Genomic DNA, 57100 nt, shown 5'->3' with positions numbered 1-57100 from the left:
AAATTATAGAATCTTGGGATAAAGTTTCTAGCCGTAAAAGTGCTCAAGAAATTAGAACGGAGTTTAAAAAAAGTGCACAGAGAGCAAGAATCGTGCCTTTCTGTTCAAAATGCTAGAATAAAAAGCTCAGTGATTTTGAGGATTACTCCTCTGATATTAAGATGTTCCAGCGGAAACCCGATTTTGGCGCATTTCGTCCCATTTTCAGAGTTCTGGAATTTTTTCTCAGTATGGATTTTTTCTCTTAGTTTACTAAGCGCTCCACTGCTTCTAACTTCCGAAAACTCTCCAATTGACCGATTTTTTTCTAGTTTGTGAAACTTGGCACGTTCCTTGCTGAAAGGCTTATTACAAAAAAAAGCGCAGATAGGAATCAATTATGGTGCAAAAATTAAAGAGTCGGGCGATTGCATTCGCCTGTCTTTTGTTAGCTGTGTCGGGCTCCCCCGGCCTGCGAGCGGAAGACAAATTAGAAACGACTAAGGTCAAACTGGGTTACATTGCTCTAATGGACTTTGCTCCGCTTGCAATTGCGGTAGAGAAGGGTCTATTCAAGAAGTATGGAATGACCGAAGTCGAGGTGATCAAGCAAGCTTCGTGGGGAGCCACAAGAGATAACCTCGAACTCGGTTCAGAAAATGGCGGTATCGATGGGGCTCATATTCTGACTCCGATGCCGTACGCCATGACTTTGGGGCTCAATACAAAAGGGAACAAACCAGTCCCGATGTATATTCTCGCTAGATTGAATCTCAACAACCAGGGGATCTCGGTAGCGATGAAATACAAAAATATCGGAGTGAGTAAAGATAGCTCTGCTCTCAAATCAGTGGCTCTCAGGGCAAAAGAAGAGGGCAAGCCTCTTACTGTTGCAATGACCTTTCCAACTGGTACTCACAATTATTGGATTCGCTACTGGCTCGCGGCTGGTGGAATCGATCCGGATTTAGATCTGAATACGATTGTGATCCCTCCTCCTCAAATGGTTGCAAACATGAAAGTGGAAACCATGGATGCATTCTGCGTAGGAGAGCCTTGGAATCAGCAATTAGTGAATCAGAAAATCGGTTATACTGCATTGATGACCCAAGAGCTCTGGAACGACCATCCAGAGAAATCTTTATCCTTGAGAAAGGATTGGGTGGATAAAAATCCTAACTCTGCCAAGGCGCTCTTGAAAGCGGTTATGGAGGCACAGATCTGGGCTGATAAGGATGAGAACGCAGCCGAGATGGCAAAAATCCTTTCTCAGAAAAATTGGATCAATGTTCCTGAAGCTGACATACTTCCAAGATTGAAGGGGGAATTCGTTTACGGAGACGGACGAGTTCTAACCGGAAAACTTCCTAAGATGAAGTATTGGAAAAGCAATGCAAGCTTTCCTTTCAAAAGTCACGACAAATGGTTCTTAGCGGAAACAAGACGTTGGGGATTTTTACCGAATGGAATCAATTACGATAAAGTAATTAGCGAAGTAAACAGAGCTGATATTTGGAAAGCTGCTGCAGCCGAGATCGGGCAAAAAAGCGCAATCCCGGCTAGCGACTCAAGAGGAGTGGAAACATTCTTTGATGGAGTCAAGTTTGATCCGAAGGATCCTGAAGGTTACTTAGCAAAATTAAAAATTAAGAATATAGATGGGAAGAAACACTCTCTAGGAAAGTAAGTTAAAAAGATTCAAATGAAAGCGCCGGGATAAAAGCCGGTGCTTCCGTTTTGAACGGGAGATGAAAATGAGTACAGTAAAACTTGATGCAACACCTGAGGTTCAGATTTCAATAGACACAGTCTCGGCTCAGTATCCGCAATCGAAGACTTCGAGTTTCGAATTGGAATCCGTCGGAGACACGGAAAGAACGGAAAAGATTATAGAAACGTTAAAAACGATATTGTTACCAGTAATTGCGCTCTTTAGTTTCGGAGTGGCTTGGCATTTTTATTCTAAAATGCCCGATGTAAGTTTACCGGGTCCGATTCAAACCTGGGAAAATTCCTGGAATTTGGTAGCGAATCCATGGTTTGATAATGGCCCGAATGATAAGGGGTTAGGCTGGCAGTTGCTGTCTTCCTTACAAAGGGTCGCCTATGGATATGCAGGAGCGGCCTTGATCGGGATTATCTTGGGAATTTTGATTGGTAAATCTACGATCATGTTTAAGGCAGTGGATCCGATCTTCCAGGTTTTAAGAACCATTCCTCCTTTGGGCTGGTTACCGATTTCTTTGGCTACCTTTAACAAGGCTGGTCCGTCTGCGATCTTTGTGATTTTCATTACCGCGATCTGGCCTATCATCATCAATACCTCTGTAGGCATTAAGAGAATTCCCAAAGACTATGAAAACATTTCTAAGGTATATCAGATTAATGGAATCCGTTATTTCTTTAAGATTCTTTTACCTTCGGCTGCACCTTATATTTTCACTGGGCTGAGAATTGCGATCGGCATGGCTTGGTTGGCGATTGTCGCTGCTGAAATGCTTACCGGCGGAGTTGGTATCGGATTCTTTATCTGGGACTCGTGGAATAGTTCCAGATTAAGCGACTTGATCGTAGCTCTTGTGTTTGTCGGTCTCGTAGGCCTTTGCCTTGATCGAACCATGGGGTATATCGGAAGTTTCTTCGGTACTAAGTCCGACTCTTAACGTAAGGAATATCATCTTCGAGGTAGTAAAGTCATGACACAAGAAGTGAATAAGAATTTTGTACAAATCAGTAATGTTCACCAAGTTTTTGGACAAGGAAAGTCCAGATATTATGCATTAGCGGATGTAAATTTGAATATTGCCCAAGGAGAATTTATCAGCATTATCGGTCATTCCGGTTGCGGTAAATCCACTCTATTGAATATAGTCGCCGGGCTTACGACTCCAACATCCGGAAAAGTAAAAGTGGATGGGCTCACAATCACTAAGCCAAGTTTGGAAAGAGCGGTAGTCTTTCAGTCGCATTCTCTTTTACCTTGGCTGACCGTTGAGGAGAACGTCAGAATCGCGATCGATAGTGTTTACCCAGATAAGGATAAGCATTTCAGAAAGCAAGAAGCTCTGAAGTATGTGGAAATGGTCCACCTGCTCGATCACGCAAAAAAGAAACCTTCCGAAATTTCCGGGGGTATGAAACAGAGGGTAGGGATAGCAAGAGCGTTTGCAACGAATCCAAAAGTTCTGCTTTTGGACGAACCGTTCGGAGCGTTGGATGCACTTACCCGAGGAAGTATGCAGGACGAACTAAATTCAATCTGGGAGAAAAATAGAAAAACTGTCCTCATGATCACACATGATGTGGACGAGGCGATGTATCTTTCGGATAGAATTATCTTGATGTCCAATGGTCCAAAAGCGAATATTGCAAAAATCCTCGACATTCCGATTCCAAGGCCCAGGGACAGAGACTCCATGATCGATCATCCGATGTATGATCAGATCAGAAAGGAGATGCTGCACTACCTGATACATACAGGTGCACACGTTTCGGTAGCCTAATACTAGGTCTCATCGTTCATCTACTTGTTTCAAAACTTTTTCCCGATGAATCCTCGCGGATTCCTCGGGATTTTTTGTGTTTGGTGTGCAGAGAATACGGCGCTGTTAGCAGAAATATTTTAACATCCGTACGTACACTTTCGTCAAACCGGCTTTTTACTTTAGTGCAAACCGAGAGAAATTTCCAGATGTGGATTGATGAATTGAAAAATAACAAAAAGAAAACCGCCCAATATTTCCGTGGTATTGAATCCCAGGGAAATATGAGCGGCGCAAGATTCTAAAGTTTCAGTCTCCCCATCGGTGAGTTTAGAGAGACCTAAAACTTCTCGCCGGAAGAATCCGGAAAATTGCTATTGATTGCTCTTAGCGTTACTTGCCATCTTTAGATAGTACGCATTTGTATCGTACCAGAGAGATGCTAAATACAATGCGTTTGTAGCCTCTAAGTGATCGATTCCGGTCGTTGTGATCGGAATGGAAGGACCTCCTTTCCAAGTTCCCCATTTTTGGGAAGAATCAGGTACTACTCCGTCATTTGCAATGCTCATCCCATAAAATGGAGCACCGATAGCGCAGATAGGTTGCAGCAGTCCCATCGCTGGATGCTGTATCAGATCCGGAATCGTGATCGTAGAACCGTAGGAAAAATATTTCACACCTGTCTTGTTTGGTGTAACTGCGTTAAATGCCTTGAGTCCATCCGTAGTCAAGAGCTTCAGTCCTGCAACTGCGTTCTGGGAATTATCACCGTAAACCACACCAGCTAACGTATTTACTACGGTCGCGACATATGGTAATGCCCAACTTGGGATGAGTGCAGCTACTACGTTTGCAATTGGACTTCCATAATGCGGGGTATTTACCGTAGTGATGGAAGCAACTCTAGACGCCATTCCTAGATTCGTGACCATATATCGCGCATCCAATCCACCTTGCGAATGACCAATAATATGAACTTTTCCAGTGTAATTATTTGCTGCCATCGCAGTCAGAATTTTTGTTTTTAGCTGATCAGCTCTCGAAGCACTTGAATCCAAAGCGGTTACACTTGGAGTCAAAACTGTTGCGCCTTGGGATTGCAAATAAGCGGCGTTGCCTCCCCAATAGTCGATGACTGTGGAGCCCTGTCCCCATCCAAAAATTCCATGGGCCAGTACGATTGGATAGCTTCCGCTTAATGGCTTACTAGTGGATCCTCCTCCAGAAGCATTTATTACACTTGTTATAAAAAAGCTCGCGAGTACGCAAGCAGTTCTTAGCACATTTTTCATTTTGATTTATCCTCTTCACTACTCTCATAAGAAAGTAGGCAGAAAATAATGACTCCGGATTAAGCTGCAAGGGTTAATTGAAATATAATGCAAAAGTAATCAAAAAAAATGTAATGTGTCCTGTTTCGCATATCGTACGTTCGGTATGGTCGATCCAAATTTGGTTTTTTTCTTTGGTGCGTTCGCTACAGAAAATCTGAAGTTTGGGCGGAGTTTTGCGGAAAACGGAGGCTTGTCGCAGCCAGGAATAAATATGAATTGGTGCTCATTTTCTGCATAAATTATAATTTTATGTTATTCTAAAGTTATGAGTTTTGGCTTCTTTCGGATGGAAATCGGAAAAGTAGGTCAAGCTTTCTTCTTTTCTGGGGTTTTGTTTTCACGAGCACAGTATTTTTTCAGCGTCTTTCTGCCAGAAACAGATTTCAGCTAGAATCGAAGAAGGGTTCAAATTCTGAGTGAACCGAATGATTCGAGTTTTAGGATTCTTAGGGAACCTTTCCTTCTGAGAATACAGAATTAACTTGAGTTGAATGAATTCACTGCTGCTTCTGAGATTTCAAAGGAGATTACAGTGGACGCTCAAAAATATCTAAGACGCTTTGACCAAATGGTTTCAGAATTGAAAAAGACAGAGGAGGTAAATGTCTTTACCTACCATCTCGCTCCGCCTGAACTAGGTATTGTGGAGGAGATGGAAAGGTACCTTGGATTTTCTCTGGATGCCTCGATTCGAAACTTCTTCACCGACTGCGGCGGAATCCAACTGCGCTGGCATCATCGAGAAAACGAATATTTCCAAAACGATTATCTAAAAGATCAGGATGAAAATGCACTTTTAGAGTCGAATCCTTTACCTTGGGAGCACAGCCAAGCCTGTGGCACGGTCCACGAAGGGTGGTGGGAGAATGAAATCGGACCGGGAGGGGATCACGGCGAGGACGGAAAGATCATGATTGGTCCGCTGAGTTTGATGACAAAGAAAATCGATTACAGTATTCTATGCGGCGAAGGGCCGGAAGCATTCGAGGAAACCGAAACGACTTTAGGAAATACTGGGCAATCATTCAAGGAAGCCTTTTTTAGAACGCATTTAAGATTCTTGGATTGGTTTTCAAGCTATTACCAAATGGCATTCTTTACCGGAAATCAAAATCCAAATCTGGAAGTTGTTCTAGGGAACGATTATTGTGCCTCGTTTTATGAGTGGTATGTTACAGACTTCGCATCGTATTTGGAGTTTCTGATTTACTCGAGGGGGCTGGTTCATGCCAGGCCTTGCTTTTATTCCGCAAACTCTGAAGAGTATTCAGACGGACCGGTAAAAACAGATGTAAAGTTTTTTCAGAATCTGCCCACAATTGATTTTCGAAAGCGTTCTTCTGATTTGGCGGACCTCGGACAAAGAATCTCTGAAGGAATTTTTTTCCCGGCTGCTCTGTCGGAAATTCTTCCAAAAAAATGATTTTTTGCCCGGTCCAGACCTGCCTATGCTGCCGAGGGGAACATCTGAAGCATTCGGCTGGTTCAGAGAAAAGGGCGCCTAACTGTAAATTTTCGACAGGTTCATTTAATAAATTGGATTGATAAACGTCATTGGCGTCTTGAATCCGATATTGTACGTTAGGTGATCGCCCCTGGGAGTAAACGTTTGAGTGTTACTGGATTTCCGGCTTTGTAACGTTAGGCGCTTCACTGGGGAAATTTATTACATTTAGCGAAAATGCGGCAAAAAATACCAAAAAAAATAGACAGATTTCGGCCAACTTTTAATTTGTCTGGCGAAAAGCTGGAAAAGGTTTACTTATGCAAAAAATACTATTAATGGCCGCAATTTCTCTAATCTCAATTTCTTGTTCTTCTAATGCAGAAAAAGGTGCCTCAAGAGAAGCTGCTATGCTTCTTGGAATCGTAACTTCTCCGGGAGTTGTCGCAGGGGTGGGAACATCTCCTACCGTTGATGGTATCGCAACGTCTCCTAGTGCAGAAGGAATCGCGACTTCTCCAAGCAAAGACGGAACTTCAACTTCTCCTTCGACCGAGGGGATCGGAACTTCTCCGAGTACTTTCGGAATTGGAACTTCTCCGAGCAAATTTGGGGTGGGTAGTTCTCCCTGATTTTTCTCTATTAATCCGCAAGATAAAAAAACTCCAGGTAGTTTCGTTCCTTACGAATCCTGGAGTTTTTTATTTCACTTTTGTTTTTCTTAAAATTCTGAAGTTTTTCCGCTACTTTTCCCTTTATAGAATTGTAAAGACTATTCGTTAAAATACTGATTGAAGGGTAGTAGTAGTTTGTACGAATCGGCGCACATAGTTATTAGATTCTTTGAGAGTAAGGTTGCATCCTCTAGTTTTCTTTCCACAACATAACTCGTATATTTCAAAGTTTCCGCCATAGGATGATCCTTTGCAAAACCTCGGGGAACAGTTTTCAATTTCATATCAGATAATCCGCCGAAAGTTTTCTTGAACTTGCTCTCAGAGATGAGTTTTTCCCATTTTTTGGGATCCTTCAGAATCTTGGTCCTAACTGCTTGTAGTTTTTTGGATTCGGGCATATACAAACCGCCAGCCAGAAAAGATTCGTTTCCGGGTTGTACGTGCAGATAAAAGAGAGCGCGGTCCAAGCCTTTTCCTGTTTCGCTGATCGCTGCGCCAAAGTTTGTTTTGTAAGGATCCTTGTTTTTCGAGAACCGAACATCTCTGTAGATTCTAAAAATGCATTTTTTGGGGTCTATGTGAGCCAGTGGGGGATTTAGTTTGGAAAGTTTTGCGATGAGTTCTGTGATCATTAATTCAAAGTCTTCTTTTGCGCTTTGAAATGATTCTTTGTTTTTCTCAAACCAGAGCTTATTGTTATTTTTGGCCAGAGATTTCAGGAAATCTAATGTGCTTTTTTGGAGCATAGTCGGTTCTCCGATGGGCTTTGTATAAAAAAGCCGGGATGATTATCCCGGCTCTTCTATAGATCTTCTTCGTTGTAAGTAAGGGTTCTATTTGTTGTCTTTAAACTCGAGGTTAACGATTCCTCTGCTAGTTGATTTTACTTCCATAGACTTGGAAGCTAAGAAGGAGAACCCTCTATCTTTTTTGTAAACTAACTCTTCTACAAACAAAGTGTCTTTTCCAGGGTAAGTGAGTTCCCACTCGGATCCACCTTCTGCAGAGTTACGAACGTTTACGTCCTTTACCGCAGTTAATTCTGCAAGATCGTCCTTGAATTTAGTGGCTTCATCTGCGTTCAAGCCGCTAAATCTCAGAATAATTGTATTATTTTCAGTGAGATTAAACCATTCGTCTTTGAGCTGTTTGTTTACTTTTTTAGTAACACTCTCTGCCCACTGAGCTACGGCTTTTTCTCTAGAAACCTTTTGCGTAATATCAGCCGCGCGACCATCTGCGCTACCTGAATCTACGATCTTTCCGTCTCCCCAAAGTAATACTACCTTGTAGGAACCAGTTGCAGCGGTGTTGAACAGTGGCCTGTCCAAAGCTTTGCCACCAATACTGCTTACAACAGGTTGGTCTTCGGTTTCTACATTACCGATAATTAATACTTCTGCGCCTAGGCCTTGCGCTTGGACCAAAACAGGATTTCCTTCTACGTTGTTCGGATCGACCTGCTTTTTATCCACTTTCTTAGAAGCCAAAACTGGATCGATGATCTTGTTTCCTGCTTTCTTGAGATTCTTAATGATCTCTGCCTCTGCTATATTGTTCGGAGTGAGAGGCATTACGAGCTCGCCTCCGACTTTTGCAGGAACAATCACGACTACTCTAGGATTTCCTACATCCGCGAGCAGTGATTCTACCGCAGTAGAGATTTTTGACTCTTCTACGGTGCAGCGTACGGTGAGTTTCAGGATTGGCTGAGTGTCGATTTTGCCCTCTGCCTCATCTACGATATCATAAGATTTTACGAATGCATCTGTTTTGGAGAGTAGAGAACTTCCTAAGCTTTCTCCATCCGCCGCGGAACTTTTGTTAGAGATTTCTTCTCCAACAATCTTGCGAATCGCATTGATCTTTGCATCCTTGAGAGCTCTTTGTTTTGCGTTCGTTTTGTCTCCGTTATAAATAGGAGCTTCTCCCATAACGGTGATTTGATTTCCATTACGCTCGTAGTATTCTTTCTTTTTTTTACCTCTGGTTTCTCCGGAAGCACAAGTAACGATGAATGAAATAATAAGTGTGAGGGTGGAAAACCTCAGTAGCCGTGCCAGCGCCATATCTGTCGTTTTTCTCCTTGAAGAATAGGATTCTGCTTATTTAGTGAACAAATTAGGTAATCAACCATGCAGTTTGCAAAAAGAAACAAAAAAATCCTAACTTCATTCATTTTTTTTCTGACAATCCTTTCGGATTCTTGTACCGAAGCCTCTCCTCGAAGACATATTTCAGATTCTAAGATAGTTTCCTCAGAATCAATTTTCTATTCCGAAATTCTGCCTTCGCTTTCCGGAAAAACGGTGGTTCTGGTTACGAATCCGTCCGGCATCGGACGTTATCCGGAAAAGATTTTAAGAGAATTCAAGGCGAATAAGGTAAAAATTAAGCATCTGATCGGACTGGAACACGGCTTTTTGGGCTTAGAGGAAGACTTCAGTAAAACACCTGTCACCGTAGACTCCACGTTTCAATTACCAATTTATCATATTTATCGAGTGAAGAATTCTGAAATTCCCACTTTGTTAAAGGGAACTGACGCAGTCATCTTTGATGTTCTAGACATGGGGATGAGATGTTACACCTACTTAAGCGTTCTGAAAAGATTGATGGACAGTCTTCCAGACAGAGACAAGTCGAGATTTATTGTTCTGGATCATCCGAATCCGGCACTCTATCTAGGTGCGAGAGGGGAGCAACTAGAACAGAAATTTATAAACTTTGCGGGGGAATTTCCTTCTTTGTTTATGACAGGCCTGACCATGGGTGAGGCAGCCAGATTTTATAACGGAGAATATTTGGAGAATTCCGTAAAGTTAGAAGTCATTTCTCCCAAAAACTTGCGCAGGGATTTCAATTGGGAAAAGGAAGGAATTCCTTGGACGACTCCTTCGCCGAATCTTCCGACCTTGGATTCTGCGATGAACTATCTGGGTTTAGTTCTTTTGGAAGGCGTGAATGTTTCTGTAGGCAGAGGAACACAAGCTCCGTTCGTATATTTTGGCGCTCCTTGGATGGATGAACCGGACAAAATAGTTTCTGACTTAAACGAAGGTTCTAAAGGAGAATATTATTACCAGAGCGTATTCTTCAAACCCAGTTTTGGTCCTTTCAAGGGAGAGATTTGCAGGGGATTGCGCTTAACAGTGGTAAAGCGGACTTATGATCCGATTAGAATGGCCTATCAGTTGATTGCCAGCTTAAAGAAGAACTATAAGGACTTTAAGTGGAGACAGTATCCAGACGGTACTCATAATATAGATTTTCTATGGGGTACGGAAAGGTTTAGGGAGTCGATAGACTCTGAAGTCTCTTACGAGAATTTTAAAGAATCCTTTTCTCAAGTGGAATCGCAAGAGAAACAGAAAATTAGAAAATACTTCCTGTACTAGTTGTTCTAGTAAGGTGAAGATTCGGAAGTGAGCACTGTAGCGTTCGTTACCTTATGACTAGATTTAACCTATTACGATTATGTTTTGCATTCTGCGTGTGCGTATCTTTCTGTTTCCAGCCTCTTGGTGCTGAGGAAGCGGGAGAGTGGAAAGATTATTCGTTAAACGAAGTACTCTCGCGGTTGAAATATTATGCTTTTGCGAAAATAGCTCATAGCGTACGACTTGGAGTTTCTTTTGAAAAAGATGGGCAAATCTTAGAAGAGCCTTGTACAAAAGATTTTCCTAAATTGTATGGGAACTTTAATTGTAACTTGCTCAATTTGCCTTCGTTTTCTGCAAAATCCGAAGAAAATTTGGCGGAACCAGGAAAGGGGCCTTCTAGCGCGGAAGCCGGTTTGGTAGCAGCTGAGAGTTCCGGAAAAGATTCTAAAAGCGAAACATTGACTCCGCCCAAGTTGTCGGAAAGTACAGTGACCGCGTCTTTACAAAAAAATTCTCCCAAGATAGTCGAACCTATTTCAAATTTTAGAAACGCCAAACAGTACGAAGGTGGTACTCTCGTGGGGAAACAGGTAATTTTTCTCCCCGGTCTTGGCACGAAAGGTTCCGATCTTAGTCTTTTTTATCTGGCCAATGGCAAATTGAGTCATTATTCTGCGGACGATAGAATCGTAGTTTTTGACTGGAATGGCAAATCTTTGCAAACGATTTTGGAAGTGAAAGTAGATAAAAGGTTGAGACCTTTGTCCGGTAGAGAATACTTCTTTCGATGACATCCCTCTCTCATGGATTCTTGAGAATGCTAGCGCACCAAGGATTGGATCCTGTGGAATACACTTGGTGTGTCGCGAATTATGCCAGTAATTCTTCGGAAAAACAAGAACCGAGTTTTCCAAAGCCCGAGTTTCTGATGAAGGAGCTCCTCGGTAAAAAAATAGGCCTGACTTTTTCCGGGAAGATTCGATGTGTGGATTGTGGCAAGACTACCAAAAAGAGTTTTAACCAGGGGAGTTGCTTTTCCTGCTTCCAGTCTCTCGCGCAAAATGATCTTTGCATTTTGAAACCGGAAACCTGTCATTTTCATCTGGGAACTTGCAGGGAGCCCGATTGGGGTGAGGAAAATTGTTTTATTAAACATACCGTATATCTTTCGAATACCAGCGGATTGAAAGTAGGGATTACGAAAGAAAATCCTGTTTCGAATCGATGGGTGGATCAGGGTGCTCAAGAAGCGATTGCGATGCTTGAAGTTTCTTCTCGGAGAGACGCGGGAGTGATCGAGTTCAAGTGTGCTTCCATCATGGACGACAAGACTCGCTGGCAAACCATGGTGACGACGGATTCAGTGCCTATCGACTTAGTTTCTAAAAAGAAGGAGCTACTTGCGCAAATCGAATCCTGGGATTTAGGCGTGGTTTACCAAGAAGTTCTAAATAACGAAATTACAAAAATAAAATATCCTGTATTGGGATATCCTAAGAATTCCAAATCTTTTCATCCGGAAAAAGATCCAGAGATTCATTCTAGATTGATCGGGATTAAGGGCCAGTATCTTCTTTTTGAAGACGGGGTCATCAATCTCAGAGCCTATGGCGGTTACGAAGTAGAATTATCTCTAGAATCCTGATCGACAAATTTCGCAGAATTTGGAAACTCTTGGTATGAGGCTTCGGATTTTTCACTACGTTCTTTTAATTTTCCTTTCTCTTTCCGTAACTAGATGCGGCTGGATGGTTGAGTCTTTTTTCCCTCTTACTTTGGATGAACTTTTAGGAAAGCAGTTTTATGAAGCGGCTGTGCTTGGCCAAGAAGGTATGAGAATCAAACACGACGAGAAGCTTCGCTCTTACATACAAGGGATTGCAGATCGGGTACTTCAGTCCAATTTGATCCAATACAAAAAGGATTTTCCTTACAAGGTTACGATCCTGGACGATGATGGCGTGATTAACGCTGTTTGTGCGCCAGGAGGTTATATTTTTGTATATACTGGGTTGCTTCATTTTGTGAAAAACGAGGCTACGTTAGCCGGAATCTTGGCCCACGAGATTGCGCACGCGGAAAAAAGGCATTCTATGAAGCAGCTTTCCTCGAGCATTGCCACATACTTTGCGATTTATATTACTCTTTCCTTTATTTTGGGACCGGAACTCGCCGAACACGCCTCAGGCTGGGCATCCCTATCTTCCAATTTGCTTTCTTTGGCAAATAGTAGAGGCTCAGAAGAGGAAGCCGACGAATTCGGATTTCAGTACATGAGAGCGACTCCTTATTATCCGGGCGCAAGCGCGAATTTCTTTCGTGATATCAAAGCTTGGAGACAAAAACATTTGGGTGAATCCGAAGATTCGATTCCACTCGGAAAATACCTGAGCACTCACCCTTTGGATGATGACAGAATCGCAGAAAGTGAAAGAAGAGTAAAAGAAGCCGGAATCAAAGAGCCGGACGAAAAATCTTTCTTTAAGGAAAGATATACGAAGATGATTCATTCCACGTTAGGGGAATCCAAGAATCAGGAAGAACCAGAGTCCGAACCTAAAAGTACTGACCTTAAAACTTCCAAGTAGTCCTTTGTAGGAATTCCTTCAAATATCGGGAAGATTTCCGTTCTGGAAAATTCCCTATATTTTTTTCGGGATGACTGGATTCGAACCAGCGACCCCTTCGTCCCGAACGAAGTGCGCTACCACTGCGCGACATCCCGATTGGTTCCTTTAAACTGTAGTTTCTTATGGGATGCAAATCTATTTTCTTTAGGTGCTTGACTTAGCAAAAATCCACTCTTAGGATTCTGCGGATGAATTTGAAGGCAAAGCTGCATGCTTGGGTTGCGGCAGGACTGATCCAGTCTTCCCAAGCGGATCGTATTCTGGATTTTGAACATTCCAAAAAAATCCCGTATGCATACTATTCGTTTATTATTCTAGGCATTGTAGTGTTAGCAACCGGGATTGTTGCATTGATTGCAGTCAATTGGGAAGATATTCCGGACTGGTTCAAACTTTCGATTGGATTTGCCCTTTTACTCTCTTTGGGAACGGGGGTGGTCTATTTATCGGAGAAAAAAGGTAGCAATCCGAATTGGCAGCTCTTGCTTGTTTTATTTTTTTCCCTTTTGTGTTTTGGAATGATAGGTTTGATTTCTCAGATCTATCATACGCAAGGAGAGCTCTACCAGGCAACAGGTCTTTGGGCAGCAATGACGTTCTTGCTCGTCCTTACTCATCCTACAAAGACCTTTCTTCACCTTTGGATCTTTTTCTTTTCTTTTTCAGTCTTCGATTGGATTGGCTCTAGGTTGCTATGGACAGAAGTAAAATATTGGTATTCTCTTCTGAATTTAGCTTTTGCCTCGAGTTTTGGAATCCTTGCTTTGGAGTATGAAAAGCATTTAGAAAAAAAAGAAGAAGCAAAGACTTTAGGCTCTAATGTTTTTCTAGTTTGGTGGATCGTTTATTTAGTCGCGGCTTCGATTTTTAGCTCCATATTACGTTTCGATTATGATTTAGGCTCATCAGTATCTGATAATGTTCCTCGGGTTTTTTTCCCGAGATGGATTGCTTTCATCCTCGTGGGATTGCTTTCTGCTTGGGCGTTCTTTTCTAAGGTCAGAATAGGAAAACAAAGGATCGTTTTATTTTTACTTTCGAGCGTGGCATTGATTTTACTTTGTCTGCCTCAGGTGCTGAGCTGGTATGGAAAATTTCCTTCCGCTTTCCTATTCATACTCACTTGGTTTTTCCTTTCCTTCCTTTTCTTTGACTCCAGGAGATGGTTCGATTTTTGTTTGGTAGTAATCGGAATTCGATTTATCTTTATCTATTTTGAAATTTTCGGTTCCTTGCTGGAAACCGCTTGGGGGTTGATCATTTCTGGAGGAGTCATTATTGGAGCGAGCCTTCTGTTTTTCCAACAAAAGGAGAGAATCCGAAACTTCCTTTTACAATTGATTTCTTCCTGGGGAGAGAAGAAGTGAAAAAAAAGATTTTGTCAGTTATAGCTTTCCTGATTCCGGTTCTTGTACTTTTTTCTTTAGTTTTAGATCGAGAAATCGATTTAAGAAAAGGGAAGGTTTTGATTTTGCCGATGACCGGGTATGATCCAGTGGACCTACTTTCCGGACACTATCTTTTGTTTCGACTGGATTTACGCTCTGATGATTTATCTTGCACACTGTTCAAGAGTACGAACAAAGGAATCTCAGAGGCAGGGATAGATTTGCAAGGCAGTGAGAAGGCAACTGACCCTTGTGTATGCTACTCAGAAATGGAACCGACGTATGTGGAATCTTTTCTCAAGAATTGTTCCGAAGAGAATCGGAAGTCTGCGAAATGCTGGGTGTTTTTGAGAGGCACTTGCAAGTGGAACCGATTCGATGTAGATATTCATAAGTATTTTATTCCGGAAGGAAAGGCGAAGGAATACGAGGACAAACTCCGAAAAACAGGGGCAAAACTTAAACTAAGAGTAAACGAAGAAGGAAGAGGAACGATTGAAACGATTCTTTGGAATGAAGAGGGCCAGTAAGAAAATCTAGGTTTTTCCATTCGGAGTGATCTTTGCGGTCACTTCGTTTAGACTGCAAAAATCCATTTCTCCTAGTCCTTCGGAAATTCCGGCATCATAAATTTTTCCCAGGTTAGAACACAAAGGCAATTTTGTATGCAGTTCCTCAGAAAGGTGGAGGGCATGGTATACGTCCTTTCTCATATTCTTGAGTGAAAAATGCGTTTCGTAGTTTCCGGAAAATACATAAGGAAATTTGAATTCAGCAATTCCAGATTTTGCTGCGGATTGCAGTAGGATATCCTTCAAAGTTGCCCAAGAAATTCCGTTTTCTTTTGCGAGCGCGAAACCTTCCATGTATACCTGAAATATTCCTGCTTGTACTAAATTCAGAGCGATTTTTGCCTTTTGTCCATCTCCTACATTCCCGCAATACACCAGATTCTTTCCGCAGATATCAAAGAAGAAGCTAATATCAGCGATTTCGGAAGAATCTTTTGCTCCGACCATAAATAGGATTTGGCCGTCCCTGGAGGCGTTTTTGGAGCCGGTCATCGGTGCATCGAAAAAGAGTATATTATTTTTTTTGCAAGCTTCGTGTATTTTTGCCGTTAGGGCAGGGGATGTGGTTCCGGTATCGATCAGGTATTTGCAGCCGGAAGAAAGGATTCCGTTTTGGAAGACAGTTTCCTCTACGACGGAATCCTCCGTTAAACATAAGACTACTAAATGTGAATTTTTGGCGGCATCTAGTACGTTTGGAAAGATATGCACTTTAGAAGATTCGAAGTGCTGGATTTTATTTAGGTTTCTTGCATACAGTCTTAGTGGAATGTTTCGAGCCGAAAGGTTTTGGGCCATTCCGCTTCCCATAATTCCCGTGCCAATGATCGATACATTAGGTTCCATATGATTCTAATGTATCGAATAGCTCGCAGAAAGCGCAATGAAAATACTTAGAACGAGCTAAGAGCAGCTCGGATAAAACTCGTGACAGGAGCTTGTTCCCGAGTATCTTCTAACCCTTCTCGCAACTCTCTGATTACGATTTGTGCGTCGGTTAACACAGTGTTGATGTTAGTGTGAAGATCGTCCCTGTTGATCAACCTTCCCAAAGTTCCGTCGCCGGTATTTACTTTGGTGGTGATGTCTGCGATATTCGAAAAGGTCCTGCGTATATCTCCGCGGTTCTCAGCAATCAACTCGGAAAGAGAAACCAGTGGATCTTGCAAGACCCTACCTTTTAAGGAAGCTCCAGCTTCATAATTTACCGGTTGATACACTTTACCGACTTCTAATTTAGATTCTGGCGGAGGTTCCATGGAGCCAGGGTCTATCGAAATCACTCTTCCGGCCAAAAGACTTTCGTTCCGTATCGTGATATCATAATTTTCGTACAATTTGATCTTTTCTTTCAGAAGGATGGAGACTTCGACTCTGGTGGCGACTCCTACCTCTCCCTCAGGCATAACGTTTCCTTCGTCGTCTATTTGAATCAATCGAATGGAAGAAACGTATCCGAAGGGAACGCCTTGCACAGTGACCTTGTTTCCTACTTTGATTCCTTCGGAGTTCTTAAAATTAATTTTCAGGAACTCTCCTCTTCTTTGAATCGGTCCACCCTCGGTTACTACGGTAAAATATCCGATAACCACAAGCGCGGCAGAAAAAATGGCTCCAACCATCAAATAGCGAAAGGATTTCATTGTTTAGTCGAGCTCCACTTTAATTAGTATCGGCATTTCGGATTCGGGTATTTCGCTTAGCATTTGATGAATCGAAAAAGTGTCAGGATTTGGTTTCCAAAACCATTGGACCTTTGGTATGTCCTAGGACGAATTGTTGCACAAATTCATTCGTGGAATTTTTGACTTCATCCGGATTCCCGGTGAATAGTACATTTCCTCCGTAAAAAAACGAAATTCGATCAGCGATCATATAGGCGCTAGACATATCGTGAGTTACAACTACCTGTGCGGCTCCGGTTTCTTTTTGGATTCGGATGATCAATTCATTGATTACGTTCGACATGACGGGGTCCAGACCAGAAGTGGGTTCGTCATAAAGTATGATTTCTGGATTGGAAGCGATTGCTCTTGCTAGCCCGGCTCTCTTTTTCATTCCACCGGAAATGTCATTGGGAAAATTGTCTTTGGCGATTGTCATATCTACTAAACGCAACTTCTCATTTACGATTTTCTGAATTTCCTCTTCTGGGAATAACTTATGTTCGCGCAATGGAAGTGCCACATTATCAAAGACAGTCATCCAGTTGATCAAAGCTCCGGATTGAAAAAGTACTCCCATGCGAGCTCTTAGATTTTTTTTGACTGCCTCTTCTTCGTGAGAAATCTTTTCTCCAAAGATTCTGCATTCTCCGTTGTCTGGGTCCAAAAGCCCGGTGATATGCTTCAGAGTCACCGATTTGCCCGTACCTGAAGGTCCGAGGATCACCATGGTTTCTCCCTTTTTCACCTGCAGATTCATTCCTTTTAAAATCTTTCTTTGTCCGAAAGATTTGTGAACGTTTACGAGCTCGATCGCGTAATTTTCCATTGGATCCTAATTCTATTGTCTGTAGAAGAGTGCTGTAATCACGTATCCGAAGAAGATTACCATAAGAAACGAAGTTACGACAGATTCTCGAGTCGCTTGTCCTACACCGATCGCTCCTCCTGATGTTCTTAATCCGTGAGAACATGAGATGGAAGAGATGATTAGTCCAAATACATACCCTTTGAACAATCCTGTATACAAATCTTTTAGACCTGGGATGGACGTAATTCGGTCATATACATCTTGAAAATAAACAATATACTCTATCCCTAATTGAAAATGACCTACGATTGCTCCACCTAAGATTCCTAAGATGGTGGAATAGACGCATAGAACCGGAACCATAATCGAAAAACCGAATATTCTAGGAAATACAAGAAACCGAACGGGGTCTATTGACATCACTTCTAAAGCGTCGATTTCCTCGGAGACTTTCATCGTACCGATTTCGGCGGCCATAGCGGAGCCTATGGACGCGGCTAGGATGAGCGCGGTCATGAACGGAGACATTTCTCGGGTCAGAGTGATCGTAAGAAGCAAACCAATCTGTCCTTCTGCACCAAAGTCTTTCAAGCCTAGACCGGTGTTTAAAGTTAAGATCATCCCGGTAAAAACCGCGACGACGGAAACTACGAACAAGCTACCGACTCCGGCGATATACATCTGGTCCAGGATTTCCCTTCTCTTATCCACGGAAAATCTGAGATTTAAAAAGCTTTCCACAATCAAAAGAATCGTGTAGCCGGCAGCGTAAAGAGACTGGTTGATCTGCTCTTTTAGCAATGAAATCATATTCGGATAAACCAAAGAAGCTGGATGGATTTTTTTCCTCCATCGTTTTCGTATCCGAAAAATCCGTATAAAAATTTGTAGGAGGTCTTTTCCGGAGTGACGGACAGCTCTACCAAAAACGGAACATGAACGTGAAATTCATCCTTTGTCCATCTCTGTGTATACAATCTCATCAAAAGCGAAAGCCTCCTTTCTCCGTTTGTCAGTCTTTGGTACTCTACAATAGACCAAATCGGATCCCAGATTCTTTCGATCGCTTCGGATTTGATCGGAAACAGAGAGAGAAAGTTCCAGGAAAGGTTCCCGTTTCTATCCTCGTGCCAGCGGAACAGGGGCCAGAGTTTATAATAGGTTTCCTCTCGTCCCCATTGTACATAGTTCCGATTTAACTTCCACCAAAAGGGGATCAAATAGGTTTCGGAAGATTTAATATGATACGTGTCGGAACTGAGACGAAAGTAAAAGGGAGTGAAAAATCTGGTTTCCTTGAAAGCGTACCGGTAGTAACCGTAAAATGGAAAGAAAATTAATTTTCTATAATCTTCATCGTCGTTCCTTCCATACTGAAAGATAAAATACAGAAAATTCAAATCCCTTTCTTGGGTCCTTCGATCGTAACCGTAACTGAACAGTGAGCCCAAGATCGGGAACCATAAAAAAGCTCTGGCCTTCATATTTCCGAAAGCGGAATCCTTGGAGAGATAAAAGGGCCAGAACATCCAATACGATACAGGCTCTCTTTTATCCTGAAGGGTCTCTCCCCATTGAAAAAAAGGCCACAATACGGAGTAACGTTCATACTTACCTTTATGCACCTTTTTGGAGAAAAAGGGGAACAACCGAAACTCGCTTCTAAGATTGGAAGATCCGTACAGAAAAATCGGCCAAAGTACAGAGTGGGCGGAATAAGTTTTGTATTTCCAACCGGCATAGATTGGAAACAGAGTAAAATTCAATTCAGAGTAGGATAATTTGTTCCTAAGCCTTCCGTAAAAAGGAAAGAATCCGAAATAGTTTTCGCGGGCTGAATCTCCGCTTCCCCAGATCAAAAGTGGGCTCAAAGTATCGTTTTCCCAGCCCTGGTCCTCGTGGTAAGTATCCGTACCGGTTGCAAAAAACAGCACAGACTGTACTCTCCAGTAATTAGTCTCTTCGGAATAATACAAAGGGAAGAGCAGGGTTCTAAATGTGTAGTTCGATTTACTTTCCCTATAAAAAGAGAAAAACGGACGAAAGATCTTTTCCTCCTCTCCTTGTCTTTTTTCGCTTTCGTACAAAAACCAAAATTGGCTATATTCGGACGGAAAAGGAGAAATTGGCCGAAGAGGAAATTCGGAAAATAGACTTTCCGTACAAGTGAGCCAGAATAGGATGAGGGTTAAGGTTCGGATTCGCATCCTATAACACTCGTCCTAAGCTAGTAAAGGAGTTATCGTTGCTTAAAATTGCAGTACTATTCGGAGGGACATCTTCGGAACATAGAATATCCCTGAGAACAGGTGAGTTCATATGTAGGACTCTCGATTCTATGGGACACAAGGTCAAACCCATTCTAATTACGCAGGATGGCAACTGGGTGCTCCCTAGTAAGTATCGGCTTTTGTTACCTGACAACACAGCCTTGGACCCTGATTCCTACCAAAATCGTTTCGAAGAATTGCACCAAGCAAAGGCGGGTCCTTTTTTGGGTCTGGATTGCGATATCGTATTTCTGGGATTGCACGGCGGTCAGGGAGAAGACGGCTCCATCCAGGGATTTTTATCTGTGCTCGGAATTCCGTTCACTGGTTCCGGGGTAAAAGCTTCTGCATTAGCCATGGATAAGATAGGCGCGAACAAAGTCTTCCAGCAGAGTGGAATGAATGTAGCTCCTTTTTGGGAATTACGCAAAAAAGATTACGAATCCAAAGAGATCAGTTTGGATTCACTTCCTTTGGAATTTCCACTTTTCTTAAAACCTGTGCACGGTGGATCCAGCGTGAATACATTCAGAGTGGATTCCAAACACCAGCTCGCGGAAAAACTTTCGGTTTTCTTTGAAAAAGAAGAACACGCGATACTCCAAAAATTCCTCTCCGGAACTGAAGTTTCCTGCGGAGTTTGGGAGCATAAGAAAAACGGAAAGCGCAAACTCGAAGTTTTACCTCCTACGGAAATTCTTCCCGGGGGAGAATTCTTTGACATGGATTCCAAGTACAAGCCTGGACTCTCCCAGGAAATCACTCCTGCGAGATTAGAGACGAACATCATTCGTAGAATTCAGGAACAAGCAATTCTCGCGCACCAAATACTAGGTTGCGAAGGATATTCCCGCTCCGATTTTATCGTGGTGGAAGGAACTCCTTTTATCCTAGAAACCAATACTCTTCCCGGTATGACTGAAACCAGTTTGATTCCGCAACAAGCAAAAGCCGCCGGAATTACGATGGAAGAAATCTATGCAGCTCTGATCGATTTGGGAATGGAGAGAGCGGGAAAAATTCCGGTAAGCTAGGCGAAGGACAACCAGAGTATAGAAACTAGAAGGATTGATTCGGAATCCGGTGTATGTTTATCGAATTTGAAACAAAGCCAACTTTGCAAAAAAGTTGGGCTGGAATTTGATTTGCATAAGATCTCTAAAAAACGCCCGATCTTCGATCGTAAATTTTTGGATCTGACAAAATTCTATAAAATCAAGTACGGATAGAAAGTGCAGGTTCGGAGTATCAAACCAACGATAGGGGAGTAAATCAGTTACAGGAGTCTTTCCTTGGAATAAGATCTTAAATCGAACTTCCCAGTATCCAAAATTCGGAAATACTACAATTACTCTTTTTCCGATCCTTAGGCATTCTTTTATGATCTTACCTGGATGCCTGGTTTCTTGTATGGTTTGATTTAGGATGACGCAATCGAACTTTTTATCCTCGTGGTGTTCCAAGCCTTCGTCAATATCCCCGTGGTGTACATAGACACCCTTTTTGATACATTCTACGATTGCATCCTCATCCTTTTCGATTCCTTGTCCCCAGATCCCTTTTTGCTTCAGTAAGTACAGAAGATCACCGTTTCCGCAACCAAGGTCCAAGACTCGAGCCCCAGAAGGAATTACGGAGAGGATATAATCGAAATCCGGTCTTTGGATGATTTTGGATTCGGAATCGGAGATGCCTTTCATTTTTTGTAATATATATTTTTCTAAATTAATTGGCGTGATCTAAGAATCCGGCGATCACATCAGATTGCTTTGAGTTCGGCAGAAGGAAACTGTCGTGTCCCTCTTTGGATTGCAACTCTACGTAAAACACTCGTTTATCGGACGCTTCTAGGCTTTTTACGATTTCCCTAGATTGAGCCGGCGGATAAAGCCAGTCTGAACTATAAGAAATGACTAGAAATTTGCATCTTGCGGGTCTAAGCGCTGCGGTCAGTTCTTTTCCTTTACCTAAACTAAAATGGTCCAAGGCTTTCGTTACGTAAATATAAGAATTCGCGTCGAATCGGTCGACAAAACTTTCACCCTGGTAGATCAGATAACTTCCTACTGCAAAATCAGAATTCAAAAGGTTACCGCTTGGAGGATTTCTGCCGAATTTCTCCCTCATTTTATCGTCCGAAAGATAGGTGATATGTCCTACCATTCGAGCGAGTGCCAATCCTTTGCGAGGAGCATTTTCGTCATAAAGACCTTCGTTCCAATTCGGATCCGCCAAGATAGCTTGTCTGCCCACTTCGTTGAATGCGATCTGCATCGCTGAGTGTTCAGGCGCAGACGCTAGAATAATGCAATTCGTGAGCGACTCAGGGTAGGAAATACTCCATTGAAGCGCTTGCATCCCGCCCATCGAACCTCCCGCCACACAATGCAGGACTTCGATTCCAAAACTTTCTACGAGCAGTTTCTGAGCCTTGACCATGTCCGAAATAGAAACGAACGGAAAGCTAGACCCGTATTGTCTGCCGCTGACCGGATTGATTGTAAGTGGACCGGAAGAACCTTTGCATCCCCCAATCACATTGGAAGAGATCACAAAGAACTTTTCGGTATCGAAGGCTTTTCCCGGACCTATATATTCATCCCACCAGCCGGGTCTTTTGTCTTCCCGACTATGGTAGCCGGCTGCGTGCGCATCTCCGGAGAGTGCATGGCAAACTAAGATTGCGTTATCTTTTTGTTCGTTCAGCTTACCATACGTTTCATAGGCTAAGATAAGTGGAGAAAGAAGTGATCCGTTGTCCAGGCGCAGGTCTGGCAGAGTAATCGATTGGGTTTTTACAATTCCTAGATTCGAAGTCACGCCTTTGTTTCGCAAAATGTTTGGTTCTACTTTTGTCAATTTAGTAGATATGCTCAAAAAATAATCAATAAAAATACGCTAAAATAAATAAATAATTTGATATAGCGGATACGAAGAAAAAAAACAGTTGGTTGAATTGAAATTCAGTTCTTCTAATAGAAATTAATTTCCTAAAACTGTTGTGGCTTCGTAAAATCACGGGTTTAGGTCATGGAATGTGTGACAGAATATTCAGAATTTGGCAGTTCGTTACGATATTATGGATACGCATTTCTAGATCTTTTTTAGGATACGATTTAGTTCGAATTCATCATTAGGTCAGGTTCATGGGATCTTGTAAAAAGAATACTGGTAACATTTCGTTCATCGTGCCTTGGGTGCTCGGATTTTTGTGCTTTTTGCTGCCAATGATCGTGCCCGCGGATTTGCACGCCCAACTTTGGGTACCTCCCGGAAGACAGTTCCAACAACCACCTGATCCGTTCACTTTTGATGCTGGTATCAATAAGTTTAATAAGGATTATTACTTCTACGTTGCTCCCACTCTCAACTTAGACTTTGGAGGAGAATTCGGTCTTTCTCTCACCGCTCCAATGAACTTCTTGGCTTATGATGTGGATCCAAAAGATCCTACGCAAAAAATCGGATCGCTTCGTAAAATAGACTACGACCAGAAGTCGGATTACTTGAGGGTAATCAATCATATCTGGTACGGTACTTACGGTTTATACAAACCCGGAGAAGTGACCTTTTCTTTTTTCGCTGGGAAAATATTCGATGGTTATATTGGGCACGGGACCATCGTGAACCGATACGTAAACAACCAAAGGATCGATATATATAACGCCGGTTTGATGGCGGACTTCAACACTGACTTTGGTGGTGTGCAAGTATTTACAAATTCGGTCTATACGAGAGAAGTCGCTGCAGGTAGAGTCTATATTCGGCCGTTTGCAATCGCATTCAAACTTTTTGATATACTTACTGGCCGCGACAAGTTTTTCACTATGCTGACAGTGGGACAGGGAAGCGTGCTAGATGAAGCCGGTAGAAAAAAAGTATACGAAGAAGCTGGAGTAGAGGGGGAGGACAGAGAGAAATATAGAGCTTTGGTCGAAGACCAAAAAACGAAAGAGCAAAAAGAGGAAATGATTCCTGCGGATAAAAAGAAAGAGGATAAGGAAAGCACTAGCAAAAGGCTAAGAGAATTCTTTAATCAGGATAATTTCACGAACAGATTTGCAATCGGATATACGACCGCCTTTGATAATAAAGCACCGACCCAACTACAATTCGATACCACAGGTAGACTCAGATTAGATTCTAATAATAATCCTCAGGTGGACGAAACTCAAAAGCTTCAGATCGAAGGATTCGATGCAGAATACAAACTATTGAGTGCAAAGTACGTGGAGCTGACTCCTTATTACGATATCAATAAAATCAAAACTTTGGATGGGACCAAGGGCACTCACTACGGCGCTATGCTCAGACTAGGTGGTAAAGATATCTACGTCAAAATAAAGCCAGAATATCGAAATATGAATTCGAATTACATCCCGATGTATTTCGACAGCTTTTATGAGATAGAAAGATACCAGGCGAACGTGTCTTCCAAGATTCCAGAAACTAAATTGGAGCACGCAAAGCTGGCGGATCCGGACGGACCAAAGCTAAAAGGGAATTTCACTTCCGTTATATTCAATTTTTATAGATTGTCCTTGGAAGCGAACTACGAGAATTATTCCGGTCCGGACAATTCTCGTATCTTCGTAGGTCTATATATTCCGTTTGGAACTACTCTTTTGATTTCCGGCTACTATACGAAGAAGAATTTCAACGAAAACAAAGAGGCCTTCAAGTTGGACAATAACTCTGTGGGTGCGATCGAAGTCGCTTTGAATCTTGGATTTATCAGTTTAAAAGTTCAGAATGTAAGAAGATGGGTCTATGACTCCACATCAAATCAGTTCATCGCAAACGATGAGCAGAAAGTACTTTTTTCCAGCGCAGTAAACTTTTAAGGAATTCGATAGAACCGTTCTGTTCGGGAATGGTTCTTTTTGGACTTGGAATTTATTTTCGTGCAAGTATTTCTTCCCATCGGGACAACAAGAAAGCCAGAGCCTGCTCCGTCCTGAGAACTTTGCTAGAAACTTTCACCGGTTTGCATCCAGCTTCGGATAATATCTTTTTTTCTCTCTTGGACCACCCGGGTTCGGGTCCGAGTAAAAATACGGAATCAGAAAGAAATCCAGGATTGGAGCTGAAGTAGACAGATAAATCGGAACCCTTTCTGTCCAAGTAGTACATGTTTTTGTTTTTTTCTAGAATTCGATCTAGCAAAGATTTAGTTTGTAGTTTTGGGCTGAGATGATTTCCGGCCGAACTAAAATTCAATTTCACTACTGGGTCGTACGCATTCCAGCCTTGTTCCATTCCGATTCTAAGTTCCGATCGAATTACTTCGGATTTCCATATCGGGGAGGTGAAATACTCCTTTCTGGAAAGATCCGTGGCAAAAAATTCCAGTTCGTGCACTCCCCAGGTCCCGGAAAGCTGCAACAATTTCTCTACAGTAGGTGGTCTCTGGATCGCAGACCATAGAATCAGTTTCGGCGACCTTCTACTCGGAACTAACAAGGGTCTGTAAGTTCCTACAATGGAGGTTTCGTCCATTTTTTCGATTCTAAAAATCCCGATCGATCTGTTTGCTAGGGCAGTTTTTAACCTATCCCCCGGATTCTTTTTTAAGATTTTTTGAATATGTTGAACGACTCTAGGACTTTTCAGTTCGAACTTGTTCGCAGTATTCGAGATCGCGTCTTCATTTGATAGAAGAAGCAAATTCATTAGATTTGGTACTGAGGTTCTTCTTCGGAATCCGAAGGTGGATTAGGAGGAGGTTCCTGAGGAACTTGCTGCTGATCAGGAGGTGCTTCTTCCCATTCGATTCTGACTTTTTCAGATTCTTTTCCTGCAGGAAAAAAACAGGTGCGGATAATTCCGATGAGTACGAAGGCTATTAAAATATTACGAGCGAGCCTTTTACTGAACTCTCTATATTTGGAACTAAAAGTCGGGGCTTGGTGTCCTCCATTTCGAATTGTGCGAAACGGATTTTCCCATTGAAACTGGTGGTCTGGAGTAGATTCCGTATTCTTCTTTCGGAAACGGTCTCTTAGATTTTCAAAATGTTTACGTAGAAAAAGTGAAAATCCTTTGAGAGATCGGTTATGCTCCGGCTCTTGGTCTGAATTTTCAGATTCTAAAGCTCCGCCCTGGTATGCAGACAAATCAGAGGGATCGAAAAGAAAGGAGTAATTACAACGAGGACATCGTACCTGCACCTTTCCGAGATCCAGAGGAAGTCGGAGAGGTGTTTGGCACGAAAAACAGGGGAGAATATACCGCACTTAGTAATGCAGAGATTCTTTTAGAACTTCTACGTTTTCCTTATAGTTGTCATTCCCCAACTGATCATTATAATCAAAGATCTTGGTGAAAAGGCGATCAAAGGCGTCCAGATGTTTGATATAGAAATTCTTTTTGAACTGATTTCTGGTGGTGTGGGTCTTAGTATTTTCCATGCTCGCCAGAATGTACTTACCAACTCCTTTTTCACCTGGAGTTTCAGAACGTCCGAATTCCGGATAACCGTTTCTTTGGTAGTACAGCTCTATCTTATCATTGTGAGCAGGTTGCGAATTTGGTCCTCTGTCGATGACATCGGAAACCGCCTTGTCCTCGATCATGTAGTTATTCTTATAAACTCTGCTGATGATTTTCGAAATATTACGAGGAGGCTCCATACGAGGATCCGGATCGTTTGAGTTTGCGCCTTCAAAATACAATTCCATGTATTTCGCTAGACCACCTTGCACGAGCCTACCTTGTCCTCTTTCCTCATCTCGGATAAAGTCGTAAACTTCAACGCGGATGCAGTTATTTGCAGGATCTTCCTGGTTCACTGCTGCTACACATTCGTCCGCGGTTCCCTTTCCTTTAAAAAGAACTGTGCGGAAAGGAAGGATTCTCACCTTCATTTTCATGAGTACAGTATGTCTAGTGAGTCTTTGATTCAGTTCAAATACTCTTTCATCTAAACCTTTTTCCGTCTCTAGGATCGCTGTTCCAGCTTGAAGGTCTTCTCTTTTCTGGCCTTTGGTTTGTTGGTCCTGTGCATGGACCAGGCCACTTATCGCCAAAATGGCTAGGCAAAACACGAATTTGCTTTTCATCGTCCCCTATTCCTTGGTCTTTAAAGCGGTATTAGAAAGATTCGGTTTTATCCGAAAAAATCCTGTCTTAAATATCGGTGAAATACTTTTCAAAATTAAATGGTCAGCTTCAGATTTTTAGTCTGAAACCCAAGGAAATTCCGGTTTATTTTCCGTGTTTTCCACTGGTTTCTAAGTACAGTTCATACGGTGGGGGAAGCGGACTCAATCCTTTTTCGATCAAATTGGCGGCCCATCTGCGTTCCGTAAAATCGCAATAGTCTCTCAAATCTCGACCGGATTTGCCCTCCAACCTCTTTGCGATTTCAGTCCTTTCATTTAGCGACAAATGTAAAGCGTAGTTTCCTAATATTGCGGCCCTTTCTTCCAAATTCGGTAACGGAAAATACACGGATCGATCAAAGCGTGAGACCAAGGCTCTATCCAGATCCTGTTTTCTGTTGGTAGCCCCTAGGGTAATTGATTTTTGGCCTCCTTCGAATCCGTCCAGTTTTCGGAGTAAAACAGAAAGTATGTTTCTAGTTGCTTCGAACAATCCGTCGTCTCTAGAGCCTGCTAAGGAATCTATTTCGTCCAAAAAAAGTAAGCAAGAAGGGAATAGAGATGCTGCATCGAACACATAAGCCATGTTTTGCGCGCTTTCTCCGTAGTATTTGCTCAGAATGGATTCCACTGGTACGTAAATGAGGGGGATTCCAGTCATACAGGATACTACTTTTGCCATTGTAGTCTTTCCCACGCCCGGCTCTCCTTCGAGCAAGACCGCTCTGGGCTTGGTTCTGCCAGGAAACTTTCGGGTCATCTTTGCAACTTCTTCGAATGTTCCTGGAGATTTTAAAGGAAGGATAATGGATTCTAAAATCTGCCTTTTTACTTCTTCGTATCCTGCGATTGCATCGAAGGTAAACCAATCTCCTTTTTGCTTTGCTTCTTCGGGATCATAGACTTCGATTCCGAGTCGGATCAGCAGATCTTTTGGATTCTGGATGGATTCCTTTCTAGATTGTCTCAAGAAGCGAAACAGATCGATTGCGGCAAAGATTTCTTCTCTAGTGAAATCTCCTCTTTTCGTGATCTCTACTCGGTTTTGGGTCCTACCTTGATAAAATCTGAATTTGGCATTATCTAGAAGGTTTTTTGTCTCGAACAGATTTTCGTTTAAAGCCTGGAGACAGTAATAGCCGGGTTCAAAAGTATGTACCCGCAGGTTTTCTACGTGATTTTTCACGATTTGCATGCAGTCCAAAAGTTGGGACTTTTCTAGAACAGGGCAGGGGAATTCTATCTTTAGGTCCTTCTTATCCGGGCCAAAGCTAGGTATTTCCGAATCAGAAGCTCCTGTGGAGAGCAATTCCGAGGTTAGCAATTCTTTAGCAGATCTAAAATCTAGGGTGCTGGATGGGGAGGGCCTGGAGGGTGGGTTCCAATCTTCTGGTTTCATACGAAAAGAATTTCTCTTGTAATATCTGTCGGTCCTGTCGAAGAATTTAGAAAGGCCTAAAAGGAGGCAACCCTTATGGGTGAAGGATCTCTCTCCCAAGAAGATATAGACGCGCTACTCACAGGTTCCGCACCCCCAAGTCCGGGAGGTGGCGGCGGTGGAGGCGGTGGCGCCGATTTTAATCTGAGTGGAGAATTGGACTCTCTTTTGGGAGACGCCGGTGGTGGAGGTGGCTCTGCCGGTGGCGGCGGTGGAGGGGGAGGAGCTCCTTCGTTTGCGGATATCGCGGCTGCTTTGGGACCTTCGAGTACACCTGCTCCGCCGAAGCAAGCACAGAGATCCGCTTCTGTTTCTTCGAATACAGCGAACTTAAATTTATTATTAGATGTACATATCGCGCTCACAGTTGAACTGGGTCGCACCAATATGTTTATTAAAGATGTACTGGCATTGAGCGAAGGTGCTGTGGTGGAGCTGGATAACGCGGTCGGAGAGGAACTAGATATCCTTGCGAATGGAAAGCTCGTAGGAAAGGGAAGACTCGTACTGTTAGATGATTACTACGGAATCAAGATCACAGAGATCTTGGATCCGGATCGCAGAATGATGATGTAAGAACCGAGCGAAGTCCGGTGGATCCAAATTAGGATCCACCTTCGAACTATTTGTTTTTTGCCTCTGCAAAAATTAGAAAATCCTTAAGAAGCTTTTCCGTCCGAACCAAGAACTGACTTCATTACTGATTTGAAATTGGAGAGATTGAGGGGGAGTACCAACTCGGTTCCTTCCTGTCCGAGTTTTTCCACTTCCTTGATAAATCTTTGCGCGATTCTTAGTTTTACCGCGTCCTTTCCGCCTTTGGTCTTGATAGAAGCAGCGATCAGCTCGATTCCTTTTGCTGTCGCGGTTGCGATGGATTCGATCTCAGTGGCCATACCTTCCGCCTCGTTGATCCGCTTTTGCTTTTCCCCTTCGGATTTGTTGATCGCCTCTTCCTTCACACCAAGAGAACGATTGATCCTGGAGTCTCGATCTCCTTCGGACAAGGAGATTTGAGCCTTTTTGGTGATTTGGGCTTTCTTCTCCTTTTCCATCGCCTCGATGACTGATTTGGGAGGAGAGATGTTTACGATTTCGTAGCGATTGACTCTGACTCCCCAAGGTTCTGCTGCTTGGTCCAACACTTCCAGAATCTTGCTGTTGATCGCTTCTCTGGTTTCGAAAGTTGTATCCATGTCCATGGTTCCGATAATCGCTCTCATCGTAGTCTGCACAAGCTGAGTGACCGCAAATCGGTAGTCGTCGATTCCATAACTTGCTTTCTGCGGATCCAATACTCTCAGATACAGAATCCCATCCATGTCCACTTTCACGTTATCCTTTGTGATACAAGTCTGGGGAGGAACATCAATCGCTTGTTCTTTTAACGTGTGATAATAAGAGTCCTCATCGATGAATGGAATCAGAATATGAAAACCAGCGTGAAGAGTTCTGCTGTATCTTCCCAATCGTTCTACGATAATGCACTCTTGAGCCGAAACGATTCGGATCGATCGATAGATTTTGTAAGCTAGATACAAAAAGAAGAGTGTCCAGAAAATTCCGAGAAAGTATGCCTGAAATGTATCCATATTGATCTCCTTATTCCTGGCTGGACCCTAGATCCGGCAGTTTGTTTGTAACTTTAGAAAATCCTTCAAAGAAACTTACGATTCCAGCGATCTCGGTCGGAAGTACGGTCGTTTTTGCCTTCCCTAGTATTTCTCCAAGTCCTGTAAGATACTCTTCCGTGATCTGTAAGTTTACCGCTTCGGATCCACCATCGAGCAGGATAGAATCCGCGATCATTTGAATCCCTTTGGATTTTGCTCCTGCGATCAATTCGATCTCACGAGCCTTACCAGCGGCTTCGTTTACCTTTTTCATTTTCTCGCCTTCCGAGAAATTGATCGCTTCTTGTCTTTCTCCCATGGATCTGTTGATCCGAGCTAGCTTTTCGCCTTCGGAGATAGTGATCTCTGCTCTTTTCACTCTTTCTGCTTTGACCTGCTCTTCCATCTCGTGGAGGATTTCCTTTGGAGGAGAAATGTTTTTGATCTCGTATCTAGTAACCTTGATTCCCCAAGGATCCGTAGCTTCGTCCAAACCTCTGACCACGTTTGCGTTGATATCGTCTCTTTCTGAAAAGGTATGATCTAACACCAGTTTACCGATTTCGGAACGAAGAGTGGTTTGAGCCAGCTGAATGGTGGCATTTTGAAAGTTTTCGATTTCGTAAGACGCCTTGTAAGGATCCACGACTCTCAGGTAAAGTACTCCGTCCACTAGGATGGAAACGTTATCTTTTGTAATACAAGTTTGAGGCGGAATATCTATCGCAATTTCTTTCAGATTTTGTCTGTACCGAACTCTATCGATGAGTGGAATCAGGAAATGAAATCCTGCATTGAGAGCCCCTCGAAATACCCCGAGTCTTTCTACAACATAGCTGTAGTTTTGGGGCACGATAATAAAAGTTTTGCGTATGACATAGATCACCGCAATGAAAACCAGGGTAATGTAGAACATGATGTTTCGGCCTCCTATAAAAACCTTACAATTAGTGCTCGCCGTTGGATAGATCTAAGGGCTCTACGATAAAGGTCAAATTCTCTCTTTCCAGAATTTTTGCCTTTCTGCCAGAAGGAATTCTCTTGGTTTTGCTGATCGCATCCCATTCCGTACCTTGAAATAGAACTCTTCCGCCTTTTCTCTCTACCAGGACGTCCCTGACAACGGGAACGATTTTACCTGGGGCGTCCTCTTGGTCGTACTTTGCCTTTTCAGTGGAGGAAGGAAAAAATTTTCGAACTGCTTGTCCTCCAACCAATATCAGAACTACGGAAAATAGTCCCCAGATTCCGAATTGGGTCATAAGGCTCATTTCAATAAAATAAGAAAGGGATCCGACGAGAACCGCGGCAGTTCCTAGGAACATGACAAAAGTCCCGGGGATAAAAAATTCGGCAACGATCAGAAAAATTCCAGTACCGATCCATAAAGCGCTAGTTGCATTTCCGCTGCTTAGAAAGTCCATTTACCGCTCTCTTTAGATCGCAAAATTCTACTTCCAAATTCTATTCACTTCACTACCTTTGCGGAAGAAAGATGAAAAGAAAAGTTGCCATCCTTGGAGTCTGCACGATTGTTTTGATCGGAGTACTCCAGTTTGTTCCAGTAGAATTCCCGTCTGGGGAGAATGCTAAGGAAATCATTACGGAAGAAACCGTCAAAAAGATTTTTCGGAAGTCTTGCTATGATTGTCATTCGGATTTGGTCCGTTGGCCCTGGTATTCAAAAATTTATCCGATTTCGGTGTATTTAGCACAGCACGTAAGGGACGGAAAAGAGGAGCTGAATTTCTCTTCTTGGGAAGATTTGTCTCAGGATAAACGTCTAGACAAAGCGGAGGACATCGTAGAAGAAGTAGAAGAAGGTAAAATGCCTCCTTGGGATTATCGACTACTTCATCCGGATTCCAAATTGACTGAGGAGGAAGTAGTACATTTGAAAAATTGGCTGAAGAATTACCAAGGAACCGAAAGCGAATGAAGGAATCCAAAAGCAATCAGATCCCTTCCGAAAAACTTTGGGGGGGAAGATTCGAAGAGAAAGCTTCTCCTATTATGGAAAGGATTGGAGAATCCATTTCCTTCGATAGAAAATTGTACAAAGAAGATCTAGAAGGAAGCCGAGTCCATGCAAAAATGCTAAAGAGCATCGGGATTCTAGATTCGCAAGAATTGGATCAAATTTTGGACGGATTGAAAACGATAGAATCCGAAATCGAATCCGGAAAATTTACTTATACAAGTGAACTCGAAGACATCCACATGCACGTGGAACACAGGCTCACAGAACTAAAAGGAGACGTCGGAAAAAAATTACACACTGCTCGTTCTAGAAACGATCAGGTAGCACAAGACGTCCGACTTTATATTCGAAATCGAATTCGCGAAATCCTGGCGATCATCGAGATTTTACGCGAAGCATTATTAGAACAAGCGAAAGTAAATCTGGATACGATCATCCCTGGATATACTCACTTGCAAGTTGCACAACCAATTCGGGCTTCTCATTTTCTCTTGGCGTATTTCTGGATGTTCACAAGAGATAGAAATCTTTTCGAATTTGCAGATTCTACGAACGACGAACTAGTGTTAGGTTCCGGAGCGATGGCGGGGGTAAATTACGAGAATGATCGGGATTTTCTGGCAAAAGAATTAGGAATCCCTAAAATATCTCCGAACTCTATGGATGCGGTCTCAGGAAGAGATCATATGTTGCAGTTTTTGTTTGCCTGCACTCAGACGATGTTACACGCTTCTAGATTTTGCGAAGATCTGATTCTGTATACTTCTCAGGAATTCGGATTGGTTCGTCTGCCGGATTCGCTCACTACGGGATCCAGTATCATGCCACAGAAAAAGAATCCGGATATCGCGGAATTAATCCGTGGAAAGGCGGCAAAAACGATCGGGAACTTGAATCACCTCGCAGTCCTTCTAAAAGGTTTACCCCTGACATACAATCGGGATTTGCAGGAGGACAAGATTTCTCTTTTCGAAGCTTCAGATACGGTTTTGATTAGTCTGGAAGGTTTGGCCGCCATGGTGAAGCAAATGAGTTTTCGTCCTGAAAAAGCGGAAAGATCTTTAAAGGACGGATTTTCCACCGCCACGGATTTAGCGGATTTTCTTGTGGGTCAAAAGCAAGTCCCTTTTCGCACGGCTCACGAACTCGTGGGAAAATTAGTATCTGAATGCGTCAAGACGAATGAAAACTTGTTTACGATTTCTGAATCTGTTCGAGCCTCCATTTCCCCTCATTTTACCGGGGAAGAATACTCTCGAGCTATTTCTCTGGAATTGTCCGCCGACAAAAAGAGAAGCTACGGCGGGACAGCAAGAGATCGACAACTGGAACAAATGAAATTGGCATCTGAATCCATTGATAGTAAAAAAAGGAAATAGAATGAATCGCTTTAGAATATTGGCAGTCTTTGCCATAGTAATAACTTATTTAGGCTTTGGTTGTAAACAATCCCCTTATGCAAAACAGGAATACAGGCCCGAGCCTTATTCTCCGATATCGGTAGTTGTTAAAAGAAAGGATGGAGCCGGGCTTTCTTTACCCGAAAAACCCGCGATCTATGCGATTCTTCAAACGAATCAAGGAGATATGATATTAGAATTATATGATAAAGATGCACCGATTACGGTGCAGAATTTCATAGATTTGGCTCAAGGGGAAAAGGAATTCGTGGGCAGGAACGGCCAAAAGCAGAAAAAACCATTTTATGATGGGTTGACTTTTCACAGGGTTATTGAAAATTTCATGATCCAAGGTGGTTGTCCTAACGGCGACGGAACAGGAGGCCCCGGATACAGATTCGAAGACGAGATTAACGCTAAGTCTTTGGGACTGGATCAGATGAGGGTAGGGCAAGTGCCATATTACGCTAGTTATCTGCAGAGAGTCGTAGCTAAGGAAATGAATCTTAAGTCGATGAGAGAGTTCGAAGAAAAACGGGAAGAATTCGAATCCAATTATGAAAAGGCAAAAAGTCTTTCCGTTATGGAAGTTTTGTTCCGACTAGGCTATCGATACAACGAGACAGTAAACAGTCATAAAGCGATTAAGGGAGCCCTAGCAATGGCTAACGCAGGCCCGAATACGAACGGATCTCAATTTTTTATCAATCAAGTGGATACTCCGCACTTGGATGGATTGCATACAGTCTTTGGACAATTGGTCAGAGGCGGTGATGTGCTAGACAGAATCGTAGCCACTGAAGTTTCGAGCAAGGGTAAGGTAAAGTCTAGTATTCGAAAAGTATTAATCATAGATCGGAGAACTGCTACACAGTGAGCTCTTTTGCTTCGAATAAATCTTTGTTAGAGATTGCTCGGGAACTTGGAAATTATTCCCCCGGCGGGAGTGGAAATCAGGTTTTGGAAGCACTCTCTAAATTGGATCTGGAAGAAGCAGAAGTGCAGGGTTTGATTCAAGCCAAGAATCACGAAGAAACTCCTTCTAGTTTTCCAGGGGTGGCCGGATTCATGAGATTGGTGCAGCAAAATAGGCAACAGACGAATCAAGCTTACGAGGAGGCGATGGCTCGTTATAGTACGGTCAATTCCATGACAGCAAAGCGAAAGCCCACGGAAGACGAAGCAAAGCTAAAACAGACTCTTACGGACTATATTTTAAAAGTAGAGTCCGTATTCGAGAAAAACGATCTGATGGATGAATCATTGTTAAAAGAATTGAACCGGTTTATTACCGGCCTGGATTCTAGCGAATTACTCTCCGAAAACAACATTTCCAGTCTGATGCTTTCTCCCAAGGTAAGTTCCGCCATCCAACCGTTTTTCAAAAAGCTTGCAGAGTGCTACGACGAGTATTCCAAGATTCATCCGGTCTTGAACCGGTTAATCCGGATTTCCAACTATGTCATAGAAGACGCCGGAAAATAGATTTCTGGCGGTTTTTTCCTAGGAAGAGTCCGTTTTTTGCCGAAGTTTGTAAAGATAGGAGATTGGAGTCCGAATAGGTCGATTGGATCGAAGGACCTCCTACAATTAGGTTTCTAGATGAATCTGCGTTTATTCGGTATCTCTTTCTTACTGTTGGTTTGCCATAGCTTATCCTCCTATCCGCACAGGGACGCGAGAGGAGAGGTTTCGGAAAATTACATGAGGCAGCAAGGGATCGTAAATGTGGAACTGCCAAAAATGCAATTTTCTGAGAACGAGCCGATCAAAATAGAAGTGACGGTTCGCAACACTGGGAACGAAGCACTTAGGATTTTTCCTGCGACTCAATCCAACGAATTGTACAAATCGTTTCAAGTCATAGTAAGAGACGAGGACGGAAGGACCGTCACTAGAACGGAAGGAGAACCGAAACAAGATCCGGTCCGAGTCAGAAGAAACAGAATTCAGAATCATGTAGGAGATGATGTAAAAGAGATTATCCTACATACGAACGAAACATTCAAAAAAGAGATACGTTTGGACCAGCTCTACGAGTTTGAACCCGGAAAGAAATATTTTATCACAGCTTACTTCTACCCAAACATCAGCGAATATAGCGATCATTTTGTTCGCTCCGAGAACCATCCATATTTTACGATAGAAGAACAAAGGAAACAGTGGGTACTGCCGGGAGTGCCTCACCAAGATCCTGTCGTGGACGGACTAGAGCCGGAGGAAGTCATACATCTTCTCTTGGGTGCGGAAAAAAAGGGGAACTGGAAACTAAACTTTAAATGGATCCACTTTCCAGAATACGTGCAGTCTTACGATAGATTTGCTAAGGATTACAACGACTCCGAAGAAGGAGAAAAGGATTTCATTCTGGAAGAATTTCGTAGATTTTTGACCCAGAATAGATCCGGCGTGCTACAATATTACAAGATTCTTGGGGTGGAGAAGATCCATTCGAATCTGTCTAAAGTAAGGGTCGCGATCGAAAGACAGATTAACAAAGTGCCGGTTCGATACGAATATATTTATACTCTCAAAAGAGTTCCTGAAGAAGACGGAAGCTTTTGGAAAGTGGCTAGCTTGATTGCAAAGGTACGGAAATGACAGAAATATTATCGCAAGATGAAATAGATGCGCTTCTGAACGCGATTTCTAGCGGAGAAGTGAGCGAAGACGAATACTCTTCCGTCGGAGAACAAAAGAAAGTTAAGATTTACGACTTTAAGAGGCCGGATAAGTTTTCTAAAGACCAAATTCGTACCTTGCAAATGATGCACGAAACTTTTGCTCGTTTGGCTACGACCGGACTTTCGGCACAGCTCCGAGCTTTAGTGCATGTGCACGTAGCCGCGGTCGATCAGCTTACCTACGAGGAATTTATCCGCTCGATTCCAAATCCGACAACCCTCGCGGTTATCAATATGGACCCACTGAGAGGTTCTGCGATTTTAGAAATAGATCCTTCGATTTCATTCACGATCATCGACCGTCTGTTTGGTGGAAAGGGAGAGACTGCAAAAATCAGCCGGGAACTTTCCGAAATTGAGATGAGCGTAATGGAAGGGATTATCGTGAGAATTCTCGGAAACATGAGAGAAGCTTGGTCTACTGTAATCGATTTAAGACCTCGTCTCGGTAACATCGAGACCAATCCACAGTTTGCTCAGGTAGTTCCTCCGAATGACATGGTGGTTCTTATCAACTTAGAAACTAAGATCGGGGAAGTGGAAGGTCTCACCAATCTTTGTATTCCTTATATTACGATTGAACCTATCATCAATAAGCTTTCCGCGCAATACTGGTATTCCTCCATCCGGAAAGGAGAGTTGGACGAAAACAGAGCCATTATCCAAGAACGATTGGACCAAGTACAGATTCCTGTCATCGCAGAAGTAGGTTCCGTGGATATTTCGATTGCGGATTTCATGAACCTAACCGTCGGAGATGTAGTGAAGTTAGAAAATACCACAACAAGATCGGATATGCTCGTAAAAGTGGGCGAACGAAAAAAGTTCAAATGCTTACCGGGAAGAGTGGGAAATCGTTTAGCCGTACAAATTGGCGAAAGAGTAGAAGATATTCCAGACGAATTACTTGGCTCTACGCGCTCCGAGCAGGAATATTAGAGTTTCCTGAGATAATAAGAAACGAGAACTGAATCCATACTATCTATGACTGGCGAAATATAGTTCATTAGAAAAGATTCCAATAAAAAAGGCGGGAAGTTCCCGCCTTTGCACGTTTCGAAATTTTGAATGCCTACGTTAGTCAAATTTCGAAGAATGGATTACTTTTTCCAGTGAATACACTCACCTGGGCATTCGTCCATTTCTTTCTGCACTGTTTTCCAGTCTTCTTCAGGGATTTGCGCTTGGTTGACCATTTCTCCGCCGATATGAGTTTCTGAAGTGTCATTCTCATCCATTTGGAAATATTTTGGAAGGTTGTCGGCGCACTGGTTACAGGAAGTGCAGTTGTCCTTGTCAACGTAAGCGATTTTAGTTTGTCCCATAGGCTTGGGTTCTCCTCGAAGTAGTCCTGACTTTTGTGCCCGTACTCGGGTCTAAAGCTACATTTTCTATCCCTAGGTTAGACGGCAAGCCTTTTCTTTGACCCATTCTAACCTTCCAGCATATAGTGGTCCGACTTTTGGGATTCTTGGGATGCAGGCAGGGCAGAATCTGGAAAAGTTAAGAATTGGCAGGAAATCGATCAGTCGATCGTAAAAATGTGGACGAAAAGAAATTTCCCCCATAGTCTTCCTCGAAACCCATTTTCATAGGGAGATTAGAACAGAATGAAACGGTATAGTATCGTTTTCTTAATTACCATCTTGGCATTTTCCATAGGTTGCCGCAAAGCAAAAGAAGACCTGCAAGGCGGTGTCATCACATTTACAAAAGGTTCCGTGCAGCTGTTTGACAAGGATGGAAAGTCCAAAGAAGTCAAAGTAGACTCTTTTCTTCTCCCGGAAGATAGGATCTCCACCGGTAAAGATTCCTTGGCGGATATTCAGTTGATGGACGGAGTCGTAATTCGTGTGAAAGAAAACACAAACCTTACACTTAAGAAGATCTTTGTGGATTCTGCGAATGGAGACTTGTTCACTGATTTAGGTCTGAACAAAGGAAAGATATTCTCCAAAGTAAATACGAAGCTGGGCAAGGGTAGTAAGTTCTCTGTCACGACTCCTACCGTTGTGGCTTCCGTTCGTGGTACTGAATTTGCGGTCGAAGATACTGGAAAAGGTGCCCAAGCCTTGGTCGCAGACGGATCTGTAGCAGTGAGCAATGCAGACCGCCCAGAACAAGAAGCAGTGGCCGAATCTGGGGAAAAGGTCAGTTCCGATGGAAAAACCTTGCAAGAGGGAGAACTCACTGATGCAGAGAGACAAGAGTTGGAAAGCGACTCTGCTACCATCCAGTCGATTACAGAAGAGCAAAGAGCTAGGATCCAAGAAATCCTGAAGGACTTCCAGGAAAACAAGCAACGCATTCTCCAAGGATTAGAAGAGCAAAAAGAGAGAAATCGTGAGCTAATCGAAGGCGCCAAAGAAGAAAACCGCAAGTTGCTAGAAGAAGCAAAAAACGCGGGCAAAGAAGAGAAAGAAGCGATTCGTAAATCCGCAGAAGAGGAAAAAGAAAAAGTGAAGTCTTCTATGGATAAAGCAAAGGAAGAGCTCGAAAAATCTAAGAAGTCTTTGAAAGATCAAGTCAAACCGCAATAGACTTGTCTATAAGGTTTACCGAGGAAGGGTCACAATTCAGTGGCCCTTTTTTATTCGCTTCCCTTTTCTCTGAGTTTGTAAAAAAGAATAATACTCGTAAGGATCAGTGTGAATGCATTGGCGAGTATGATTGGTAGGTCGGACTTTAAGATTCCATAAACAAGCCAAAGACCTACTCCTGTTGTTAGAACAACATACATATTTCTAGAAATATCTCTAGTTTTTCCATCTAACACTACTTTAACGACCTGAGGAACAAAGGAGATCGTAGTCAATATTGAGGCCAGGTACCCGATCCAAATTCCGTGTTCCAATTTACTTAGAACCTTCAGCGCTGTATTCTCGCGTCACCACAGTCTTAATTCCGCCTCTTAAGTTATAGTCGCCGGACACCTTCAGATATTTTGGATGCACCGACTTAACGATATCTTCTAGAATCCGATTCACTACGTTCTCATGAAAGATTCCTAGGTTTCTGTACGCTAAAATGTATTCTTTTAAGGACTTTAGTTCCAGGCAGCGGGTGGTCGGAATGTATACAATTTGTATAATCCCAAAGTCCGGCAGACCGGTTTTTGGACAGATCGCAGTGAATTCCGGAATGGTAAAATCGATTGTGTAATCCTTCCCCTCGTACACATTGGCGAAAGATTCGATCTCCGGAAGTTCCATGCTGGGAATATGGTCTTGCCTACCTTCGTAGGAAGAGATGCCTGGTTGGTTGGGTCGGTGTTCCATGTTACTCCCTCGGGTACCAGAGTTTCTCGGAAGCCTTTACTGGGAATCCTTTTTACCGACCAAGAATCCGGAGCGAAACTAGCTGCAAGCATGAAACATAAAGATGTGATCGGTGTCATTGATTTTGGAGGACAATACGCTCACTTAATTGCGTCCAGAATCCGTCGACTCGGAGCCTATTCCGAAATATTATCCAACGAAGAACCATTAGAAGCCTACCAAAAAATGTCGGGACTAATCCTTTCCGGAGGTCCAGAAAGCGTCTACGAAGCGGGCTCTCCCCAGATTCAATCGAAAGTGTTAGATCTGCCTATTCCAATATTAGGAATTTGTTATGGACACCAATTGATGATGAAAGTTCTGGGAGGGGAGGTAAAGAAAGCCGGAACCGCGGAGTACGGACATGCCTCATTGGACATTTCTCATAATGGAAAAAGTTTGTTATTAGAAGGCTTCAAGGGAGGGGAGACTGTGTGGATGAGCCACGCAGACGAAGTAGTTTCGCTACCTTCCGGATTTGTTCCTATGGCTTCTTCCACTGATTGCAAGTTTGCTGTCGTGGAAAATGCTGCCTCTCGTAAATTCGCAATACAATTTCACCCGGAAGTAACTCATACCGAAAAAGGAAACGAGCTACTCAAAAACTTTATCCGTATTTGCGGAGTCAGCAATACATGGGATCTGAAGCAATTCTTAGAATTAAAAGGAATAGAACTGAAAAAAACAGTACCCTCTGACAAGAAAATATTCTTACTAGTCTCTGGAGGGGTGGATTCCACAGTATCCTACCTTTTGCTCACTCAAGCGTTAGGAAAGGAAAGAGTAAAAGGAGTACTCATAGACACCGGATTTATGAGAAAGGATGAGGTGGCTCATTTAGAAAAGAACCTAGCACCTCATGGAATTCATTTGCACGTGCACGATTCTTCTCAACTATTTTACGAAAGCTTAAAGGGAAAGACAGACCCAGAAGAAAAGAGAAAAATCGTAGGAAATCTATTTCTAAAAGCTCAGGAAAATTGTGCCAAAGAACTGAATCTGAATTCGGAAGAATGGTTATTAGGACAAGGAACCATTTATCCGGATACGATCGAGAGCGGTGGTACGAAACATTCCCATACGATCAAGACTCACCACAACAGAGTGGAGGCTATCCAGAAGTTGATGGAGAAGGGATTGGTTGTGGAACCGATCAAGGACTTATACAAGGACGAAGTCAGGGAGCTGGGAAATTTTCTTGGTCTGCCTGAAGAATGGACCCAGAGACATCCGTTTCCCGGGCCGGGATTAGTCGTCCGAATGATCTGCCAGGAAAAAAAGATAGATCCATCTGTGGAAAAGGAACTCCAGCAGTTCGTAGGACAGAAGAGTGGAATCTCCGCTAAGTTATTACCAGTGGCTTCCGTGGGGGTCAAGGGTGACCAACGTTCCTACGCGTTTTGCGCAGTTCTGTCCGGAAAAAAATCCTGGGAAGAGTGGAACCGAATCTCCACCGAGATCACGAATCGAATTTCGGCGGTCAATCGAGTGGTAGTACTCGTCGGGCCCAAGGAAGTCTCGGCCCAGGACTTGGAAATTTCTTTTCAAAAACTGGATTTGGACAAAGCGAATTCTGATTTGTTAAGGGAAGCGGATTTTGTAGTAGAAAACATATTACAAAAAACTGGTCTTACCGCTAATATCTGGCAAATGCCTATCGTACTACTTCCTCTGGGAAAAACGCCAAACGGTAGAAGCATCGTTTTGCGACCGGTCAATTCTCAGGAAGCAATGACTGCTAGCTTTTATCCGATGGAAGAAAAGATCCTGAGGGAAATTACTGACTCCTTACTTTCCATTTCCAAGATCGAATACGTATTTTACGATATTACGAACAAACCTCCGGGCACGATCGAATGGGAGTGAACGAAAAATTACTCTGCGCACTCTAACGATCCTTGGGTAAAAAATACTCCTTTTTTTCCCAAGTAAATTTCCAGCAGGGAGTTCCTTCCTCTAGATTCTTTGTGAAGTCCGAAAGTAACACTAGATGAAAGCCTCCCCAAAGTTCTCTTGGACCAGGATGGATCAGATTTCCATACTTGTCTAAGCGCATGGATTCTGGTTGGAACTCCACATGCAAACCAGGAGAGTAGAACAGTCTAGCATTCTCCATTTTGAAAAAGATGATCGGATATGTCTCGGCTTGGACAAAATTCATTTCTTTTCCACAAGGAGAAACGTAGTGGAATTCCGGATGCAGACCTGTGTGGTTCTTTACAAGCCTCTTTAGAAAGAAGTCCAGAAAACTAGGATCGATCAATCTTGTTCCGTCGTGAAAGATCCTACCTTGTCTGTCAATTTTGTAGAAATATTCTCTCAAGTGCGTTTCCAGAGTTTTCTATTGACACTGAGTGCCTCGACTAAATCATACCTCATAATGGCGTCGTGGCCAAGTGGTAAGGCATGGCTCTGCAAAAGCTTGATCCCCGGTTCGAATCCGGGCGACGCCTGATCTTAAAACGCCTGGATGGTGGAATAGGTAGACACCCGGGACTTAAAATCCCGTGAGTTCACGCTCGTGCGGGTTCAAGTCCCGCTCCAGGTAAATGTCCAATTTCTTCCTCGGTAGAAAATTCAGGGCGGATTGGAGACATCGCAAAGATCTCCGAAATCTAATATAGGTAACTCCACAGGCTGCTGCGGATCAAATCCCGAATAAGTAATCCTAAAATCTCTAAAGAATAGATTCTCCGGAAATCCTGAGGATTCCTCTACTTTTTGAGTTTTCCTATCCTTCCAAACAAACCGATTCCAACCTTCTTTTAGAAAAATTTCTCTTTTTTGCAGGTCTCTTTGCGTGTGAGAAAAATACCTCTGATCCTCATCAAAAGCGTCTCGATCGATGACAGTGATACTTGCCATTCTAGGAGGATTTTTGGAATTCACTCTTACATGGATCTCGAAGCCGAAAGGATCTTTTCGAATTCTAGGAGGATTTCCAAAACGATGCGTAAGACATCCTTCGACCTGGAAAGGTTGACTTGCCCATTCTACCGGGACCAAATCTTTCTGGCTTAGTTTACTTTGTCTCTCTTCTCTTTCGGATCGAAACGGTAAGATTTGGTTTTCCAGAATTTTTGCATATTCCGGGGAAAACGTTTTTATCTGTCTTGAATAAGCTAGTGCAGGTTTCGTCTGAAGACGAACACTCCAAAATATAAGATTTATTAAAATGGAAATCACTAAGAAAGCCCAAACTTTCCTAGGAATACTGGAGAGGAAATCTTGGAATTTGCTCGATGGAAGCGGTGGCGTTCTAGCAAACAGAATTCCGCAAAACGCAAAGAAAGGCAGCGCAACCTCGTCATCTATTAGGTAGCATTGAAAAAAACCCGCGATCCAGAGAGAACATACTCCTACCAAAGAGAATCCGTCTTGTCTGGAATCATATCGAAAGGCTAAAGAAAACAGGATTCCAAAAAATAAAGCGTAGAGAACACCGGCGAACCAACCTCCTGTGATCGCAAACTGAAGCATATCGTTATGCGAATGTCCCCTAGGAGTGATTTCTAATTCGTACCAAAGTTGCTCGTCCTCACCGATCATCCTGTCCGAAATGATTTTGTGTTCTTCCTTGAATCTTCCCCCACCGATTCCTAGTAAGACCGTTTTTTGGAAGATAGGTATGCTGTTCTTGTAAATCCAGTATCTCTGGTTTTCCGGAGTTTGCACTTCGGTAAGTTGACGGATCGACCTTTGCAAAAGCCAGTTCCGTTCGAATAAAAATTTTCCCGCAAATAAAAGAGCAGAGAAGGCAAGAAGAAGCAGAATGATTTTGAACCAGGCACTTTTACTCTGTGAAAATCGAACTTCACGAAAGAGTCCTAGAGTCAGGAACAAGCAAACAAAGCCGACTCCTAGCCAGGCAGATCGACTTTGATTGAGCAAAAATAAGACGCAGGTAAGAACAAAAAGAGTTCCGACTAGAATGGTCTTACTCCATTCCTTTTTTTGCATGCGTTTAATAACTAAGAGATAGAGGCCAGGAATGTAAAAAGATAAAATTCCCCCAAATGTAAGGTGAGTATTCATCATTCCGATCGGTAGATAGGTCCAACGGTTGAATACTACGCCGGCTGGGTGCTGCCTGCGATCTCCGGAAAGATATTGGAATCCGTTTGAAATAAATTTTCCCAAACGGAATTCCAAAAACACAGAAATGAATCCAGTAATCAATAAGATCAAAAAGGAAATCCATAGAAATCTTTCTAATAGTTTCCCGTTTTCGGCTTTGGATGCATGAAAATAACCGACTAACAGAAGTAAGGACATCCAGAAATCGCCTGCCTCTGACTCTTTGGCAAAGCTCTTCCAAAAGTTTTTATATTCTAAGAAATGAAATAAAGAGGAAAGGAACACTAAAGCATAGATCCCGATCGGGATCCAAAAAAGAAAAAGTACGGGCTTCAATCTATTTCTGCTAGAACTATCCAGAGATAAGAGCAAAATCGGGAGCATAGAGAGTACTGCAAAAATCTGGGAGATGGAAACAGATAGTGGAAATGTACCCAAAAACCCGAGGAAACTCCACCAGGAGATTTTCTCCATTTTTGGGATAGAGGACTCGTACATTCTTTTTAAAAGTTGAATTGTCGAAGGCTCCATGCTTGTCGCCAGAATTTAGAATTTCTGCAGGAATTCCTACAAAAAACCGCTGACAAGTTCTGAAATGCTAGCATCTTAGATTTCCGGAACGATTTCCATTGATCGCAATGTCTGTAGATTCATCCAAAAAACAGAAAAAACTGGTAAAGGGAAAAAAAGCGAAGGTCGCAAATTTCTCGAGGACCAACCAGGATAGATTTTTAAAGAAACTTTCTGTCGCAATTATTACATATAATGAAGAAAAGAATATCGGAGATTGTATTCGATCCTGCAGAGATATTGCGGACGAAATCGTGGTTTTAGACTCATTGAGTACGGACTCCACCAAGGAAATCTGCACTTCTTTTCCGGAGGTAGTATTTGCTTCTCAAAAGTTCCGCGGACATGTGGAGCAAAAAAACGATGCAATCCGACTCTGCAAAAATGAGTGGATCCTTTCTTTGGACGCAGATGAAAGATTAAGCGAAGAGCTAAACGAATCTCTGCGGAAATTCCTGGAAAGTTCCGCCTCTGGAAATGTGGACGGTTTCAAGGTCGCGAGATTGACATTTCATATGGGAAGGTTTATCCGTTTTTCGGGCTGGTACCCGCAGAGAAAATACCGAATCTTCCGAAAATCCAAAGCCTCTTGGGCTGGGGAGAATCCGCACGATTATTTGGTCGTAAATGGATCCGGAAAGAAAATGGCTGGGGACATACTCCATTATAGTTTTCAGGATCTTTCCCAACAAGTGGATACGATCAACAAGTTCTCTTCCATCGTAGCTTGGACTAGATCCAGGAAGGGGAAAAGGTTTTCTGTGCTTCGAACGATTCACAAGCCGATCGGAAAATTTATAGAAATCTATTTTTTTAAATTAGGTTTTTTGGATGGATTTCCAGGCTTTGCGATCGCAGTTTCTTCGGCGTATTCCACTTTCTTAAAGGAAGCTAAAGTCTACGAATTGGGAAAGGGACTCATCGACAAACCTAGCAATGTAAGAGAAGATTACGGGAGCTAAGATTGGCCAAGTCTAAGAAAAGACTTTCCGCAAAAGGGAAAAAGAAAGGATTCTGGTCCAAGCTTTTCTTCTGGAGAAAGAAACTCAAAGAAGGAGAGGTTTCCGAAGAAAAGGCAGTCCGTGATAGCCGCGGGTATACTTGGGAGTTGAAGGACCTTCGAGAAAAGGTGGATCGTTTTTTTCTCACAAGAAAAAAACCATCGGGACCAATTTATGAATCTCCGCAAATCAAATTGTCCAAAACAAACAGACATCTGTTCCGATTGGAGGGAAAGGAAAAGAGCGGTCGTGAGTATTCCATCGTTGTAGCGACCGGAAACTTTCTCACCGAGCAGAATGGAAAGGTGTCCGGAGTTCTATTTATGGGAGAAGCGGATCTGAATCGACTTCTCTCTGCGGACGCAAAAAGTTTAAAGTCTTTATTGTCTGGGCTAAAAGACCCGAAATGGGAAGGGGATACCTGGTCAGTTTTGGAGGAAGAGCCAGATCTGAAAAGATCCTCGGAATCCTGGAAGGAAATACTGAACTGGGAACCGATTTGGAAACAGCAGGTCCTGATTCGTCTGAGACCAAGTACGATCGCGGTTCTACTGGTTTTTTTAGGAAAAGAATTTGAAAGCATTTTCCAAGAGAATTCCGCGAAGAGACTGAAAGATATTGTATCAAAAGAATTATATTTTTTGAATGTGAGCGGGAATCGACAGGAACCATATTCGGAAAATCTGAGCTTGTATGAATTTGAGGCCGCAAAACGAGAACTAGAGAATATACTTTCGAGTATTCGTTCCAAAAGAGAGAAATAGGATTATGGATATAAAAGATATCGCCTTAAATCAAATTAGGGGATCGATCGCAACCAAGCAAAAGGTTTTGGATACAATGTTAAACGACATTGTGAAAGCGGGTCAGCTCGCGGCGGAGGTCTTGCAAAGAGGAAATACGATCCTACTTTGCGGGAACGGAGGATCTTCTTGCGATGCCTCTCATATCGCGGCCGAGCTGGTAGTGCGATACAAATCCGGAAACGAGAGAAAGGCACTTCCTGCGATCTCTTTGGCTGCGGACATGGCCACGATTACTGCCTGCGGAAATGATTACGGCTACGAAGAAATCTTTGCGAGACAGGTCGCGGCTTACGGAAGAAAAGGCGATCTGTTTATCGGACTTTCCACGAGCGGAAATTCCAAGAACGTTTTGCTTGCATTAGAAAAAGCGAAATCGGTTGGTATGAAATCCATTAGTTTTCTAGGCGGAAACGGCGGAAAAATGAAGAATTTGGCGGATCTAGATCTGATTGTTCCGGCCACCGAGACCGCTAGAATACAGGAATCTCATATTCTAATCGGGCATATTGTGTGTTCGATTATAGAATACGAATTGTTTAAGCTAGAGTAGTCACCAATCAAAGTTTGCCCATGCAAGAGCTTCTTCAAATCCAGGGATTGCAGGTGTATGATCCACTTTCTTCTAAGGTTCTATTGGATGAACTAAATCTGGATGTCAAAAAAGGAAGTATCTACGGAATCGCAGGAGAATCGGGTTCCGGTAAAACCACCTTCGCAAACTTTTTGCTAGGTCTATTGCATCCGAATCTGAAGACTAGCTGGAATAGATTCCAATTTTTCGATGAAGATATGAACCAGCAAGCCGAGCAGAACTGGAAAAAATGGAGAGGAAAACGGATCAGTCTGATTCCCCAAAGCCCTTCTTCCGGATTTCATCCGTACAGAAAGATAAGTTCTCAGATCTTAGAAAATTTTTATGTACTAGAAAAGGAATTCGCAGAGACTCGAAAGTGCCTAGGTTTGCTCGAAAAAGTAGGGATTTCCGATCCGGAAAGGGCCTGGAATTCTCACCCCCACCAACTGTCCGGGGGAGAAAGACAAAGGATTTTAATACTGCTTTCAGTCTATTCCGGGGCTGAGTTGATCCTAGGCGACGAGCCGACCTCTGCGCTGGATCCGATTACCGGAAAGGGTGTGTTAGACTTGCTTTTGCAACTCGTCGCGGAAAAAGCAAAAACTCTGATTTTCATTAGCCATGACCTAGGTGCAATCACCGAGATAGCCGATACTATAACTGTACTGAAACTTGGCAAAATTGTGGAAACGCTGTCCATAGGAAAAGATGGATGGGCGCCTAAGTCCGATTATGCTAGAAAACTGTTTACGATTGATTCAGCAACTTATTATAATCGTTAGCAAAATGAGAAGATTCCGTCTTACATTATTTTTATTTTCGGTTTTCGCGTGTACCACTTTGCTCGCGGAGAACCAAGGATTTGTAATCGAGGGAATCGAGTCGAAAGATTATCCTAAGATCAGGGTCTTATTAAAAGAGAACTCTAGAAAGTCCTTGGACCGCGAGATCTTGACGATCAAGGAAACGAAGCAAGGAAAGACACTTCGAGTAATTCGCCCCGATTTAAAAAGAGAAGAAGGGACTCGTCCGATCCATGTATACGTGGTCGCACAAATGACCCATTCCCTCGAAGCAAATAATCGAAGCACAGAATTTCTCAGACAAATCGTAGAATCATCTGAAGAAGAGGATCGCTTCAGCTTTGTATTCTTTGCGGATGATGTTTATGTGCCCAAGCTAGACCTGAGCAGAAAGGAAGCTTTTAAAGAAGCAAAAGTAGACGGAGCGAATCCGAACCGAAGCACAGGCGCAAGTCTGGATTACGTATTTCAAAAAGTTTCTCCCAAGTTTAGATCCGGAGATTACGTTCTGCTTCTGCTCAACGACCTAGAAATTATGCCCACCAACGACGCTAGAAGAGGAGCGTATTCCTCCGGAACACCGATCCACCTATTTGCGTATCCAAGCAAGGGAGCTAAGTGGATCGCGGAAAAACATGCCGGACTTTTCTATTCTAATTTGGATCGGGACGGTGTTCGAGAAATCCTGAGTGATATAGAATACTTTCGAAGGTTTCCTTGGGTTTTGTCTTATGAATCTCCTTTTAAAAATGAATGGAGTTGGGCCGAGTCTCCTAAGATCAAAATAGAAATAGAAACCCCGAGTAAAATTTCGCAAACAAGTGAATACACTCTTTCGATTCGGACAAAGCTCTTGGTATTCTTTCTAAATCCTGCCGTGTTTCTCCCAACCATGGGATTTTTGCTGATCCTGACCATGTTTGCATTGTTAGTCGTCCTTCGAAAAAGCCCGAATGCTAGGCTTCAGATGCCTGGCTCGGTGGAAGAAAGAATGCAAACTCTTGACGAAGAGCAGGATGTGTATCGAAAAATGTACGGAGACCAATTCCAGTACGTATATGCAGAGGATGAAAGAGTAGAACCAGAAAGAGCGATCCCGGTATCTTTAAAAGAATTTGAGCAGGGAGAGGAATACGAGAAAGCTACACTCATTCTGAAGGAGGGCAGAAATCCCGGAAAGCAATTCTCCTTGCAAAAGAGCGAGACTACGATCGGGAATTCAGAACTCGCAGACCTAGTACTGTATGAGCAGGGAGTGAGCAAAAATCATACTAGAATCCGTAGGGTTAAGAACAGATACGTTTTGTATGACTTAGTTTCAGAAGTAGGAACCTTCCTAAACGGTAAGAAAGTTCTGCGACCTAGAATTTTGTATGACTTCGACGAGATCGGAATCGGAAAAGCGCTCTTGGTATTCCGGGGAAAGTGACCAGGGTCGAATCGATTTCGGCTTCTTCTTAAGTTCCTTCTTTACGAAAAAGTCCGTATTTTTAGTGTAGGAAAGAGAGCTCTTGGTCCTAGACTGCAAATCCATCTAATTTTCACCTAGAGTCTAATTACTATCTGCTACACCCATTTCGAGGGACTCGTACAACATGAAAACTATGTTCGAAAAAATCTGGGAAGACCATCTCGTAGGCGAGTTGGAGGGAGGCTCCTATCTCCTGTACATCGACCGCCATTTGATCCACGAGGTGACCAGTCCGCAAGCATTTGAAGGAATTCGTATGGCGGGCAGAAAGGTCCGAAGACCTGATGCCACTTACGCCACTATGGATCACAACGTATCCACTCGGATTCGGGATATCGACTCCGCTGATCCGGTTTCTGCCACTCAAATGAAGACTCTTATCAAAAATTGTAAAGAGAATGGGATCACTCTCTACGATATCAATCACCCTGATCAAGGAATCATACACGTGATCGCCCCCGAAATGGGCCTTACACATCCCGGAATGACCATCGTTTGCGGAGATTCTCATACTTCGACTCACGGAGCTTTTGGAGCTCTTGCCTTTGGAATCGGGACCTCTGAGGTGGAGCATGTACTCGCAACTCAAACTCTATTACAGAGAAGAGCAAAAACTATGGAGATCCGAGTCGATGGGAAATTATCTCCGCACGTAACCGCAAAGGACATTGTACTAGCTGTAATCGGCAAGATCGGCACTGGCGGAGCCACAGGATATGTGATCGAGTATAGAGGCTCTGCAATCGAAGCTCTCAGCATGGAAGCAAGAATGACAGTTTGCAATATGTCGATCGAAGCAGGTGCAAGGGCCGGATTGATCGCGCCGGATCAGATTACGTTCGACTACTTGAAAGGAAAAGACTTCGCACCGAAAGGAGCTGAATGGGATCTCGCAGTGAAAAAATGGAAGTACTATGTAACGGATGCTGGCGCCAAGTTCGATACTTCCGTAGTGCTTCATGCAGATGAAATTGCTCCTCAGGTAACTTGGGGAACTTCTCCTGGGCAAGTGATTTCGATTAAAGGAGTTGTGCCAGACCCGAAAGAAGCTTCGGATCCGGTAGAAAAAGTATCGATTGAATCCGCGCTTAAATATATGGATTTGAAACCTGGTCAAAAGATAGAGGACGTGAGCATCAATAAAGTGTTCATAGGTTCTTGCACGAATTCAAGAATCGAGGACCTGCGAATCGCTTCCAAGACAGTACTTGGAAAAAAAGTTTCTCCGAAGGTCCAGGCGATCGTGGTTCCGGGTTCCGGCAGAGTGAAGAGACAAGCCGAGCAAGAAGGCTTGGACAAGATTTTCATAGAAGCTGGATTTGAATGGAGACAGCCAGGATGCTCCATGTGCCTAGCAATGAATGACGATGTTCTGAATCCGGGAGACAGATGCGCTTCTACTTCTAATCGGAACTTCGAAGGCAGACAGGGAAAAGGAGGGCGCACTCATTTGGTCAGCCCTGCGATGGCCGCGGCTGCAGCAATCGAAGGTCATTTTGTGGATATCAGGAACTGGGGTTAAGAAACAGAATATGAAAGCATTTACAAAGCACGAAGGACTCGCAGTTTTATTAGATAGACCTAATATAGATACGGACCAAATCATTCCGAAGCAGTTTTTGCGCAAGATAGAAAGGACCGGATTTGGGGTGCACTTGTTTCACGACTGGAGATACCTGGACGACGCTGGAACCAAGCCGAATCCGGAGTTTTCGTTGAACCAGGAAAGATACAAGGGCGCGTCAGTTTTGGTCACCAGAGACAATTTCGGATGCGGTTCTTCCAGGGAGCACGCTCCTTGGGCCTTAGAAGATTTCGGTTTTAGATCTATTATCGCCCCTTCTTACGCGGACATTTTTTATAATAACTGCTTTAAAAATGGAATGTTGCCAGTTGTTTTAAAGTCGGAAGAAGTGGAAGAGATTTTCCAGTCGGTAGCAGCCAAAGTAGGAGCTAAGGTCAGCATTGATCTAGAAAAGCAAAAGGTTACTAGCCCTTCGGGTAAAGAATACAGTTTTGAAGTGGATTCTTTTCGAAAATACTGTCTCTATAACGGTCTGGATGATATCGGGTTAACCCTGCAGCACGAGGCAAAAATACAATCTTTCGAGGAGAAAAACCGGGGAGAGGTTCCTTGGTTGTACGCAGGGAAAAAATAACCGGAACGGATTCCGGCACTTCAAGCCAAGGAGGAGTCTATGTTTGACGAAATTTCACGCTCGATCGACGAGTTTGGCAATAGCCTACTCGGGGCATTGAATAATGTTCAAAACCTATTCGGAAGAGAACTGAGCGTAGCAAAGCCCGTAAAAGAAAACGTATTGCAGATGATCGGAAACACTCCTCTGATCCGGCTCAATCAAATCGGTTCTCATATTCCAAATTTGGAATTTTACCTAAAGGCTGAATTTTGTAATCCCACAGGAAGCGTCAAAGATAGAACAGCTCTAGCAATGGTCATGGCCGCGGAAAGAAGAGGGGAACTCAAACCCAACGGACAAATTTTCCAAGCCGGATATAATTCCACCGCAATTTCACTCGCCTGGATTTGTACGATCAAGCAATACAAATTCAAAGTCTTTTTGGCACCCGACACAGAGCCAGAAAAGCTAAAACAACTGAAGGCATATGGTGCTCAAGTATTCGTGGTTCAAAATGCAAAGGGAAACTGGGACGACACTTTGCTATCCGAAGCTAAAGCCGCTAAGGAAAAAGAAAAGGGCACAATCATTCTGAACGAATTCAAAGATATGGCGAATACGAACGTGCACTATATGTTCACTGGTCCGGAGATTTGGAGAGACTTGGGCGGGAATATAGACGCTTTTATCGCTGGAGGTGGATCCGGAGGAACACTTTCTGGAGTGGGAAGATTCTTAAAGGCAAAGAAGTCTACCTTAAGAGTGATCATGGGAGTGAGCAAAAATTCCAGATTCATCCGCAGGATGGTGCAAGGAGATCATAGCATTCGACTACCTGAATCCTTTGATCCAAAGATTACCGACCAGTACATTGGAGTCGATCGAGAAGAAGCTTTGCTATATCAATCCGAACTATATCAGAAAGAAGGAATATTTGCTGGATTGACAACCGGTAGGACTCTTGCTTCGGCGATCCACTATGCAGAGAGTTTACCGATTCGAGAAGATGCGAAAACCCCTCCGTACAGAATCGTAGTACTTTCTCCGGATAGACCCTGATTCGGATGCCTTCCAGATACGAGGCACTGAAAGAATCTCTTCGCAAAGAAAGAGAATCGGAAATTCAAAGATTCAAAAACGAAGCCGGTTCCGGAGATCTGTCTTCGAAGGTTCGTACCGGACTTTGTGTTTATCCACTCGTATACCATGACCAAATACTAGGACCGGAAGGAGGGTGGAGAGTCACCTTCCTTCCCACTCAGCCCATGGCGGTTCCGGAGGCATTTCGCTCCGGGGCACCGGTCCGACTTTTTAAAGATGCGGATGAAGAATCTAGTGTTCTCATCAGTGTAAAAGAAGAAGCCTATGTTCTTTCCTTGGAAGAAGTGCCGGAATGGGCAGAAGAAGGAAAACTAGGATTAGAACTACTACCGGACGAAACCACAGACAGAGAATTGAATCTTGCCCTAGATAAGGTGATCCGGGCAGAGAAAGGAACCAGGGCAAAATTCTTTGCGGATTTGTTTTTAGATGAAACCAAGCTACATTTGACCTCTCCAAAATTTAAGCAAGAAAAGGACATTTCCGCAGATCTAAACAAATCACAATCCGACTGTGTTTCTGCGATTTTGCAGACTGAGGATGTGTTTTTCGTACACGGTCCTCCCGGAACGGGAAAGACCAAAACATTAGCAGAAGCGATTCGAATTCTTGCCTCTCGAGGGAAAAAGATTTTGGCGACTGCTCCTACAAACGCGGCCGCAGATGTGCTAGGAGAAGCAGTTCTCAAAACTGGAGTTCCAGTCTTGAGATTGGGGCATCCCGCTAGAATGACGGAAGCGATTCTGGAATCTTGTCTAGATGCAAAATTACACAATCATCCTGATGCAAAATGGTTGGAGAGGGACAAAAGAGAAGTACTGGATCTGTTTAAAAAGGCCAAAAAGTACAAACGAAATTTCGGAAAGCAAGAAGCAGAAGAGCGAAGAAGCCTGCAACACGCCGCTAGAGAACTTCGACGCACAGTAAGAGAAAGAGAAAAAACATTGGTGGATTTTCTTTTGGATACTCACTCGGTGATCGTGTGCACTCATACGGGCGCTTCTTCTGCTTTGTTGAATGCATTCCATTTTGATTATGTATTTTTGGACGAGGCTAGCCAGGCCACCGAGCCTTCTTCTTGGATTCCGATATTGCGTGCGGAAAGGGCGATCTTTGCAGGAGATCCCAAGCAGCTACCTCCTACGGTGCTTTCCGAGGATGCACTTCTACAAATAACTCTCATGGAGAGATTTCTGCCTGCATTCGAAAAATTCGGAAGGAGTCTGATGCTAGACACCCAGTACAGGATGAAGGATCCAATACAATTTTTTTCGAATATTCGGTTTTATCAAAGTAGACTCAAATCTGGATTGCAAGAGTCCGAAAAAAATTCTCTGCCATCTACAAAAACCGAATTTCCTTTCGGATCCAGTTTTGTTTTTATCGATAGTTCCGGAACTGATACGGCCGAGGAATCCAGAGACGGTAGTCTAGGCAACCCTTGGGAGGCCGAGTTTACGATCTCTCTACTTCCTGCTTTACTAGAGTCTGGACTTTCAGCCGATAAGATCGGGATCGTAACTCCCTATCGTTTTCAGAAATTTCTACTCGAAAAACTTTTGGAAGAAAGGATTCCGGAAGCATTTTCCAAAGTAGAAGTCGGAACAGTAGACTCTTTTCAAGGCAGAGAGAAAGATTTTTTATTATTCAGTTTGGTTCGCTCCAACGTAGAAGGCAAAATCGGATTTTTAGCCGAGGAACGCAGATGGAACGTAGGAATGACTCGAGCAAAACAATTACTCATTTTGATCGGAGATGGAAGCACTTTGGGAGAAACTGAGTTCTTCCGAGAGCTACTAGTATCCTTGGAAAAGGCAGGCGAACTGAGAACAGCCTGGGAGTTTATAGATTCATAAAGTCGGATTCGGAAATCGCGAGCTTAGATGCAATTTCGGTTTTTACTTCCGACTCTATCCGTGCAAATTCGCTACCACCGAATCTTAGACCTCAGCGGAAATAGAAAAACTAGAATCCAAAACACAGTCGCCAATCCGTGGACTAAAAGTATATGGAAACCACTTTGGTCCGGACAAACGAATTTCAGAACTAGATTAGAAACTGCTAATACAAACGATAGAACCAAGAAAGAAGTTCCGAGAGGACGAGCCGGAGCAGCTCCTTTTGCCAAGAATGCGGTTGCAGCTCCACAAACCAAGGTCATGCTCAAAAGTATCGCGGGGCAAGCTCCCAAGTGGCCCATATGAAATCCGGAAAGATATACGTCCTCTACGAAACGCAGGACTGCAAAGCCGATCCAGCTAGCTAGTCCGATTCCTGCGATCCAAATCCCGAAAGTTCCGGTTTCTTCCGGAAAGACCATAAAAGAAAGAAAGGCTGCAGAAAGTATCGCCCAACATGCAATCAAGAAAGGCTCGGGCCACCAGCCAGGAAATGCAGAAGAAGGTCTTAATAGGGAATAAGCCACACCTAGGAGGATTCCAAAAACAAGAACTCCCATCCAGTATAGAAAAAGTTTTCCGGATCGGAGTGGTTTTACAGGAGTCAGCTCCTTAGACAGAGTTTGGATAAATTCGCCTGAATTTCGGCTTTTCTTTTCTTCCTGCATTGCAGATCCTCATTCCCTATCTCTATCTTCTTTTTCTGGGTTCAACCAAGAATGATTGGACAATCTTGAAAATCCAGCCCAAATGTTCGATGGTGGCTTTTTACTAATTCGAACAGTCCTCAAAAAGGTTACATGGCAAGCAAAAAAGAAATCTGGGACCAGCTGGCTTCCAAAATGAAAAAAGCACAAGCGGGGGATGCAAAGGAATACCAACTTCTGTTGCACCAGTGTGCCGAGATTTTGCGAGCATTCTTACGGACCAGGATTGGTAGCCAAGAGGACAGAGAGGATCTATTGCAGGAGATCCTACTTGGAATTCATAAAGCAAGAGATTCCTTTCGACCGGACAGGCCATTTGCTCCTTGGCTATTTTCAATCGCTCGATACAAGACGATAGATTACCTCAGAAAAAGAAAATACCAAGACAGAATTGTTTCCGTAGAGGTGGATACGATTTCCCAGCCAGCCAAGACGGAGGAAGAACCTTGGATGGTAATGGATGGACTTCAGACCTGGTTGAGCGTCTTGGATGAAAGACAAAGAGAAGTGCTGACTCTAGCGAAATTGCAGGGCTATAGTACCAGAGAGATTTCAGAGCAAACCGGACTCTCCGAATCGAATGTCAAGGTCATCGTGCACCGTTCTATTCAAAAAATTCGAAAAGCTTTTTGGGGAGAAGACGGTACTCGGACGGGGGTGAAGACGTCAAAAAGATAGTACATGCACTTTGATGTCCAAATACTAGATTCACTGCAGGAAATTCCGCGCGGGCATTGGGAATCGCTCGAGGATTTGGAGAATCCTTTTTCGGACTATGAATTTATCCGAGCTTTGGAAAATACCGGGTGCGTAGGAAAGAAAACTTCCTGGTTGCCCAAATACCTAGTCGCCTCAGATTCCAAGGGGCTACACTCGGCTCTTCTTTTTTTTCATAAGTACGATTCCTACGGAGAATACATATTCGATTTTGCCTGGGCAAACTTTTTTGATCAAAACGGACTTTCTTACTATCCCAAAGGAATCGTTGCCTATCCATTTACTCCGGTCACAGGCAAAAGGATTTTACGAAGATCTGATATAACATTGGAAGAAGCAGCCCAGACTTTGGTACCAAAACTGCTTTCTCATGCAAAGGAATCTAAACTTTCGGGAGTTCATTTTCTATTTCTAAATGCAGAGGAAGCACAAGTCTTGGAGAAATTCGGATTTTCTCTGCGCATTTCTCACCAGTACCATTGGAAAAATCGAGACTATGAGAACTTCGAACATTTCCTGGGAGATTTTAGATCCAAAAAAAGAATGCAGATCAAAAGAGAAAGGGAACTCGTCAGAGCTTCTGGTTTCCAAATCCGCATATTCGAAGGGGATGATATTAAAGTCAGTCATATCGAGAAGATGTACAAATTCTACACGGATACATATTCCAGAAAATGGGGGTCTCCGTATCTGAATCTTGCTTTTTTTAAAGCGGCACAGGAAAACCTCCGGAATCGGATTGTCTTGGTCTTCGCCGAGAAAAACGGCAGATTTATAGCCGGAACATTCAATCTTCGTAAAGCAGGAAAGTTATACGGAAGATACTGGGGTTCCATCGAACATGTTCCGTTTCTGCATTTCGAATGTTGTTTTTATACTCCGATAGAATATTCCATTCAGAATCGGATTCATACGTTTGAGGCTGGGGCCCAGGGAGAGCAAAAATTTTTAAGAGGGTTTCCTGCAGTGCCCACATACAGCTCCCATTTTATTTTCGACACTCGGGCCAGAATTGCGATTGAACGATTCCTTCAAAACGAGAGAATGTATACCGAGGAAATGATCGAGGGCGTAAACGAAAAATCGCCCCTGAGGGAACGCCCTAACTTGGCGGAAAAATAGTACAAATGAGCGAGGTCTATAAATTTGATACCGAGGAGCAGGTACTTACTAAGGAAAAGCTCAAACTAAAAAAACCGCCGAAGTACAGAGTTGTAATATTAAATGATGATTATACGCCGATGGATTTCGTCGTATGGATTTTGAGAGTCGTGTTCCATCGATCCGAAACGGAGAGCGAGAAAATTATGTTGCAAGCACATACGAGTGGAAAAGCACTTTGCGGAGTCTATTCACATGATGTAGCCAGAACAAAAGTAGCGGAGACTCATAAGCTAGCTGAACATCACGGACATCCGCTTCAGTGTATTATGGAGATTGAAGAAGAGGGGGAGGAGGAAAAATGATCCTTTCCGAAGAATTAGAAAAATCCTTAAACCAGGCGAGAGGAGAAGCTGTTCGTCGTAGAAACGAATACATCACCTTGGAGCATATTTTACTGGCATTGACCTATGATCCAGTGGGCCAAGAAGTATTGATTGCTTGCGGGGCGGACCTGGATACCTTAAGACAGGAACTCAGAGAATACTTGGATACAGAAATGGAATCCGTTCCTGAGTCCTTCGGAGAAATAGAACCCGACTATACAATTGGAGCCCAAAGGGTTCTTCAGTTGGCGGCATTCCATGTGCAATCTACCCAAAAGAAAAAACTAGACGGTGGTTATGTTTTAGCCTCTCTCTTTCGAGAAGACCAATCTCATGCCGTATTTTTCCTTTCTAGACAAGATATCTCCAGATTTGATGTGGTCCGATATATTTCCCACGGGATTCGCAAGGATGGAAAAAAAGCTTCGGGTACCGAACCTGAGACCGAGCAAAAAACATCCGGAGATCCTCTCCAAGATTTTTGCGTCGATCTGACCGAAAGAGCGAGACTCGGAAAACTAGACCCTCTCGTGGGTAGATCCGATGAAATTGACAGAACGATTCATATACTGGC

General features: G+C 43.1%; 58 protein-coding genes and 3 tRNA genes. 37 read left to right on the top strand and 24 right to left on the bottom strand.

The genetic code is table 11. The features are described 5' to 3' along the window. Positions 1 to 379 precede the first annotated feature (379 nt). The 3 genes from CH373_RS16120 (at position 380) to CH373_RS16110 (ending at position 3482) form a co-directional block, all read left to right on the top strand. Positions 380 to 1666 (top strand): CmpA/NrtA family ABC transporter substrate-binding protein, encoded by a 1287-nt coding sequence (locus CH373_RS16120; RefSeq protein WP_100715130.1) that lies wholly within the window; start codon positions 380 to 382, stop codon positions 1664 to 1666. Between the two features lie 67 nt (positions 1667 to 1733). After that, entirely contained in the window at positions 1734 to 2642 is a 909-nt protein-coding gene (ntrB, locus tag CH373_RS16115; RefSeq protein WP_100715129.1) for a nitrate ABC transporter permease, read from the top strand. Between the two features lie 33 nt (positions 2643 to 2675). Continuing rightward, the gene (locus CH373_RS16110; protein WP_100715128.1) at positions 2676 to 3482 is read left to right on the top strand and encodes an ABC transporter ATP-binding protein; all 807 of its coding nucleotides are present in this window, start codon (positions 2676 to 2678) and stop codon (positions 3480 to 3482) included. A 353-nt stretch (positions 3483 to 3835) separates the two neighbouring features. Here the strand turns inward: CH373_RS16110 and CH373_RS16105 are convergent, their stop codons facing one another. After that, a complete protein-coding gene (locus CH373_RS16105) occupies positions 3836 to 4756 on the bottom strand; it encodes a lipase family alpha/beta hydrolase (protein ID WP_100715127.1) in 921 nt (306 codons plus the stop codon). A 574-nt stretch (positions 4757 to 5330) separates the two neighbouring features. Between CH373_RS16105 and CH373_RS16100 the strand changes: the two genes are divergently transcribed. After that, positions 5331 to 6221 (top strand): hypothetical protein, encoded by an 891-nt coding sequence (locus CH373_RS16100; protein ID WP_125170047.1) that lies wholly within the window; start codon positions 5331 to 5333, stop codon positions 6219 to 6221. 341 nt (positions 6222 to 6562) lie between these two features. Further along, positions 6563 to 6874, top strand: a complete 312-nt coding sequence (locus CH373_RS18590) for a hypothetical protein (protein WP_125170046.1) — start codon at positions 6563 to 6565, stop codon at positions 6872 to 6874. Between the two features lie 140 nt (positions 6875 to 7014). Here the strand turns inward: CH373_RS18590 and CH373_RS16090 are convergent, their stop codons facing one another. Together CH373_RS16090 and CH373_RS16085 are read right to left on the bottom strand one after the other, a co-directional pair. Then, positions 7015 to 7665, bottom strand: a complete 651-nt coding sequence (locus tag CH373_RS16090) for a DUF2461 domain-containing protein (protein WP_100715124.1) — start codon at positions 7663 to 7665, stop codon at positions 7015 to 7017. Positions 7666 to 7752: 87 nt separating this feature from the next. Then, positions 7753 to 8988, bottom strand: a complete 1236-nt coding sequence (locus tag CH373_RS16085; protein ID WP_100715123.1) for a lipoprotein LipL46 — start codon at positions 8986 to 8988, stop codon at positions 7753 to 7755. Positions 8989 to 9054: 66 nt separating this feature from the next. On the opposite strand from CH373_RS16085, the gene CH373_RS16080 reads away from it, so the two are divergent. From CH373_RS16080 to CH373_RS16065, 4 genes are read left to right on the top strand one after another with little or no spacing between them, the layout of a single operon-like run. Further along, the gene (locus CH373_RS16080) at positions 9055 to 10317 is read left to right on the top strand and encodes an exo-beta-N-acetylmuramidase NamZ family protein (protein ID WP_100715122.1); all 1263 of its coding nucleotides are present in this window, start codon (positions 9055 to 9057) and stop codon (positions 10315 to 10317) included. 53 nt (positions 10318 to 10370) lie between these two features. After that, positions 10371 to 11093 (top strand): LIC_11883 family protein, encoded by a 723-nt coding sequence (locus CH373_RS16075; protein WP_100715121.1) that lies wholly within the window; start codon positions 10371 to 10373, stop codon positions 11091 to 11093. After that, positions 11090 to 11947: a DUF2797 domain-containing protein gene (locus tag CH373_RS16070; protein WP_100715120.1), complete on the top strand. Its 858-nt coding sequence runs from the start codon at positions 11090 to 11092 to the stop codon at positions 11945 to 11947. Before CH373_RS16075 ends, CH373_RS16070 begins: the two co-directional genes overlap by 4 nt. A gap of 34 nt (positions 11948 to 11981) precedes the next feature. Further along, positions 11982 to 12890, top strand: a complete 909-nt coding sequence (locus CH373_RS16065; RefSeq protein ID WP_100715119.1) for a M48 family metalloprotease — start codon at positions 11982 to 11984, stop codon at positions 12888 to 12890. A 65-nt stretch (positions 12891 to 12955) separates the two neighbouring features. Here the strand turns inward: CH373_RS16065 and CH373_RS16060 are convergent. Beyond that, positions 12956 to 13027 (bottom strand) — tRNA-Pro (locus CH373_RS16060). A 93-nt stretch (positions 13028 to 13120) separates the two neighbouring features. On the opposite strand from CH373_RS16060, the gene CH373_RS16055 reads away from it, so the two are divergent. Next, entirely contained in the window at positions 13121 to 14299 is a 1179-nt protein-coding gene (locus CH373_RS16055; RefSeq protein ID WP_100715118.1) for a DUF2157 domain-containing protein, read from the top strand. Further along, a complete protein-coding gene (locus tag CH373_RS16050; protein WP_165778857.1) occupies positions 14296 to 14850 on the top strand; it encodes a GDYXXLXY domain-containing protein in 555 nt (184 codons plus the stop codon). Before CH373_RS16055 ends, CH373_RS16050 begins: the two co-directional genes overlap by 4 nt. Before the next feature lie 6 nt (positions 14851 to 14856). Here the strand turns inward: CH373_RS16050 and CH373_RS16045 are convergent, their stop codons facing one another. The 5 genes from CH373_RS16045 to CH373_RS16025 form a co-directional block, all read right to left on the bottom strand. Next, positions 14857 to 15738: an NAD(P)-dependent oxidoreductase gene (locus CH373_RS16045; protein WP_100715116.1), complete on the bottom strand. Its 882-nt coding sequence runs from the start codon at positions 15736 to 15738 to the stop codon at positions 14857 to 14859. 47 nt (positions 15739 to 15785) lie between these two features. After that, positions 15786 to 16535: a mammalian cell entry protein Mce gene (gene mce, locus CH373_RS16040; protein WP_100715115.1), complete on the bottom strand. Its 750-nt coding sequence runs from the start codon at positions 16533 to 16535 to the stop codon at positions 15786 to 15788. An 82-nt stretch (positions 16536 to 16617) separates the two neighbouring features. Beyond that, complete coding sequence (locus tag CH373_RS16035) at positions 16618 to 17385, bottom strand: ABC transporter ATP-binding protein (RefSeq protein ID WP_100715114.1); 768 nt, start codon at positions 17383 to 17385, stop codon at positions 16618 to 16620. A gap of 12 nt (positions 17386 to 17397) precedes the next feature. Then, the gene (locus CH373_RS16030) at positions 17398 to 18177 is read right to left on the bottom strand and encodes an MlaE family ABC transporter permease (RefSeq protein WP_100715113.1); all 780 of its coding nucleotides are present in this window, start codon (positions 18175 to 18177) and stop codon (positions 17398 to 17400) included. Beyond that, complete coding sequence (locus CH373_RS16025) at positions 18174 to 19574, bottom strand: hypothetical protein (RefSeq protein WP_100715112.1); 1401 nt, start codon at positions 19572 to 19574, stop codon at positions 18174 to 18176. The genes CH373_RS16030 and CH373_RS16025 overlap by 4 nt, the downstream gene beginning before the upstream one ends. A gap of 38 nt (positions 19575 to 19612) precedes the next feature. Between CH373_RS16025 and CH373_RS16020 the strand changes: the two genes are divergently transcribed. Further along, positions 19613 to 20671 carry a D-alanine--D-alanine ligase gene (locus CH373_RS16020; protein ID WP_100715111.1) on the top strand — a complete coding sequence of 353 codons (1059 nt, stop codon included), beginning with the start codon at positions 19613 to 19615 and terminating at the stop codon, positions 20669 to 20671. Positions 20672 to 20728: 57 nt separating this feature from the next. Here CH373_RS16020 and metW read toward each other — a convergent pair whose 3' ends face one another. Beyond that, positions 20729 to 21337: a methionine biosynthesis protein MetW gene (metW, locus tag CH373_RS16015; protein ID WP_100715110.1), complete on the bottom strand. Its 609-nt coding sequence runs from the start codon at positions 21335 to 21337 to the stop codon at positions 20729 to 20731. Positions 21338 to 21362: 25 nt separating this feature from the next. Further along, positions 21363 to 22457 carry a homoserine O-acetyltransferase MetX gene (gene metX / locus CH373_RS16010; RefSeq protein WP_100715153.1) on the bottom strand — a complete coding sequence of 365 codons (1095 nt, stop codon included), beginning with the start codon at positions 22455 to 22457 and terminating at the stop codon, positions 21363 to 21365. Between the two features lie 407 nt (positions 22458 to 22864). Between metX and impL63 the strand changes: the two genes are divergently transcribed. After that, positions 22865 to 24481, top strand: coding sequence for a cytoplasmic membrane protein ImpL63 (gene impL63 / locus CH373_RS16005; RefSeq protein WP_243393446.1), 1617 nt, complete (start codon positions 22865 to 22867; stop codon positions 24479 to 24481). A gap of 52 nt (positions 24482 to 24533) precedes the next feature. Here impL63 and CH373_RS16000 read toward each other — a convergent pair whose 3' ends face one another. The 4 genes from CH373_RS16000 to CH373_RS15985 form a co-directional block, all read right to left on the bottom strand. Further along, the gene (locus CH373_RS16000) at positions 24534 to 25310 is read right to left on the bottom strand and encodes an RsmE family RNA methyltransferase (RefSeq protein WP_100715108.1); all 777 of its coding nucleotides are present in this window, start codon (positions 25308 to 25310) and stop codon (positions 24534 to 24536) included. Continuing rightward, complete coding sequence (locus CH373_RS15995; RefSeq protein ID WP_125170045.1) at positions 25310 to 25753, bottom strand: hypothetical protein; 444 nt, start codon at positions 25751 to 25753, stop codon at positions 25310 to 25312. The genes CH373_RS16000 and CH373_RS15995 overlap by 1 nt, the downstream gene beginning before the upstream one ends. A gap of 120 nt (positions 25754 to 25873) precedes the next feature. Then, the gene (gene fcpB / locus CH373_RS15990; protein ID WP_100715106.1) at positions 25874 to 26698 is read right to left on the bottom strand and encodes a flagellar-coiling protein FcpB; all 825 of its coding nucleotides are present in this window, start codon (positions 26696 to 26698) and stop codon (positions 25874 to 25876) included. A gap of 145 nt (positions 26699 to 26843) precedes the next feature. After that, positions 26844 to 28139 (bottom strand): AAA family ATPase, encoded by a 1296-nt coding sequence (locus CH373_RS15985; RefSeq protein ID WP_100715151.1) that lies wholly within the window; start codon positions 28137 to 28139, stop codon positions 26844 to 26846. Between the two features lie 75 nt (positions 28140 to 28214). Between CH373_RS15985 and fliN the strand changes: the two genes are divergently transcribed. Then, positions 28215 to 28754 (top strand): flagellar motor switch protein FliN, encoded by a 540-nt coding sequence (fliN, locus tag CH373_RS15980; RefSeq protein WP_100734106.1) that lies wholly within the window; start codon positions 28215 to 28217, stop codon positions 28752 to 28754. Positions 28755 to 28837: 83 nt separating this feature from the next. Here fliN and CH373_RS15975 read toward each other — a convergent pair whose 3' ends face one another. Genes CH373_RS15975 through CH373_RS15965 form a run of 3 tightly spaced genes read right to left on the bottom strand, consistent with a single transcriptional unit; the run spans position 28838 to position 31215 of the window. Continuing rightward, on the bottom strand, positions 28838 to 29770 hold the full coding sequence (locus CH373_RS15975) for an SPFH domain-containing protein (RefSeq protein ID WP_100715408.1): 933 nt from the start codon (positions 29768 to 29770) through the stop codon (positions 28838 to 28840). 10 nt (positions 29771 to 29780) lie between these two features. After that, complete coding sequence (locus tag CH373_RS15970; protein ID WP_100715407.1) at positions 29781 to 30707, bottom strand: SPFH domain-containing protein; 927 nt, start codon at positions 30705 to 30707, stop codon at positions 29781 to 29783. 31 nt (positions 30708 to 30738) lie between these two features. Continuing rightward, on the bottom strand, positions 30739 to 31215 hold the full coding sequence (locus CH373_RS15965) for an NfeD family protein (RefSeq protein ID WP_100715406.1): 477 nt from the start codon (positions 31213 to 31215) through the stop codon (positions 30739 to 30741). Between the two features lie 71 nt (positions 31216 to 31286). On the opposite strand from CH373_RS15965, the gene CH373_RS15960 reads away from it, so the two are divergent. The 6 genes from CH373_RS15960 (at position 31287) to fliM (ending at position 36795) form a co-directional block, all read left to right on the top strand. Further along, positions 31287 to 31730, top strand: a complete 444-nt coding sequence (locus CH373_RS15960) for a heme-binding domain-containing protein (protein ID WP_100715405.1) — start codon at positions 31287 to 31289, stop codon at positions 31728 to 31730. Beyond that, complete coding sequence (gene argH, locus CH373_RS15955) at positions 31727 to 33151, top strand: argininosuccinate lyase (RefSeq protein WP_100715404.1); 1425 nt, start codon at positions 31727 to 31729, stop codon at positions 33149 to 33151. The genes CH373_RS15960 and argH overlap by 4 nt, the downstream gene beginning before the upstream one ends. Before the next feature lie 19 nt (positions 33152 to 33170). Further along, positions 33171 to 34049, top strand: a complete 879-nt coding sequence (locus tag CH373_RS15950) for a peptidylprolyl isomerase (RefSeq protein WP_165778859.1) — start codon at positions 33171 to 33173, stop codon at positions 34047 to 34049. Then, complete coding sequence (locus CH373_RS15945; protein WP_100715402.1) at positions 34046 to 34657, top strand: hypothetical protein; 612 nt, start codon at positions 34046 to 34048, stop codon at positions 34655 to 34657. The genes CH373_RS15950 and CH373_RS15945 overlap by 4 nt, the downstream gene beginning before the upstream one ends. Positions 34658 to 34774: 117 nt before the next feature. Then, positions 34775 to 35773 (top strand): hypothetical protein, encoded by a 999-nt coding sequence (locus CH373_RS15940; protein WP_100715401.1) that lies wholly within the window; start codon positions 34775 to 34777, stop codon positions 35771 to 35773. After that, positions 35770 to 36795 carry a flagellar motor switch protein FliM gene (gene fliM, locus CH373_RS15935; protein WP_100715400.1) on the top strand — a complete coding sequence of 342 codons (1026 nt, stop codon included), beginning with the start codon at positions 35770 to 35772 and terminating at the stop codon, positions 36793 to 36795. Before CH373_RS15940 ends, fliM begins: the two co-directional genes overlap by 4 nt. A gap of 161 nt (positions 36796 to 36956) precedes the next feature. On the opposite strand, the gene CH373_RS15930 is transcribed toward fliM, so the two are convergent. Continuing rightward, positions 36957 to 37181 carry a ferredoxin gene (locus CH373_RS15930; RefSeq protein WP_100715399.1) on the bottom strand — a complete coding sequence of 75 codons (225 nt, stop codon included), beginning with the start codon at positions 37179 to 37181 and terminating at the stop codon, positions 36957 to 36959. A gap of 285 nt (positions 37182 to 37466) precedes the next feature. Between CH373_RS15930 and lsa33 the strand changes: the two genes are divergently transcribed. Next, on the top strand, positions 37467 to 38396 hold the full coding sequence (lsa33, locus tag CH373_RS15925) for a surface adhesin Lsa33 (protein ID WP_100715398.1): 930 nt from the start codon (positions 37467 to 37469) through the stop codon (positions 38394 to 38396). Between the two features lie 50 nt (positions 38397 to 38446). On the opposite strand, the gene CH373_RS15920 is transcribed toward lsa33, so the two are convergent. Together CH373_RS15920 and queF are read right to left on the bottom strand one after the other, a co-directional pair. Then, positions 38447 to 38710, bottom strand: coding sequence for a SemiSWEET transporter (locus tag CH373_RS15920; RefSeq protein WP_100715397.1), 264 nt, complete (start codon positions 38708 to 38710; stop codon positions 38447 to 38449). A 1-nt stretch (position 38711) separates the two neighbouring features. Then, complete coding sequence (gene queF / locus CH373_RS15915; protein WP_100715396.1) at positions 38712 to 39134, bottom strand: preQ(1) synthase; 423 nt, start codon at positions 39132 to 39134, stop codon at positions 38712 to 38714. A gap of 90 nt (positions 39135 to 39224) precedes the next feature. Between queF and guaA the strand changes: the two genes are divergently transcribed. Continuing rightward, positions 39225 to 41039, top strand: coding sequence for a glutamine-hydrolyzing GMP synthase (gene guaA, locus CH373_RS15910; protein ID WP_100715410.1), 1815 nt, complete (start codon positions 39225 to 39227; stop codon positions 41037 to 41039). 22 nt (positions 41040 to 41061) lie between these two features. Here guaA and CH373_RS15905 read toward each other — a convergent pair whose 3' ends face one another. Then, on the bottom strand, positions 41062 to 41496 hold the full coding sequence (locus tag CH373_RS15905; protein WP_165778856.1) for a DUF4505 family protein: 435 nt from the start codon (positions 41494 to 41496) through the stop codon (positions 41062 to 41064). Positions 41497 to 41555: 59 nt separating this feature from the next. Between CH373_RS15905 and CH373_RS15900 the strand changes: the two genes are divergently transcribed. After that, positions 41556 to 41626: transfer RNA gene (locus CH373_RS15900), tRNA-Cys, on the top strand. A gap of 11 nt (positions 41627 to 41637) precedes the next feature. Next, positions 41638 to 41721 (top strand) — tRNA-Leu (locus tag CH373_RS15895). A 29-nt stretch (positions 41722 to 41750) separates the two neighbouring features. Here the strand turns inward: CH373_RS15895 and CH373_RS15890 are convergent. Next, positions 41751 to 43724, bottom strand: a complete 1974-nt coding sequence (locus CH373_RS15890; protein ID WP_243393444.1) for an O-antigen ligase family protein — start codon at positions 43722 to 43724, stop codon at positions 41751 to 41753. Between the two features lie 164 nt (positions 43725 to 43888). Between CH373_RS15890 and CH373_RS15885 the strand changes: the two genes are divergently transcribed. The 9 genes from CH373_RS15885 (at position 43889) to CH373_RS15845 (ending at position 53573) form a co-directional block, all read left to right on the top strand. Further along, positions 43889 to 44782 (top strand): glycosyltransferase family 2 protein, encoded by an 894-nt coding sequence (locus CH373_RS15885; RefSeq protein WP_100715393.1) that lies wholly within the window; start codon positions 43889 to 43891, stop codon positions 44780 to 44782. A 2-nt stretch (positions 44783 to 44784) separates the two neighbouring features. After that, positions 44785 to 45585, top strand: a complete 801-nt coding sequence (locus CH373_RS15880) for an LBBP_01157 family protein (protein WP_100734105.1) — start codon at positions 44785 to 44787, stop codon at positions 45583 to 45585. Between the two features lie 4 nt (positions 45586 to 45589). Beyond that, a complete protein-coding gene (locus tag CH373_RS15875; protein WP_100715391.1) occupies positions 45590 to 46177 on the top strand; it encodes a D-sedoheptulose 7-phosphate isomerase in 588 nt (195 codons plus the stop codon). 20 nt (positions 46178 to 46197) lie between these two features. Continuing rightward, a complete protein-coding gene (locus CH373_RS15870) occupies positions 46198 to 46983 on the top strand; it encodes an ATP-binding cassette domain-containing protein (RefSeq protein ID WP_100715390.1) in 786 nt (261 codons plus the stop codon). A 4-nt stretch (positions 46984 to 46987) separates the two neighbouring features. Further along, positions 46988 to 48433 carry an FHA domain-containing protein gene (locus CH373_RS15865; protein ID WP_100715409.1) on the top strand — a complete coding sequence of 482 codons (1446 nt, stop codon included), beginning with the start codon at positions 46988 to 46990 and terminating at the stop codon, positions 48431 to 48433. A 166-nt stretch (positions 48434 to 48599) separates the two neighbouring features. Further along, complete coding sequence (leuC, locus tag CH373_RS15860; protein ID WP_100715389.1) at positions 48600 to 49997, top strand: 3-isopropylmalate dehydratase large subunit; 1398 nt, start codon at positions 48600 to 48602, stop codon at positions 49995 to 49997. A gap of 10 nt (positions 49998 to 50007) precedes the next feature. After that, the gene (gene leuD / locus CH373_RS15855; RefSeq protein WP_100715388.1) at positions 50008 to 50634 is read left to right on the top strand and encodes a 3-isopropylmalate dehydratase small subunit; all 627 of its coding nucleotides are present in this window, start codon (positions 50008 to 50010) and stop codon (positions 50632 to 50634) included. Between the two features lie 39 nt (positions 50635 to 50673). Then, the gene (locus CH373_RS15850; RefSeq protein WP_100715387.1) at positions 50674 to 51675 is read left to right on the top strand and encodes a PLP-dependent cysteine synthase family protein; all 1002 of its coding nucleotides are present in this window, start codon (positions 50674 to 50676) and stop codon (positions 51673 to 51675) included. 5 nt (positions 51676 to 51680) lie between these two features. Continuing rightward, positions 51681 to 53573 (top strand): AAA domain-containing protein, encoded by a 1893-nt coding sequence (locus tag CH373_RS15845; RefSeq protein ID WP_100715386.1) that lies wholly within the window; start codon positions 51681 to 51683, stop codon positions 53571 to 53573. A 71-nt stretch (positions 53574 to 53644) separates the two neighbouring features. On the opposite strand, the gene CH373_RS15840 is transcribed toward CH373_RS15845, so the two are convergent. After that, on the bottom strand, positions 53645 to 54283 hold the full coding sequence (locus CH373_RS15840; RefSeq protein WP_100715385.1) for an NrsF family protein: 639 nt from the start codon (positions 54281 to 54283) through the stop codon (positions 53645 to 53647). Between the two features lie 132 nt (positions 54284 to 54415). Here CH373_RS15840 and CH373_RS15835 point away from each other — a divergent pair, with 132 nt between their 5' ends. From CH373_RS15835 to CH373_RS15820, 4 genes are all read left to right on the top strand, one after another. Next, on the top strand, positions 54416 to 55000 hold the full coding sequence (locus CH373_RS15835; protein ID WP_100715384.1) for an RNA polymerase sigma factor: 585 nt from the start codon (positions 54416 to 54418) through the stop codon (positions 54998 to 55000). Positions 55001 to 55003: 3 nt separating this feature from the next. Next, positions 55004 to 56161, top strand: coding sequence for a GNAT family N-acetyltransferase (locus CH373_RS15830; protein WP_100715383.1), 1158 nt, complete (start codon positions 55004 to 55006; stop codon positions 56159 to 56161). 5 nt (positions 56162 to 56166) lie between these two features. Further along, positions 56167 to 56505, top strand: coding sequence for an ATP-dependent Clp protease adapter ClpS (gene clpS, locus CH373_RS15825; RefSeq protein ID WP_100715382.1), 339 nt, complete (start codon positions 56167 to 56169; stop codon positions 56503 to 56505). Beyond that, the coding region (locus CH373_RS15820; protein ID WP_279305874.1) for a Clp protease N-terminal domain-containing protein at positions 56502 to 57100 on the top strand (599 nt) is incomplete at its 3' end. The genes clpS and CH373_RS15820, both read left to right, overlap by 4 nt.

It is taken from the genome of Leptospira perolatii, from assembly GCF_002811875.1.
GTDB lineage: Bacteria > Spirochaetota > Leptospiria > Leptospirales > Leptospiraceae > Leptospira_B > Leptospira_B perolatii.
The sequence above is the reverse complement of the archived record's forward strand: the minus strand, read 5'-3'. Positions and strand labels throughout refer to the sequence as shown.

Excerpts from the sequence above, each read along its gene's own strand:
- CH373_RS15850 (WP_100715387.1), top strand. The coding sequence starts at position 50,674 with ATGTTTGACGAAATTTCACGCTCGATCGACGAGTTTGGCAATAGCCTA.
- CH373_RS15875 (WP_100715391.1), top strand. The coding sequence starts at position 45,590 with ATGGATATAAAAGATATCGCCTTAAATCAAATTAGGGGATCGATCGCA.
- impL63 (WP_243393446.1), top strand. The coding sequence starts at position 22,865 with ATGATCGTGCCCGCGGATTTGCACGCCCAACTTTGGGTACCTCCCGGA.
- CH373_RS16120 (WP_100715130.1), top strand. The coding sequence starts at position 380 with ATGGTGCAAAAATTAAAGAGTCGGGCGATTGCATTCGCCTGTCTTTTG.
- queF (WP_100715396.1), bottom strand. The coding sequence starts at position 39,134 with ATGGAACACCGACCCAACCAACCAGGCATCTCTTCCTACGAAGGTAGG.
- leuC (WP_100715389.1), top strand. The coding sequence starts at position 48,600 with ATGAAAACTATGTTCGAAAAAATCTGGGAAGACCATCTCGTAGGCGAG.
- ntrB (WP_100715129.1), top strand. The coding sequence starts at position 1,734 with ATGAGTACAGTAAAACTTGATGCAACACCTGAGGTTCAGATTTCAATA.
- CH373_RS16045 (WP_100715116.1), bottom strand. The coding sequence starts at position 15,738 with ATGGAACCTAATGTATCGATCATTGGCACGGGAATTATGGGAAGCGGA.
- fliM (WP_100715400.1), top strand. The coding sequence starts at position 35,770 with ATGACAGAAATATTATCGCAAGATGAAATAGATGCGCTTCTGAACGCG.
- CH373_RS15865 (WP_100715409.1), top strand. The coding sequence starts at position 46,988 with ATGAGAAGATTCCGTCTTACATTATTTTTATTTTCGGTTTTCGCGTGT.
- CH373_RS15890 (WP_243393444.1), bottom strand. The coding sequence starts at position 43,724 with ATGGAGAAAATCTCCTGGTGGAGTTTCCTCGGGTTTTTGGGTACATTT.
- CH373_RS16080 (WP_100715122.1), top strand. The coding sequence starts at position 9,055 with ATGCAGTTTGCAAAAAGAAACAAAAAAATCCTAACTTCATTCATTTTT.
- argH (WP_100715404.1), top strand. The coding sequence starts at position 31,727 with ATGAAGGAATCCAAAAGCAATCAGATCCCTTCCGAAAAACTTTGGGGG.
- mce (WP_100715115.1), bottom strand. The coding sequence starts at position 16,535 with ATGAAATCCTTTCGCTATTTGATGGTTGGAGCCATTTTTTCTGCCGCG.
- CH373_RS18590 (WP_125170046.1), top strand. The coding sequence starts at position 6,563 with ATGCAAAAAATACTATTAATGGCCGCAATTTCTCTAATCTCAATTTCT.
- guaA (WP_100715410.1), top strand. The coding sequence starts at position 39,225 with ATGAAACATAAAGATGTGATCGGTGTCATTGATTTTGGAGGACAATAC.
- metW (WP_100715110.1), bottom strand. The coding sequence starts at position 21,337 with ATGAAAGGCATCTCCGATTCCGAATCCAAAATCATCCAAAGACCGGAT.
- CH373_RS15970 (WP_100715407.1), bottom strand. The coding sequence starts at position 30,707 with ATGTTCTACATTACCCTGGTTTTCATTGCGGTGATCTATGTCATACGC.
- CH373_RS16030 (WP_100715113.1), bottom strand. The coding sequence starts at position 18,177 with ATGATTTCATTGCTAAAAGAGCAGATCAACCAGTCTCTTTACGCTGCC.
- CH373_RS16070 (WP_100715120.1), top strand. The coding sequence starts at position 11,090 with ATGACATCCCTCTCTCATGGATTCTTGAGAATGCTAGCGCACCAAGGA.
- CH373_RS15965 (WP_100715406.1), bottom strand. The coding sequence starts at position 31,215 with ATGGACTTTCTAAGCAGCGGAAATGCAACTAGCGCTTTATGGATCGGT.
- lsa33 (WP_100715398.1), top strand. The coding sequence starts at position 37,467 with ATGAAACGGTATAGTATCGTTTTCTTAATTACCATCTTGGCATTTTCC.
- CH373_RS15975 (WP_100715408.1), bottom strand. The coding sequence starts at position 29,770 with ATGGATACATTTCAGGCATACTTTCTCGGAATTTTCTGGACACTCTTC.
- CH373_RS16105 (WP_100715127.1), bottom strand. The coding sequence starts at position 4,756 with ATGAAAAATGTGCTAAGAACTGCTTGCGTACTCGCGAGCTTTTTTATA.
- CH373_RS16085 (WP_100715123.1), bottom strand. The coding sequence starts at position 8,988 with ATGGCGCTGGCACGGCTACTGAGGTTTTCCACCCTCACACTTATTATT.
- leuD (WP_100715388.1), top strand. The coding sequence starts at position 50,008 with ATGAAAGCATTTACAAAGCACGAAGGACTCGCAGTTTTATTAGATAGA.
- CH373_RS16110 (WP_100715128.1), top strand. The coding sequence starts at position 2,676 with ATGACACAAGAAGTGAATAAGAATTTTGTACAAATCAGTAATGTTCAC.
- CH373_RS15830 (WP_100715383.1), top strand. The coding sequence starts at position 55,004 with ATGCACTTTGATGTCCAAATACTAGATTCACTGCAGGAAATTCCGCGC.
- CH373_RS16035 (WP_100715114.1), bottom strand. The coding sequence starts at position 17,385 with ATGGAAAATTACGCGATCGAGCTCGTAAACGTTCACAAATCTTTCGGA.
- CH373_RS15845 (WP_100715386.1), top strand. The coding sequence starts at position 51,681 with ATGCCTTCCAGATACGAGGCACTGAAAGAATCTCTTCGCAAAGAAAGA.
- CH373_RS15960 (WP_100715405.1), top strand. The coding sequence starts at position 31,287 with ATGAAAAGAAAAGTTGCCATCCTTGGAGTCTGCACGATTGTTTTGATC.
- clpS (WP_100715382.1), top strand. The coding sequence starts at position 56,167 with ATGAGCGAGGTCTATAAATTTGATACCGAGGAGCAGGTACTTACTAAG.
- fcpB (WP_100715106.1), bottom strand. The coding sequence starts at position 26,698 with ATGAAAAGCAAATTCGTGTTTTGCCTAGCCATTTTGGCGATAAGTGGC.
- CH373_RS16025 (WP_100715112.1), bottom strand. The coding sequence starts at position 19,574 with ATGCGAATCCGAACCTTAACCCTCATCCTATTCTGGCTCACTTGTACG.
- CH373_RS15930 (WP_100715399.1), bottom strand. The coding sequence starts at position 37,181 with ATGGGACAAACTAAAATCGCTTACGTTGACAAGGACAACTGCACTTCC.
- CH373_RS16065 (WP_100715119.1), top strand. The coding sequence starts at position 11,982 with ATGAGGCTTCGGATTTTTCACTACGTTCTTTTAATTTTCCTTTCTCTT.
- CH373_RS15885 (WP_100715393.1), top strand. The coding sequence starts at position 43,889 with ATGTCTGTAGATTCATCCAAAAAACAGAAAAAACTGGTAAAGGGAAAA.
- CH373_RS15985 (WP_100715151.1), bottom strand. The coding sequence starts at position 28,139 with ATGAAACCAGAAGATTGGAACCCACCCTCCAGGCCCTCCCCATCCAGC.
- CH373_RS16000 (WP_100715108.1), bottom strand. The coding sequence starts at position 25,310 with ATGAATTTGCTTCTTCTATCAAATGAAGACGCGATCTCGAATACTGCG.
- CH373_RS16075 (WP_100715121.1), top strand. The coding sequence starts at position 10,371 with ATGACTAGATTTAACCTATTACGATTATGTTTTGCATTCTGCGTGTGC.
- CH373_RS15835 (WP_100715384.1), top strand. The coding sequence starts at position 54,416 with ATGGCAAGCAAAAAAGAAATCTGGGACCAGCTGGCTTCCAAAATGAAA.
- CH373_RS16055 (WP_100715118.1), top strand. The coding sequence starts at position 13,121 with ATGAATTTGAAGGCAAAGCTGCATGCTTGGGTTGCGGCAGGACTGATC.
- CH373_RS15870 (WP_100715390.1), top strand. The coding sequence starts at position 46,198 with ATGCAAGAGCTTCTTCAAATCCAGGGATTGCAGGTGTATGATCCACTT.
- CH373_RS16090 (WP_100715124.1), bottom strand. The coding sequence starts at position 7,665 with ATGCTCCAAAAAAGCACATTAGATTTCCTGAAATCTCTGGCCAAAAAT.
- CH373_RS15940 (WP_100715401.1), top strand. The coding sequence starts at position 34,775 with ATGAATCTGCGTTTATTCGGTATCTCTTTCTTACTGTTGGTTTGCCAT.
- fliN (WP_100734106.1), top strand. The coding sequence starts at position 28,215 with ATGGGTGAAGGATCTCTCTCCCAAGAAGATATAGACGCGCTACTCACA.
- CH373_RS15840 (WP_100715385.1), bottom strand. The coding sequence starts at position 54,283 with ATGCAGGAAGAAAAGAAAAGCCGAAATTCAGGCGAATTTATCCAAACT.